The 44,295-nt window shown below is 40.3% G+C and carries 45 protein-coding genes, 3 tRNA genes, 1 pseudogene and 1 riboswitch; of the genes and pseudogenes, 20 read left to right on the top strand and 29 right to left on the bottom strand.

The annotated features are described in order from the left end of the window. The 14 genes from BKK47_RS06860 to lsrR form a co-directional block, all read right to left on the bottom strand. A partial coding sequence (locus BKK47_RS06860; protein WP_208603965.1) for an ESPR-type extended signal peptide-containing protein occupies nucleotides 1–2,429 on the bottom strand: 2,429 nt, incomplete at its 3' end. A gap of 342 nt (nucleotides 2,430–2,771) precedes the next feature. Next, on the bottom strand, nucleotides 2,772–3,029 hold the full coding sequence (rpsQ, locus tag BKK47_RS06865) for a 30S ribosomal protein S17 (RefSeq protein WP_005625886.1): 258 nt from the start codon (nucleotides 3,027–3,029) through the stop codon (nucleotides 2,772–2,774). Beyond that, nucleotides 3,029–3,220: a 50S ribosomal protein L29 gene (rpmC, locus tag BKK47_RS06870; RefSeq protein WP_018356233.1), complete on the bottom strand. Its 192-nt coding sequence runs from the start codon at nucleotides 3,218–3,220 to the stop codon at nucleotides 3,029–3,031. The genes rpsQ and rpmC overlap by 1 nt, the downstream gene beginning before the upstream one ends. After that, nucleotides 3,220–3,630, bottom strand: coding sequence for a 50S ribosomal protein L16 (gene rplP, locus BKK47_RS06875; protein ID WP_018356232.1), 411 nt, complete (start codon nucleotides 3,628–3,630; stop codon nucleotides 3,220–3,222). Before rplP ends, rpmC begins: the two co-directional genes overlap by 1 nt. A 13-nt stretch (nucleotides 3,631–3,643) precedes the next feature. Further along, complete coding sequence (gene rpsC, locus BKK47_RS06880) at nucleotides 3,644–4,351, bottom strand: 30S ribosomal protein S3 (RefSeq protein ID WP_077436058.1); 708 nt, start codon at nucleotides 4,349–4,351, stop codon at nucleotides 3,644–3,646. Between the two features lie 17 nt (nucleotides 4,352–4,368). After that, the gene (gene rplV / locus BKK47_RS06885; protein ID WP_018356230.1) at nucleotides 4,369–4,701 is read right to left on the bottom strand and encodes a 50S ribosomal protein L22; all 333 of its coding nucleotides are present in this window, start codon (nucleotides 4,699–4,701) and stop codon (nucleotides 4,369–4,371) included. Between the two features lie 11 nt (nucleotides 4,702–4,712). Further along, a complete protein-coding gene (rpsS, locus tag BKK47_RS06890) occupies nucleotides 4,713–4,988 on the bottom strand; it encodes a 30S ribosomal protein S19 (RefSeq protein WP_005539416.1) in 276 nt (91 codons plus the stop codon). Between the two features lie 24 nt (nucleotides 4,989–5,012). Continuing rightward, entirely contained in the window at nucleotides 5,013–5,834 is an 822-nt protein-coding gene (rplB, locus tag BKK47_RS06895; protein WP_018356229.1) for a 50S ribosomal protein L2, read from the bottom strand. Nucleotides 5,835–5,851: 17 nt separating this feature from the next. Continuing rightward, entirely contained in the window at nucleotides 5,852–6,151 is a 300-nt protein-coding gene (gene rplW / locus BKK47_RS06900) for a 50S ribosomal protein L23 (protein ID WP_018356228.1), read from the bottom strand. Next, on the bottom strand, nucleotides 6,148–6,750 hold the full coding sequence (gene rplD / locus BKK47_RS06905) for a 50S ribosomal protein L4 (RefSeq protein WP_077436054.1): 603 nt from the start codon (nucleotides 6,748–6,750) through the stop codon (nucleotides 6,148–6,150). The genes rplW and rplD overlap by 4 nt, the downstream gene beginning before the upstream one ends. Nucleotides 6,751–6,765: 15 nt before the next feature. Next, nucleotides 6,766–7,392: a 50S ribosomal protein L3 gene (gene rplC, locus BKK47_RS06910; RefSeq protein ID WP_018356226.1), complete on the bottom strand. Its 627-nt coding sequence runs from the start codon at nucleotides 7,390–7,392 to the stop codon at nucleotides 6,766–6,768. Between the two features lie 16 nt (nucleotides 7,393–7,408). After that, nucleotides 7,409–7,720 carry a 30S ribosomal protein S10 gene (rpsJ, locus tag BKK47_RS06915; protein ID WP_001181005.1) on the bottom strand — a complete coding sequence of 104 codons (312 nt, stop codon included), beginning with the start codon at nucleotides 7,718–7,720 and terminating at the stop codon, nucleotides 7,409–7,411. A gap of 273 nt (nucleotides 7,721–7,993) precedes the next feature. Then, nucleotides 7,994–9,544, bottom strand: a complete 1,551-nt coding sequence (gene lsrK, locus BKK47_RS06920) for an autoinducer-2 kinase (RefSeq protein WP_425271844.1) — start codon at nucleotides 9,542–9,544, stop codon at nucleotides 7,994–7,996. A 69-nt stretch (nucleotides 9,545–9,613) separates the two neighbouring features. Beyond that, nucleotides 9,614–10,579 (bottom strand): transcriptional regulator LsrR, encoded by a 966-nt coding sequence (lsrR, locus tag BKK47_RS06925; RefSeq protein ID WP_077494141.1) that lies wholly within the window; start codon nucleotides 10,577–10,579, stop codon nucleotides 9,614–9,616. A 234-nt stretch (nucleotides 10,580–10,813) separates the two neighbouring features. Here lsrR and lsrA point away from each other — a divergent pair, with 234 nt between their 5' ends. The 7 genes from lsrA (at nucleotide 10,814) to BKK47_RS06960 (ending at nucleotide 17,376) form a co-directional block, all read left to right on the top strand. Continuing rightward, entirely contained in the window at nucleotides 10,814–12,325 is a 1,512-nt protein-coding gene (gene lsrA / locus BKK47_RS06930) for an autoinducer 2 ABC transporter ATP-binding protein LsrA (RefSeq protein ID WP_077494142.1), read from the top strand. A gap of 10 nt (nucleotides 12,326–12,335) precedes the next feature. Then, on the top strand, nucleotides 12,336–13,316 hold the full coding sequence (gene lsrC / locus BKK47_RS06935; protein ID WP_077494143.1) for an autoinducer 2 ABC transporter permease LsrC: 981 nt from the start codon (nucleotides 12,336–12,338) through the stop codon (nucleotides 13,314–13,316). Between the two features lie 43 nt (nucleotides 13,317–13,359). After that, a complete protein-coding gene (gene lsrD, locus BKK47_RS06940; protein ID WP_077494144.1) occupies nucleotides 13,360–14,364 on the top strand; it encodes an autoinducer 2 ABC transporter permease LsrD in 1,005 nt (334 codons plus the stop codon). A gap of 35 nt (nucleotides 14,365–14,399) precedes the next feature. After that, the gene (gene lsrB, locus BKK47_RS06945; protein WP_077494145.1) at nucleotides 14,400–15,416 is read left to right on the top strand and encodes an autoinducer 2 ABC transporter substrate-binding protein LsrB; all 1,017 of its coding nucleotides are present in this window, start codon (nucleotides 14,400–14,402) and stop codon (nucleotides 15,414–15,416) included. 15 nt (nucleotides 15,417–15,431) lie between these two features. Beyond that, nucleotides 15,432–16,316, top strand: coding sequence for a 3-hydroxy-5-phosphonooxypentane-2,4-dione thiolase (gene lsrF / locus BKK47_RS06950; RefSeq protein ID WP_077494146.1), 885 nt, complete (start codon nucleotides 15,432–15,434; stop codon nucleotides 16,314–16,316). A 65-nt stretch (nucleotides 16,317–16,381) separates the two neighbouring features. Further along, nucleotides 16,382–16,687 (top strand): (4S)-4-hydroxy-5-phosphonooxypentane-2,3-dione isomerase, encoded by a 306-nt coding sequence (lsrG, locus tag BKK47_RS06955; protein ID WP_077494147.1) that lies wholly within the window; start codon nucleotides 16,382–16,384, stop codon nucleotides 16,685–16,687. After that, on the top strand, nucleotides 16,684–17,376 hold the full coding sequence (locus tag BKK47_RS06960; RefSeq protein WP_077494148.1) for a beta/alpha barrel domain-containing protein: 693 nt from the start codon (nucleotides 16,684–16,686) through the stop codon (nucleotides 17,374–17,376). Before lsrG ends, BKK47_RS06960 begins: the two co-directional genes overlap by 4 nt. Nucleotides 17,377–17,456: 80 nt before the next feature. On the opposite strand, the gene ftsX is transcribed toward BKK47_RS06960, so the two are convergent. From ftsX to ftsY, 3 genes are read right to left on the bottom strand one after another with little or no spacing between them, the layout of a single operon-like run. Further along, nucleotides 17,457–18,389, bottom strand: a complete 933-nt coding sequence (ftsX, locus tag BKK47_RS06965; RefSeq protein ID WP_077494149.1) for a permease-like cell division protein FtsX — start codon at nucleotides 18,387–18,389, stop codon at nucleotides 17,457–17,459. Between the two features lie 9 nt (nucleotides 18,390–18,398). After that, on the bottom strand, nucleotides 18,399–19,055 hold the full coding sequence (ftsE, locus tag BKK47_RS06970) for a cell division ATP-binding protein FtsE (RefSeq protein WP_077494150.1): 657 nt from the start codon (nucleotides 19,053–19,055) through the stop codon (nucleotides 18,399–18,401). A 9-nt stretch (nucleotides 19,056–19,064) separates the two neighbouring features. Then, the gene (ftsY, locus tag BKK47_RS06975) at nucleotides 19,065–20,459 is read right to left on the bottom strand and encodes a signal recognition particle-docking protein FtsY (protein ID WP_077494151.1); all 1,395 of its coding nucleotides are present in this window, start codon (nucleotides 20,457–20,459) and stop codon (nucleotides 19,065–19,067) included. Between the two features lie 97 nt (nucleotides 20,460–20,556). Between ftsY and rsmD the strand changes: the two genes are divergently transcribed. Both rsmD and trmL read left to right on the top strand, forming a co-directional pair. Continuing rightward, nucleotides 20,557–21,138 carry a 16S rRNA (guanine(966)-N(2))-methyltransferase RsmD gene (rsmD, locus tag BKK47_RS06980; RefSeq protein ID WP_077494152.1) on the top strand — a complete coding sequence of 194 codons (582 nt, stop codon included), beginning with the start codon at nucleotides 20,557–20,559 and terminating at the stop codon, nucleotides 21,136–21,138. An 8-nt stretch (nucleotides 21,139–21,146) separates the two neighbouring features. Continuing rightward, nucleotides 21,147–21,626, top strand: a complete 480-nt coding sequence (gene trmL, locus BKK47_RS06985) for a tRNA (uridine(34)/cytosine(34)/5-carboxymethylaminomethyluridine(34)-2'-O)-methyltransferase TrmL (RefSeq protein ID WP_077494153.1) — start codon at nucleotides 21,147–21,149, stop codon at nucleotides 21,624–21,626. Nucleotides 21,627–21,662: 36 nt separating this feature from the next. Here trmL and xylB read toward each other — a convergent pair whose 3' ends face one another. Together xylB and xylA are read right to left on the bottom strand one after the other, a co-directional pair. After that, the gene (gene xylB, locus BKK47_RS06990; protein WP_077494154.1) at nucleotides 21,663–23,144 is read right to left on the bottom strand and encodes a xylulokinase; all 1,482 of its coding nucleotides are present in this window, start codon (nucleotides 23,142–23,144) and stop codon (nucleotides 21,663–21,665) included. A gap of 56 nt (nucleotides 23,145–23,200) precedes the next feature. Beyond that, nucleotides 23,201–24,520: a xylose isomerase gene (gene xylA / locus BKK47_RS06995; RefSeq protein ID WP_077494155.1), complete on the bottom strand. Its 1,320-nt coding sequence runs from the start codon at nucleotides 24,518–24,520 to the stop codon at nucleotides 23,201–23,203. A gap of 238 nt (nucleotides 24,521–24,758) precedes the next feature. Here xylA and xylF point away from each other — a divergent pair, with 238 nt between their 5' ends. From xylF to uhpC, 5 genes are all read left to right on the top strand, one after another. Next, nucleotides 24,759–25,757, top strand: coding sequence for a D-xylose ABC transporter substrate-binding protein (xylF, locus tag BKK47_RS07000; RefSeq protein WP_077494156.1), 999 nt, complete (start codon nucleotides 24,759–24,761; stop codon nucleotides 25,755–25,757). A 45-nt stretch (nucleotides 25,758–25,802) separates the two neighbouring features. Next, the gene (gene xylG / locus BKK47_RS07005) at nucleotides 25,803–27,314 is read left to right on the top strand and encodes a D-xylose ABC transporter ATP-binding protein (protein WP_077494157.1); all 1,512 of its coding nucleotides are present in this window, start codon (nucleotides 25,803–25,805) and stop codon (nucleotides 27,312–27,314) included. A 4-nt stretch (nucleotides 27,315–27,318) separates the two neighbouring features. Further along, complete coding sequence (locus tag BKK47_RS07010) at nucleotides 27,319–28,446, top strand: sugar ABC transporter permease (RefSeq protein WP_077494158.1); 1,128 nt, start codon at nucleotides 27,319–27,321, stop codon at nucleotides 28,444–28,446. Between the two features lie 72 nt (nucleotides 28,447–28,518). Next, the gene (locus tag BKK47_RS07015) at nucleotides 28,519–29,682 is read left to right on the top strand and encodes a XylR family transcriptional regulator (RefSeq protein ID WP_077494159.1); all 1,164 of its coding nucleotides are present in this window, start codon (nucleotides 28,519–28,521) and stop codon (nucleotides 29,680–29,682) included. A gap of 142 nt (nucleotides 29,683–29,824) precedes the next feature. Continuing rightward, nucleotides 29,825–31,150 carry an MFS transporter family glucose-6-phosphate receptor UhpC gene (gene uhpC, locus BKK47_RS07020; protein WP_077494160.1) on the top strand — a complete coding sequence of 442 codons (1,326 nt, stop codon included), beginning with the start codon at nucleotides 29,825–29,827 and terminating at the stop codon, nucleotides 31,148–31,150. A gap of 82 nt (nucleotides 31,151–31,232) precedes the next feature. Here uhpC and deoR read toward each other — a convergent pair whose 3' ends face one another. Together deoR and deoC are read right to left on the bottom strand one after the other, a co-directional pair. Further along, nucleotides 31,233–31,970, bottom strand: a complete 738-nt coding sequence (gene deoR / locus BKK47_RS07025; protein WP_077494161.1) for a DNA-binding transcriptional repressor DeoR — start codon at nucleotides 31,968–31,970, stop codon at nucleotides 31,233–31,235. 16 nt (nucleotides 31,971–31,986) lie between these two features. Beyond that, nucleotides 31,987–32,661 carry a deoxyribose-phosphate aldolase gene (deoC, locus tag BKK47_RS07030; RefSeq protein WP_077494162.1) on the bottom strand — a complete coding sequence of 225 codons (675 nt, stop codon included), beginning with the start codon at nucleotides 32,659–32,661 and terminating at the stop codon, nucleotides 31,987–31,989. A 156-nt stretch (nucleotides 32,662–32,817) separates the two neighbouring features. On the opposite strand from deoC, the gene rbsK reads away from it, so the two are divergent. From rbsK to BKK47_RS07045, 3 genes are read left to right on the top strand one after another with little or no spacing between them, the layout of a single operon-like run. After that, nucleotides 32,818–33,747, top strand: a complete 930-nt coding sequence (gene rbsK / locus BKK47_RS07035; protein WP_077494163.1) for a ribokinase — start codon at nucleotides 32,818–32,820, stop codon at nucleotides 33,745–33,747. Nucleotide 33,748: 1 nt separating this feature from the next. After that, complete coding sequence (gene fucP / locus BKK47_RS07040; RefSeq protein ID WP_077494164.1) at nucleotides 33,749–35,038, top strand: L-fucose:H+ symporter permease; 1,290 nt, start codon at nucleotides 33,749–33,751, stop codon at nucleotides 35,036–35,038. A 10-nt stretch (nucleotides 35,039–35,048) separates the two neighbouring features. Next, nucleotides 35,049–36,065, top strand: a complete 1,017-nt coding sequence (locus BKK47_RS07045; RefSeq protein ID WP_077494165.1) for an aldose 1-epimerase family protein — start codon at nucleotides 35,049–35,051, stop codon at nucleotides 36,063–36,065. A gap of 45 nt (nucleotides 36,066–36,110) precedes the next feature. On the opposite strand, the gene ribB is transcribed toward BKK47_RS07045, so the two are convergent. Continuing rightward, complete coding sequence (gene ribB / locus BKK47_RS07050) at nucleotides 36,111–36,758, bottom strand: 3,4-dihydroxy-2-butanone-4-phosphate synthase (protein ID WP_077494166.1); 648 nt, start codon at nucleotides 36,756–36,758, stop codon at nucleotides 36,111–36,113. A gap of 89 nt (nucleotides 36,759–36,847) precedes the next feature. Further along, nucleotides 36,848–37,017: riboswitch (FMN riboswitch) on the bottom strand. Here ribB and nadR point away from each other — a divergent pair. Further along, nucleotides 37,012–38,230, top strand: a pseudogene (gene nadR / locus BKK47_RS07055) (multifunctional transcriptional regulator/nicotinamide-nucleotide adenylyltransferase/ribosylnicotinamide kinase NadR). Its footprint overlaps the riboswitch before it by 6 nt. 1 nt (nucleotide 38,231) lies before the next feature. Then, on the top strand, nucleotides 38,232–38,915 hold the full coding sequence (locus tag BKK47_RS07060; RefSeq protein ID WP_077494168.1) for a metallophosphoesterase family protein: 684 nt from the start codon (nucleotides 38,232–38,234) through the stop codon (nucleotides 38,913–38,915). Between the two features lie 58 nt (nucleotides 38,916–38,973). On the opposite strand, the gene BKK47_RS07065 is transcribed toward BKK47_RS07060, so the two are convergent. The 7 genes from BKK47_RS07065 to waaA all read right to left on the bottom strand — a co-directional run bounded on the left by BKK47_RS07065 (nucleotide 38,974) and on the right by waaA (nucleotide 43,418). Beyond that, nucleotides 38,974–39,050, bottom strand: a tRNA-Arg gene (locus BKK47_RS07065). 55 nt (nucleotides 39,051–39,105) lie between these two features. Continuing rightward, nucleotides 39,106–39,182 (bottom strand) — tRNA-Arg (locus tag BKK47_RS07070). A gap of 20 nt (nucleotides 39,183–39,202) precedes the next feature. Then, nucleotides 39,203–39,295: transfer RNA gene (locus BKK47_RS07075), tRNA-Ser, on the bottom strand. A 145-nt stretch (nucleotides 39,296–39,440) separates the two neighbouring features. Continuing rightward, a complete protein-coding gene (gene rep, locus BKK47_RS07080) occupies nucleotides 39,441–41,453 on the bottom strand; it encodes a DNA helicase Rep (RefSeq protein ID WP_077494173.1) in 2,013 nt (670 codons plus the stop codon). 5 nt (nucleotides 41,454–41,458) lie between these two features. Further along, nucleotides 41,459–41,671, bottom strand: a complete 213-nt coding sequence (locus tag BKK47_RS07085) for a YceK/YidQ family lipoprotein (RefSeq protein WP_077494169.1) — start codon at nucleotides 41,669–41,671, stop codon at nucleotides 41,459–41,461. Continuing rightward, entirely contained in the window at nucleotides 41,659–42,138 is a 480-nt protein-coding gene (coaD, locus tag BKK47_RS07090) for a pantetheine-phosphate adenylyltransferase (RefSeq protein ID WP_077494170.1), read from the bottom strand. The genes BKK47_RS07085 and coaD overlap by 13 nt, the downstream gene beginning before the upstream one ends. Beyond that, on the bottom strand, nucleotides 42,135–43,418 hold the full coding sequence (gene waaA / locus BKK47_RS07095) for a lipid IV(A) 3-deoxy-D-manno-octulosonic acid transferase (RefSeq protein WP_077494171.1): 1,284 nt from the start codon (nucleotides 43,416–43,418) through the stop codon (nucleotides 42,135–42,137). The genes coaD and waaA overlap by 4 nt, the downstream gene beginning before the upstream one ends. 60 nt (nucleotides 43,419–43,478) lie before the next feature. Between waaA and BKK47_RS07100 the strand changes: the two genes are divergently transcribed. Then, entirely contained in the window at nucleotides 43,479–44,237 is a 759-nt protein-coding gene (locus tag BKK47_RS07100) for a glycosyltransferase family 2 protein (RefSeq protein ID WP_077494172.1), read from the top strand. Nucleotides 44,238–44,295: the final 58 nt, after the last annotated feature.

Consider the following 44,295-nt stretch of genomic DNA (forward strand, 5'->3'; position numbering starts at 1 on the left):
GTACCATTACCGTCTACGATAGTAATGGTATGCGTACCGTTTGTTGCATCGGTCGTCACGTTTGCTTGTGCATCTTTACCTGCCGCACCCGTTGCGCCAGTTGCGCCTGTAGCACCGGTTGCGCCGTTTACAGCTTTCGCATCAAAGGTATAAGTTACATTACCATCAGCGCCAACAGTTTGATTAATCGTTAAGCCTTCACCTGCATTGAAATTAACCGTTTTTCCCGGTTTAATTAATGTATTTGTTGCAGTTGTTCCTGCTTTTAGATTACCGCCTGCATTCGTATGCCAACCTGAGTTATTTACAGCATTAAGCACATCACCGGCAGTTACTGCTTGGTTAAGATTAGTTGCATTATTAGTAACATTATCTCCTAAACCAATGGTACCATTGTCGTTTGCTTTAATTGGAGTATTATCCGTCACAACACGGAAACCACCACCACTACTTGTATTAATAAACTCTACTCGTGTTAAACCGGATGAGGTAACATCAAGAATTTGGCCTGAATTAATATCGGCAGCCCCTTCTTTATCATACTCAACCGTATCAGTACCCAAAATATTCGCAACCTGGAGTTTAAATCCAGAGTTTGAATTTCCGCCTGTTGAAGAAATCTTAATTGAGCCATCGGTATTATTCGTAAATTTAATATTATCACCGGCAACATAAGTTGGTGTCTTAATTGTTACAAGCGTTCTATTACCACTAGTAGCAGCAACAGTTACATTTGCCGAACCTGCTCCAACAAAATCTACACGGTCACCAAAATGAACATTATTTACCGGATTACCCGCGTGAGTGGAACTATTCCCAATCCCCCAAAATCCTTGGTTTACAGCAGTCACAACATCATTCACTGTCGCAACGCCTGTATTAGCATTAGGAATACTAGTATTTAAACTACCAGTTACTGTTACAGGTGAGAACTTACCCTGTTTTACATCAAAGGTAACGTTCGCATCCGCACCGTTATTTACCCCATCGACACGAGAAGTAGTGAGGTTACCGTTTACAAAACGGACATAGTGATCGTTATTGATACGAGCTTTTGATGTATTAGCATTATCATGAACATTAAAGCCCATATAATTTAATACATTGTAAAGCTGGGAGCCATTGATAGCATCGGTGGAATTAGCCGCTACACGTCCAGCACCCACATGCTGAATTTGACGTTCTAGGCCCGCTCTACCAACAGATACTACCGTTGTACCCTGTGCTTTAGAAACATTAGTAATCGCATTTGTAGCATAACCATATTCCAAACCAGTAACCGATTTAAACGTACCGCAATATTCTTGCGTTATAGTTTGTCCACTTGCATTTTTAAATGTAACATTCGTTGAAGATTGCTCATTATGAAACCCTTCACTTACAATTGATCCTGTTCCTAGAGCAACCGAAAGAGTTTCGTTATCTTGAACTTTCGCACCACGTCCCATAGCAACACTGCCGGCTGAGTAACCATGAGCACCGTGGCCAATAGAAACCGAACCCACACCTTCACTCTTAGTTTGAGTAACAATAGGTATATTCTGACCATTATCCAATGTACGAGTACTAGTGGTTAAATCTCCACCAGCAGACCAACCAATTGCAACCGACCCCGACTTAGAAGTAGTAGCCCCAGCCCCTTGAGCAATAGAATAAGGGCCTGTTGCATTAGAATAAGTACCGATTGCCATCGCATGACGTCCAGAAGACCAAGCACCATTACCCAATGCCATACCAGGTGCCGATTTACCATTTAGGTCTTGGCTTAATGACACAGCACCAGAACCGAATGCCAAACTATCCGGCATTGCATAAGAACTAGATCCAATAGCGGTTCCAAGTGGTAAAGCTGCGGCAAATGAGCCTATTGCTAAACCACCGGAACTATTCCCACCAACGACAACACTAGAATTATGATATTTACCTCTCCCCGGATCCTGGTCAGCTTGAACAGATTTCGCATTAGTACCAATTGCAATACCACGGCGAACTGTTGTGCAAGACATATTACCGATTGCAATACCTTCACTTTGTGTAGTATTAGCTTTAAATCCAAGCGCAATAGAAGAATCAGCAAGCGCTTTTGTCTGAGCACCTAGTGCGGTTGCAAAATTACCCGATGTTGTCGCTTCATTACCAATTGCAACATCTTGAGTATTTGGTGCTTTTGCTCCCCAACCAATAGCAATAGCACTCGAACCACCGGCTGGAGCATTATTAGGATTATAAGAAAAACCATCACCAATAGAGACCGCTGCTAATGCGGAGCCACCAATTACCGTCGCCCCTGCAGTGATAAGCGAAACGGCAAAAACTGAAATTTTCTTTTCTGTTTTCGATTTAGTTTTTCCTTTTGCTTTCGTTAATTCGGACACAGCGACCCAAGATTGGGTTGCATGATTCCAAATTACTCTAAATATCTTATTCATTTAAGTTGTCCTTGTTTTTTATTATTCATTTTAGGTAGTCTAAACAAATAGAACCTATTCCCATCCCAAACAACAGGATGAAAACCTCGCCGATTTTACGGAGAGCTATAACTCATAACAAACAACTTTGCCTATATTTACATAAGCTTACAAAAGGTTAAGGTTCAATATTGGCATTGCTAAAATTTAGGCAAATTATAAAAACAAACAAAAAAATGACCGCTCTTTTTAAAAAGAAATAATAAAAATGAAAAGGAAATGAGGGAAAGAAATCGATAGGATACAGTAATTTAAAAAGCCAATGGCATTACACCATTGGCTTTTATTCTCTATGATTGTGAATTAAGCGATAACCGCTTTTTCAACAACACGAACTAATGTCCAAGACTTGGTTTTTGATAGAGGGCGGCACTCGCGAATCTCTACGGTATCACCAACTTTGGCTTCATTGTTTTCATCGTGTACGTGTAATTTTGTTGTACGACGGATAAATTTACCGTATAACGGATGCTTTACCTTACGTTCAATTGCAACAACGAAAGATTTTTCCATTTTGTCGCTAACAACTTTACCTTGTACGCTACGAATTTTATCAGTCATTACTCACCCGCCTTTTCGGTTAATACAGTTTTTACACGTGCAATATCACGACGCACTTGTTTAGCCTGATGGGTTTGTTGAAGCTGACCGGTGGCTGTTTGCATACGCAATTTGAATTGTTCACCTAGAAGGTTTAATAATTCAGCATTCAGCTCTTCAACACTTTTTGTACGTAAATCTTGAGCTTTCATTACATCACCGTCTTAGTTACGAAGGTAGTCTTAACCGGCAATTTTGCTGCTGCTAATGCAAAAGCATTTCTTGCCACTTCTTCAGACACACCATCCATTTCATAAAGCACTTTACCCGGTTGGATTAAGGCTACCCAGTATTCAACGTTACCTTTACCTTTACCCATACGGACTTCTAATGGTTTTTCAGTAATTGGTTTATCCGGGAATACTCGAATCCAGATTTTACCTTGACGTTTTACCGCACGAGACATCGCACGACGTGCCGCTTCGATTTGACGAGCGGTTAAACGACAACGACCAACAGCTTTTAAACCGTAAGTACCGAAGCTCACTTCAGTACCATTTGCGATGCCACGGTTGCGGCCTTTGTGAACTTTACGGAATTTTGTACGTTTTGGTTGCAACATTTAGCGTTTCTCCTTACTTACGACCTTTACCGCGCGGCGCTCTTTTAGGCTTGTCGGCAGGTTGTTGTTCTGATTGCGCAACGGCAGCCATTCCACCAAGAATTTCACCTTTGAAGATCCACACTTTTACGCCGATTACGCCGTAAGTTGTGTGTGCTTCTGCAGTGTTATAATCGATGTCTGCACGAAGAGTATGGAGAGGTACGCGACCTTCACGATACCATTCTGAACGTGCAATTTCTGCACCACCTAAACGACCGCTAACCTCAACTTTGATACCTTTCGCACCTAAACGCATTGCGCTTTGTACCGCACGTTTCATTGCACGACGGAACATTACACGACGTTCTAATTGAGAAGCGATGCTTTCTGCAACTAATTTCGCATCTAATTCAGGTTTTTTCACTTCAGCGATGTTAATTTGAGCCGGAACGCCAGCAATTTTAGAGACTGCGTTACGTAATTTTTCAACATCTTCGCCTTTTTTACCGATTACGATACCAGGACGAGCTGTGTGAATAGTTACACGAATACTTTTAGCTGGACGCTCAATAGTAATACGTGAAACTGAAGCATTTGCTAATTCTTTGTTTAAGAATTTGCGTACTTTGAAATCGCCTTCAAGATTGTCAGCGAAGTCTTGTGTATTCGCGAACCAAGTAGAGCTCCAAGGTTTAACAATACCTAGGCGAATACCATGTGGATGTACTTTTTGACCCATTGCTATTCTCCTACTGATTAACGATCTGACACAACCACAGTGATGTGGCTAGTACGTTTTAAAATACGATCTGCACGACCTTTAGCACGTGGCATAACACGCTTCATGCTAGGACCTTCATCTACGAAGATTTTAGCAACTTTAAGATCATCAATATCTGCACCATCATTGTGCTCTGCGTTTGCAATAGCTGATTCTAAAACTTTCTTCACTAAAGACGCAGCTTTTTTGTTAGTGAAAGTTAAGATTTCTAATGCTTGTGCAACTTTTTTACCACGAATTAAATCGGCAACTAAGCGAGCTTTCTGGGCAGAAGTGCGAGCGTAACGATGTTTTGCGATAGTTTCCATCTCTTTACCTCTTATTTCTTAGCTTTCTTATCTGCCGCGTGACCGCGGTATGTACGAGTCGGTGCAAATTCACCTAATTTATGACCGATCATTTCATCAGATACATAAACTGGAACGTGCTGACGACCATTATGGACTGCGATGGTCAATCCGATCATTGATGGAATGATCATTGAACGACGGGACCAAGTTTTGATTGGTTTTTTGTCCCCGCTTTCCACCGCCTTCTCTACCTTCTTCAACAAGTGTAGGTCAAGGAAAGGACCTTTCTTGAGAGAACGTGGCATGGCTAATCCTCTTAATTTAATTTATTATTTGCCACGACGACGTACGATATATTTATCAGTACGTTTGTTGTGACGAGTTTTCTTACCTTTGGTTTGAACGCCCCATGGAGTAACAGGGTGTTTACCAAAGTTACGGCCTTCACCACCACCGTGTGGGTGGTCAACTGGGTTCATTGCAGTACCACGAACTGTAGGACGAATACCTCTCCAGCGGTTAGCACCGGCTTTACCCAATACGCGAAGCATATGTTCTGAGTTACCAACTTCACCAATTGTCGCTACACATTCAGCCAATACTTTACGCATTTCGCCAGAACGTAAACGTAAAGTCACATAGTTTCCTTCACGTGCAATGATCTGTACATATGCACCGGCAGAACGAGCAATTTGACCGCCTTTACCCGGTTTTAATTCAACGTTATGTACTGTTGAACCAACTGGAATATTACGCATTGGTAATGCATTACCCACTTTAATTGGTGAGTTAATACCAGCTTGAATTTGATCGCCTACTGACAAGCCTTTCGGTGCTAGGATATAACGACGTTCACCATCTTTATAAAGCACTAAAGCAATGTTAGCAGAGCGGTTTGGATCATATTCTAAACGCTCAACAACCGCTGGGATATCTAACTTGTTACGTTTGAAATCGATTAAACGGTAGTGTTGTTTATGACCGCCACCAATGTGACGAGTTGTAATACGACCATAGTTGTTACGACCACCGGTTTTAGATTTAGTATCTAGTAATGGTGCGTAAGGTTTACCCTTGTGTAATTCAGGGTTCACGATTTTAACAACGTGACGACGACCAGCGGAGGTCGGCTTACATTTTACGATAGCCATTCTCTATTCTCCTCCGATTACTCTGCACTGTCCACGAAGTCCAAGTTTTGGCCTTCGGCTAAAGTTACATAAGCTTTTTTCCAGTCGCTGCGACGACCCATTTTAGTACCACGGCGTTTAGTTTTACCTTTAACAACCACAGTACGAACAGAATCTACTTTTACTTCAAATAATTGAGCAACTGCAGCAGCAATTTCAGCTTTGTTCGCATCTAAAGCAACTTTAAGTACAACAGTGTTAGATTTTTCAGCATTGTTGGTTGCTTTTTCAGAGATATGCGGTGCACGAAGCACGCTCAGCAAACGTTCTTGACTCATGCTAAGATCTCCTCAATTTGTTTCACAGCATCGACAGTAACAATCACTTTATCGAAAGCGATTAAGCTTACCGGATCGATACCTTGTACATCACGTACGTCAACTTTATATAAGTTACGTGCTGCTAAGAATAGATTTTCATCTAAACTCGCTGTGATAATTAACGCATCTTCAACTGCTAAATCTTTTAATTTTTGTACTAAAACTTTAGTTTTTGGTGCATCAATTTCAAATTTCTCAACAACCATTAAACGGTCTTGACGAACTAATTCAGAAAGAATGCTTTTAATTGCACCACGGTACATTTTCTTGTTCACTTTTTGGCTGTGATCTTGTGGTTTTGCCGCAAAGGTTGTACCACCGGAACGCCAAATTGGAGATTTAATATCACCAACACGAGCACGACCTGTACCTTTTTGACGCCAAGGTTTTTTACCTGAACCAGACACTTCAGCACGAGTTTTTTGCGCACGAGTACCTTGACGCGCACCTGCTGCATAAGCAACAACAACTTGGTGGATCAACGCTTCGTTAAACTCACGTCCGAAGGTAGTTTCAGAAACAGTGAGTGCATTTGCACCTACAACTTGTAATTCCATCTCTATCTCCTAGACTTATGCTTTAACTGCCGGCTTAACGATAACATCGCCATTGATAGCACCAGGTACAGAACCTTTTACTAATAGCAATTTACGCTCAGCATCTACACGAACAACTTCAAGTGATTGAACGGTTACACGCTCAGCACCTAAATGTCCTGCCATTTTTTTACCTTTAAACACACGACCCGGAGTTTGGTTTTGACCAATAGAACCAAGGACACGATGTGATAAAGAGTTACCGTGGGTAGCATCTTGAGTACGGAAATTCCAACGTTTAACACCACCTTGGAAACCTTTACCTTTAGAAGTACCGGTAACATCCACTTTTTTAACATCTGCAAAGATGTCAACATTGATTTCTTGACCTAAAGTGAATTCTTCACCTTCAGTACGGAATTCCCATAAACCGCGACCAGCTTCAACACCTGCTTTCACGAAATGACCTGCTTCAGGCTTAGTTACACGATTCGCTTTTTTAGAACCAGTAGTAACTTGAATTGCAGTATAGCCATCGTTTTCAAGAGTTTTAACTTGAGTTACGCGGTTGGCTTCGATTTCGATAACGGTAACTGGTACTGACACACCGTCTTCATTGAAGATACGGGTCATACCAACTTTACGACCGACTAAACCAATCATTGTAATAACCTCTTAATTAACCTAGGCTGATCTGCACGTCAACGCCGGCAGCCAAATCTAAACGCATTAATGCATCAACAGTTTTTTCTGTTGGCTCTACGATATCTACTAAACGTTTGTGCGTACGAATTTCGTATTGGTCACGAGCATCTTTGTTCACGTGTGGAGAGATCAACACGGTGAAACGTTCTTTACGAGTTGGTAAAGGAATCGGACCACGAACTTGCGCACCAGTACGTTTAGCTGTTTCTACGATCTCCGCAGTAGATTGGTCGATCAAACGGTGATCGAACGCTTTTAAGCGGATACGGATTCTTTGGTTCTGCATTAGACCAGAGCTCCAATAAAATTTAGCTAATAAAAAACTAACACCAATCACAATTCTAACTTCAAACATAGAAAAGGAGGTGCAAGTTACCTGTTATATAGTCTCCAAATCGGAAACATTGTTTAACACAACATATCGTTGCGCACGTTTAATAAATGATTACATTAAACGGCTCTCATATCGAAAGCCCGCAAATACTACATAAAACCGAAACAGATTGCAAGGTATTTATTCAAAAATATACAAAAAGTGAGGTTATTTTCTCATATATTTTTATAAACCCGGGGCTTTCCATAATGACGTTGTTAATCCGTTATCGACTAATTGTAATTGTTTCTTATAGATATCCTGCCAACGAGATTTATGGGCTTGATATAACCTGTGATTGTCGGCATTCGGTTGATGTTGACGCTCAAATTTCACCAGTTTTTTACCGGCTTCAGATAAGGAAGCATAGATACCTATCCCCACACCTGCTGCAATTGCACAACCTAATGCTGTTGCCTCTTTCACAACCGGAATATTAACCGTCAAACCTGTTACATCAGATAAAATTTGGCTCCATAATTTTCCTTTTGCGCCTCCACCGGCAAACACAATAGAGGTTAATCTTACACTGGAAAATTTTTGCACTTGTTCCAAATTACATGAAGACACTATCGCGGCATTTTCCTCTAATGCACGGAATAAAACCGCTTTATTACATTTATCAGGATCAATAGAAAGATTAATAAAAGAAGGCGCAGCGTGATACCAAGATTTGAAATGCATCGCATCAGAAAAGATAGGAATTACATCATAAGATCCAACCGGTACTTTTTCAGCCATTTGTTCTAAAAGTGCATACGCATCCGTCCCCAATCGTTCCGCCAGCCGCTTTTCTTCATCGCAAAAAGCATCTCGGAACCAACGCATAGTTAATCCGGTAAAAAAACTAATTGATTCGGCTTGAACTAAAGGTGAAATAACATGGGGATTAATACGAACATTCATTTCAGGATCCGTTACAGGATGTGGTAAATTCACCACCTGTTGCCAAAACGTCCCCCCGATAACTGCCGCCTGCTCTGGCTCAGTCACACCTAAACCAATACAGCCAAGTTGAACATCCCCCCCACCGACAATAACAGGCGTCCCCTGTGTTAATCCTGTTTGACGGGCTATTTCTGCCGTTACGCTACCTAGCAATGTCCCGGTTTCTTTTACCGGTGTTAATATATCCGATACAAGTCCTGCCATATCCACTAACTCTGCCGACCACTGACGAGTTTTTAAATCCAACATCCCTGTCGTACCGGCGTTGGAAGGTTCAACTGCCAACTCCCCACTCAGCATAAATGCCAACCAATCACTAATCATTGAAATCGCTTTCGTTTTACGATAAATATCAGGTCGATGGTGAGCGAGCCATAATAAACGAGGCACAGCACTTAATGCCAAAGTTTGACCGGAAATAGAATATAAATATGATTCAAATGTATTGTTATAAAGCGTCTTTAACTCTTTGACTTCTTCTACCGCACGCGCATCTACATTGCCACATGCCCAAATCGGTTGTTTTTGCTCATCATAAAGCACGATACCTTCACGCATTGAACAAGTAGAAATCGCCGCAATCTGTCCGGCTTGAATTTGCGATTGTTGCAAAGCCTGACGAATACATTCACAAGTTAATTGCCAATTATTTTTTAAATCAAATTCCATAGAACCGGGAATATTAGGATCCGACAAATGCGTCCATTCTCGTTGAGCGGCGGCAATCTGATTACCTTCTATATCAAAAATAACCGCTCTTACACTCCCCGTTCCGGCATCTAATGCCATTAAATAAATTGCTTGCTGTGTATTCATCATTTTCTCCTTTCAATTAAGAAGAAAATAAGCCCTTTATTGCTAAACCAACTGCGCTAACATCATTCGAGCCGTGTTTTCTTCTGTGACTAATGAATTAATATAATTTCCCTGCAATGCGCTTAAAATCGCCTCCACCTTATCTTCTCCGCCCGCAACACCAACGACATTAGAAATTTTCTTTAGATTTTCAAGCGGTACACTAATCAGTTCTTCATGTAATGGCATATCAGGCTGCAAACTTCCGTCTCTACGCATAAAATAGCCCAAAATATCCCCTACTGCGCCCTGGTTACGGATAATTTGCTGTTTTTCCTCCGTGATATAGCCTGAACGGAGCAATGTCGCTTGCCCCTTTTGGCGCGTTGCTCCTATACCAACAATTGCTGTATTGGCACTGCACGCGGCAAGCATCATGTCACGAACACAGGCTTCACGTTTAAATAACCTTGCCGCCTCAATGGAAGATGCACGTAAAGGAGCAGGAATAATGCTTACAGAACAGGAGCCGTCCAATTGCCCGATCCCTTTCATATAAGGTCCCACCCCACCTGATAAGGTGATCAATTTAATGTTATTGTGGGTAATAAACTCGCTTGCGTACTTTAATGTCTTCATAATCGTATCGCCGAAACCAATCGCTAAAACTTGATTTGGTTTCATTAATGACATCAACATCTGAGCGGCTCCAACGCCTAAACGCTCATTAATTTCATGCTGTTCTAATGCCGGTAAAATACGAATATACTTTAATTGAAAATGTTGTTGTAAGGCTTCTTCTATCTCAAAACAACCTGTAAAACGAGAGTTAATCTGTACCTTAATGATTCCTAATTGCCGGGCTTTTTCTAATAATCGGGAAACTTTTAAGCGAGGTAGCTTTAATTTTTCCCCAATCTCACTCTGCGTTAAATTATCGTGATAATAAAACCACGCCATTCTGGCAAGCAGCTCTTCTTCCGTCATGTTTTGGGAAAATTCACCGTTATCGTCTATTCGTTCATTCATATTTCATTCCTTCTTTGTCTGATATTATTCATTTGTTTAAAAACTTTATCAATTGTTCTTTTCTTAATTTTTACAAAAACGTGAACAAGCTCACATTTCTTAAATACAAACCACAAAAGATCAAAAAATATTCAATTATGTGAGATTGATCACTGTTTTTTCTCATCTTTTCAGATAAAGTTGTGAACAAATGATTAATTTAAATTACATTTGTTAATTCAGCATGGTGAGATTATGTGTGATAAAACTCAAAAATGTCTTCTTTCAGCGCATAACATTGGCAAATCATTTTCCGGTGTTGAAGTCTTGAAAGAGATTAATTTTTCCCTTTTTGAAGGTGAAGTTCATGCGTTATTAGGAGGGAATGGCGCAGGAAAATCGACATTAATGAAAATTATCGCCGGCATTCACCCACAGGACTGCGGTGAGCTCATTATTCATGGTTCGCAACAAAACCGACTTTCCCCTCATAAAGCGCATCAACTAGGTATTTATTTAGTTCCCCAAGAACCTCTTTTATTTCCTAATTTAACGGTGAAGGAAAACATTTTATTTGGTTTATCCCGGGATGCAAAAACAACTGAAAAACTGACCGCACTTTTACAAGAACTAAACTCACACCTCAAACTTGATATGCAAGCAGGTTCTCTTGAAGTTGCCGATCAACAATTAGTGGAAATTATGCGAGGGCTTATGCGCGATGCCTCTATTCTTATTTTGGATGAGCCAACCGCGTCCCTCACGCCAATTGAAACCGATAATTTATTTAAAAAAATTAATTCCTTACTAACAAAAGGCGTGGGTATCGTCTTTATTTCCCACAAGTTACCGGAAGTCTGGCAAATATCGCATAGAATCAGTGTTATGCGTGACGGCTATATTGCACTTAATGGAAAGATTGATGAAATCAATAAAGATGACGTGATCAAAGCAATTACACCAAAGGCCAAAAACTCACCACTTAGCGAAGCTCAAAAATTATGGCTTGAGCTTCCGGGGCACCAACGAGTAAAAACAACAGATCGCCCACTTCTACAAGTTCATCATTTGACCGGAGAAGGGTTTAAAAACATTTCCTTTGATATTTATCCCGGTGAAATTCTAGGTCTTGCCGGTGTAGTAGGTGCAGGAAGAACGGAATTAGCAGAAACCTTATATGGTTTACGTCAATCAAAGTGCGGTCAAATTCTGTTTGAAAATCAAGAAATCAATCCTCTCTCTATCAAAGAACGGCTCCATAAAGGGATTGTATATCTTCCCGAAGATCGTCAAGCCTCGGGCTTATACCTTGATTCATCACTCACTTGGAATGTATGTGCACTAACCTACAACGATACAGGGTTTTGGCTAAACACCTCAAAAGAAAGTGCGATCTTAGAACGTTACCATCGAGCAATCGGAATTAAATTTTCAGATGAACAGCAAGCAGTCAAGACACTTTCCGGTGGAAACCAACAAAAAGTACTTATCGCAAAATGTTTAGAGGCGAATCCTTCATTATTGATTGTTGATGAACCAACACGTGGGGTAGATATTGGCGCTAGAGCGGATATTTATCAATTAATCAAAAATATTGCAAAACAAAATGTTGCCGTTTTATTTATTTCCTCAGATTTAGAGGAAATAGAACAAATGTCTGATCGCGTATTGGTTATGCATGACGGACAAATCAGCGAATCATTATGCGGAGAACAAATTAACACTAACAACATTATGCAAATGGCATTTGGTAGCAATGGGCATTAAGGAGAAAAATATGTGGAAACTCATTCAAGATAATCGCGAATTGACCATCTTAATTGCTATCGGCTTGTTGTTTGCCCTATTAGGGTTTATTGGTGCCGGATTTCATTTGCAAACACTCACGATGATTTTTAATTCGGCTCAAATCGTGATTTTACTGGCAATTGGCGCAACTTTTGTCATTTTAACGCGAAATATTGATGTATCAGTCGGTTCCACAATGGGATTAAGTGCAGTTATTGTCGGGAGTCTGCTCAATGCCGGATTCGGACTTGCAAGTGCCTTTACCCTCACTTTACTTTGCGGTTTAACCGCCGGATTACTGAATGGCGTATTAGTTACGCTCTTACGAATCCCTGCTATTGTGGCAACCTTAGGAACATTAGGTTTATATAAAGGAATGATGTTATTGATCACAGGTGGGAAATGGATTGAAGGTTTACCGCAAGACCTAAAAACCTTATCGGCCCCGATTTTTCTAAATATCTCCGTTATTGGCTGGATATTAATTCTCATCATTCTAGCCACTTACTATTTCTTAACAAAATGCTCAACCGGACGGTATTTTTATGCTGTGGGAGACAATTTACAAGGTGCAATGCAACTTGGTGTACCGATTAATCGGGTCAGAATTATTGCCTTTGCGATAAATGGCTTAATGGCTGCCATCGCCGGTATTGTGTTCACGTCTCAAATCGGATTCGTGCCAAACTCAACCGGAAATGGGCTAGAGATGAAAGCGATAGCCGCTTGCGTATTGGGCGGAATTAGTTTGTTAGGTGGTGCCGGTAACTTAATCGGTGCGGTGCTTGGCGCCTATTTCCTCATTCAAATTGATTCTATATTGGTTCTTCTTAAAGTACCGGCTTACTGGAATAACTTCGTTGCGGGTATCGTGCTTTTAGCCGTCTTGGTCTTTGACGGTCGAATCCGAGTCATGATTGCTCACAATCTCAAATTACAACGCTATGCACGATTTTTAAAAGACAACTAGCCTCATTTGTTTATCAAAGTGCGGTCATTAAAGGAGAAAGATGATGTTAACGATAAAAAAACATGCTTGGGAATTGACATTGCTACTGCTATTAATACTTGAAATTCTGGGATTCGGTCTATTCAATCCCTTAATGCTTGATCTCAACGTACTCTTATATAGTACAAGTGATTTCATCTATATTGGAATGCTGGCACTTCCGTTAACAATGATTATTATCAGTGGGGGCATGGACATTTCTTTCGGTTCAACGGTTGGCTTATGCGCCATAACATTAGGCGTGTTATTTAAATTGGATATTCCGCTTAGCCTTGCTATCTCGGCAACCTTTGTTGTGGGGCTACTGTGTGGGGTCATTAATGCCGGGCTTATTCTTTATACAAAAGTTAATCCCTTGGTGATCACGCTAGGCACCATGTATCTTTTTGGTGGTGGCGCATTGCTCCTATCCGGTTTCGCTGGGGCAACCGGTTATGAAGGTATAGGTGGATTCCCTGAATCACTGTTAGAATTTGCCAATCAAACCTTATTAGGTATTCCCACTCCTATTCTTTACTTCATATTAATGACGTTTGTTTTCTGGCTACTTATGCACAAAACCAAAATTGGAAGAAGCATTTTTCTAATTGGTCAGAGTGAACGAACTTCTCGTTACAGTGCAGTTCCGATTCAAAAAACACTTTTTCTCATTTACGCATTTATCGGACTTGTTGCCGCTTTTGTCGCAGTGCTATTAGTGTCCTATTTTGGTTCCGCCCGTTCAGATTTAGGCAGCTCATTATTAATGCCGGTGCTGACCGCCGTTGTATTGGGTGGTGCCAATATTTATGGTGGCTCAGGCTCAATTATCGGTACCGCTATCGCTGCCCTATTAATCGGTTATTTACAACAAGGTTTACAAATGATCGGTATTCCAAATGAGATTTCAAGCGCCTTATCCGGTGCCTTACTGATTATCGTATTAATCGGCAAATCCGTTAGCTTGCACTACGGTGCAATAATGCAATGGCTACGCCGAAAGGCTAAACATCAAGCAGTCGTAGATTAGTCGTTAAACACTCAACCTTAAGAGGAGAACTTGTTATGAAAACTCGTATGAAAATGACCGCACTTTCCATATTGCTCGGTTTATCTGTGACGACTGCCGCACAAGCAGCTGATCGCATCGCCTTTATCCCCAAATTAGTCGGTGTCGGCTTCTTCACTAGCGGTGGGCAAGGTGCAACTGAAATGGGAAAAAACCTTGGGGTGGATGTTACCTATGACGGTCCTACGGAACCGAGTGTTTCCAATCAAGTACAATTAATTAATAACTTCGTCAATCAAGGCTATAAAGCCATTGTAGTTTCGGCGGTTTCACCTGATGGCTTATGCTCTACATTACAACGAGCGATGAAACGAGGTGTAAAAGTATTAACTTGGGATTCAGACACTAAACCGGAATGCCGTAGCCACTACATTAACCAAGGAACACCGGAACAATTAGGTTCTATGCTTGTTGAGATGGCATCAAGCCAAATAACCAAACCTAACGCTAAAGTTGCCTTCTTTTATTCCAGTCCAACGGTCACTGATCAGAATCAATGGGTAAAAGAAGCAAAAGTAAAAATCGCTAAAAATCATCCGAAATGGGAAATTGTCACCACTCAATTTGGTTACAACGATGCGATTAAATCACTTCAAACCGCAGAGGGTATTTTAAAAGCTTATCCGGACTTAGATGCCATTATTGCACCGGATGCCAATGCATTACCGGCCACCGCACAAGCTGCTGAAAACCTCAAAGTAAATCATGTTGCTATCGTTGGTTTTAGTACCCCTAACGTGATGCGACCTTATGTAAAACGAGGCACGGTTAAACAGTTTGGTCTTTGGGATGTCGTACAACAAGGCAAAATTTCCATTGCCGTAGCAAATGATTTGCTGAAAGGCAAGCCGCTTAATGTCGGTGATAAAGTAGAAGTTGAAAGTATTGGCACAATTGAAGTATCACCAAACAAAGTTCAAGGTTACGAATATGAAGCGAAAGGTAACGGCATTGTGCTATTACCACAACGTGTCGTTTTCACTAAAGACAATATTGATCAGTACAATTTCTAACTAAGGAGTATAACAATGGCAGATTTAGATGATATCCGAGATGGCAAAGATTTTGGGTTGGATACCCCACAAACTCACCAAGCTTTCTACTTAAAAGGATCGGGTGCGCTAGATTGGGGGATGCAATCCCGTTTAGCGAATATTTTTAATCCTCAAACCGGCAAAACAATTATGTTGGCTTTTGACCACGGCTATTTCCAAGGGCCAACAACCGGGCTTGAACGCATTGATTTAAGCATTGCACCGTTATTTGAATATACCGATGTTCTAATGTGTACACGGGGTATTTTACGCAGTATTGTTCCCCCTAGCGTACGTAAACCAATTGCTTTGCGTGCATCAGGTGCAAATTCAATTTTAACGGAACTCTCCAACGAAGCCGTTGCAGTATCCATTGAAGATGCCCTTCGATTAAATGTTTCCGCTATGGCGGCACAAGTTTATATCGGTTCTCAATATGAACATCAGTCTATTAAAAATATTATCCAACTTGTAGATCAGGGCACTCGTTATGGAATGCCTATTATGGCAGTAACCGGCGTAGGTAAAGATATGGCACGTGATCAACGTTATTTCTCCCTCTCAACCCGTATTGCTGCAGAAATGGGTGCACATATTATTAAAACCTATTATGTTGATAAAGGTTTTGAACGCATTACAGCCGGTTGTCCGGTGCCGATTGTCATTGCCGGCGGAAAAAAACTCCCGGAACATGAGGCCTTAGAAATGTGTTATAAAGCAATTGATCAAGGTGCATCTGGTGTAGATATGGGGCGTAATATTTTCCAATCTGACGCACCAATCGCTATGTTAAAAGCCGTTAATGCAATTGTCCATCGTGGAGAAAATGCTGAACAGGCATACCAATTATATCTACACGAAAAAAACAATCACCGTTAACCAATCAACATTCCTCCTTGCTATACAGGAGGAATGTTATTCCATATTAAAACTAAGGAGAAATTATGTTTGCTATGCTCGTTGAAATTAATATTAAAGAAGGTAAAGAACAAGAATTTCTTGATGTATTTAAACGCAACCACATCGGAACACGCCAAGAAAAAGGTAACCTACGCTTTGATGTTTTACGTGATCCGGACATTAGAACCCGTTTCTATGCTTATGAAGTTTATGAAGATGAACAAGCATTGGAGGAACACAGAAAAACGGTCCACTACCAACGCTGTGTAAAAGAACTTGAATCTTTAATGACAACGCATCGAAGCAAAAAAATCTTTGAATGGCTCTTTCCTGAGGAAATAAAATCATGACCACAGAAAAAGAGCGGTTAATTTCAGCGTTAAAATTACAGCCAATCAGCGTTGGAATATTAGCATCCGATTGGCTTGAATTTTCAAAAAATCTTAACGTATTAAGTCAAAATCAACTGAAACTCTTGCATTTTGATATTGCCGACGGTCAATTCTCTCCTTTTTTCACAGTAGGGAGCATGGCAATACAACAATTTCCTAAAACATTTATAAAAGATGTGCATTTAATGGTAAAAGATCAGTTTAGCATTGCCCAAAAATGTGTCACAGCTGGTGCGGATATCATTACCCTGCAAATTGAAAATACCATTGATCTTGAAGAGACTTTGCGATGGTTAAAAATGCAAAAAACGATATTGTGCGGCTTAGCTATTTGCCCTAACACGCCTTTAGAATCACTTTATCCCCATTTACCAAACGCTGATTTAATTCAAATTTTAACACTGGATCCAAGAACTGGAGAAAAAGCTAATCTTGATAAAATAGCCGCTCTCTTGATCCAATTATTTACTCATCTTAATGATTCACGACAGGAAAAATTGGTATCTGTTGATGGCGCAATGACATTGGAATTGGCTTTATATTTGAAAAAATATGAGATCAATTGGGTTGTATCCGGTAGTGCATTATTTTCATCGGATTCCTTTGAAAGTACAGTAATAGAATGGAAAAAAATGCTATCCCATTAATGCAAAAGTGCGGTTATTTTTCACCTTGTTTCAATATCAAAACACGATGGAATACAACCGCACTTTTCAAAATTCACACCTTAAACCCGGTTATCAATCAATGTAATATGTCTTTTGGCGGCAATCCACGCACCGATATAGCCCATGATTAAACAACTTGCCAAGAGAAAAATTAATTCTCCGACAGCTAAACCGTTTAGAGCAAACTGCACGGCGAAAATATCCGTCACATACTTCACCGCAGAGGTAAAGTAACCGATGATAAAACTACTAAAAACAGCGGCGACAAAACCACCCAGCACTGCATAAATCATTCCGGTGTAAAGGTAAGGACGAAGGATAAAATTATCCGTAGCGCCCAGCAATTTCATTACGTCAATGCTGGCTCGACTGCTATATACGTCGGAGCGAATACTGTTGCCAATCACTAAAAATACTGCAACGGTCATCAATACCGTACAGAAAATCGCCACATGTGCCACCAACCATGAAAGTGCGGTCAATTTTTCCATCCAATCATTATCTAAACGAACCTCTTGTACCCCTTTGATTTTATCGAGATTTGTGCGTAATGTTTCACGTTTTTCGGAGGTTTCAAAAGCTTTCGACGGTTTCACCATCACCACTGCCGGTAACGGATTGTCATCAAGAATTTCCAGCTCTTCACCAAAGCCCGACCAACTTTTAAATTCCTTCAGGCTTTCTTGACGAGAAACATAATTCAGGGAATCAATCCCTTCTTGTTGGCGAATTTTTTCCACCACTAAATTGGCATCTTCTTCACTTAAATTTTTGTGTAAATAAATGGTGAGTTCGCTTTCAGGATAAAATTGCGTAGTAGCTAAATGTAAATTTTTCCACATTAAATAGCTGACAGTAGGAATAGTGAGCGAAACGGCAATCACTAAAATAGTGAGCAAGGTACCGAATTTGCGTTGCCACAAATCCGCCCACACCGCGCGTAAGGTGTAAGCCGTTTGCACAAAAAAAGAAGCATCAGTTGATCGGCTCATGGTTTTTCCTTAATAACGTAAATAGCCTTGTTCAAGCACCAAACAAGGTTTTGGTTTTTGTTGGATTAAATTAATATCGTGGGTAGCAATTAACACCGTCATGCCTAAACGATTAAATTCTTCAAAAAGATTAAAAATGCCTAATGATAGCTCATCATCGAGATTTCCCGTTGGTTCATCCGCCAATAAAAGTTGCGGCTTATGCACAATCGCACGGGCAATATCAACCCGTTGTTGTTCCCCACCGGAAATTTGTGGCGGCAAATAATGCGCTTTATTACGCAGCCCTACGCGATCAAGAGACGCCATAGCACGTGAATGCGCATCTTTCGGGTGCATGCCGGCAATGATAAGCGGTAATGCGACATTTTCTACCACACTGCGATCCGTCAATAAACGATAATCTTGATGAACCATACCGATTTGGCGACGCAAAAAAGGAATTTCATATTTTGACAGACGAGTGATGTCGTGCCCGTTAAACCAAATTTGTCCCGCATTGGCTTTTTCCATACCCATAATCAGCTTAAGCAAGGTACTTTTCCCTGCGCCTGAATGCCCCACCAGATAGGTCATACTGCCTACCGGTAAATGAAAATTCAGTCCTTGCAATGCTGGTTGGGTTGCGCCGTGGTAGGCTTTTGAAACATTCGAGAACTTAATCACAGTTTTTCCTTATTCTTCATTTTCATATACGAACAACGCATCGATGAATTCTGTTGCGTTAAACTCACGTAAATCTTCAATTTTCTCACCCACACCAATATAACGAATCGGTAAATTAAACTGATCCGCAATAGCAAAAATCACCCCACCTTTTGCCGTACCATCTAATTTTGTGAGAGAAATACCGGTTAACCCAACAGCTTCATTAAACAATTTCGCTTGGCTAATCGCATTTTGACCGGTTCCCGCATCCAACGTGAGCATAATTTCATGTGGTGCGCTTTCATCATATTTTTTCATTACCCGAACGATTTTTTTCAGCTCGTCCATCAAATTATTTTTATTTTGTAGGCGTCCTGCCGTATCGGCAATCAGAATATCAATGTTGCGTGCCGCAGCAGATTGCATCGCATCAAAGATAACGGAAGCGGAATCCGCGCCCGTACTTTGTGCCACCACCGGAATATTATTTCGCTCTCCCCATACCTGCAACTGTTCCACCGCCGCCGCACGGAAGGTATCACCTGCCGCCAACATCACGGATTTTCCTTCCTCTTGGAATTTACGCGCGAGTTTACCAATCGTGGTGGTTTTCCCCACACCGTTCACCCCGACCATTAAAATCACATAAGGTTTTTTCGTGCTATCAATGACTAAAGGTTGAGCCACCGGTTCAAGAATTGCTGCCATTTCTACTTTTAACTGTTGATACAACAATTCGGCATCTTGCAATTGCTTACGGCTTGCGTGTTCGGTGAGGTTTTTAATGATTTTCGTGGTGGTCGGCACGCCAATATCCGCCATGAGAAGCTGCTCCTCCAACTCCTCAAACAATTCATCATCAATTTTTTTACCTAAGAAAAAACTGCGGAAACCGGCTCCGATATTCTGTTTAGTTTTGAGTAGCCCTTTCACTAAACGGCTAAAAAAACCGCCTTCGCTTGGTTTTTCACGGATTTCAGTTTGCACTTCCGCTTGTAGTTCAGGATGAAATTCTTGTTTAACTTCTTCGACAATATCGGCATCAATCTCTGCCCCTGCAACGCTGCGATTTTCTTCCACATTTTCTGGCTCAATGATCGTATCAGGCAAATTAAGTGCGGTTGAAATTTCCGAGTTTTTTTCTTCTATTTCTTCTTGTTCCACCTCATCTTTTTGAGCCTCTTCAGTTAAAACAGGGTCAAAATTGACCGCACTTTCTGCCTCATCTAACGGTTCTTTCACCTTTTCAACAGAAGGTTCGATAATTTCACTTTCAACAGAAGGTTCGATAATTTCACTTTCAACAGCCGTTTCCTCGATTTTTTCTTCTTCAATGATGGGGTCAATTTGCGTGCTTTCTTGTTTTTTATTACGCCCAAATAATGATGCCCAAAATCCGCCTTTTTTCTTTTCTTCTGCCATAAATTGTTCTCTTAACTGCTATCCGATAAAAATGTGGTTCATTCTAGCAAAAAATCGTCTAAACTAAGCACAATTTTCACTAAAAATCCGCTTCTTTATGAAAAAATCGCAAGGACAATCGCCAAAAGGCGAAGTTCGTATTATCGCCGGAGTTTGGCGTGGACGGAAATTACCTGTGTTAAATGCAGAGGGATTACGCCCCACCGGCGACCGTGTAAAAGAAACCTTATTCAATTGGTTAATGCCCTACATTCACAATGCAAAATGTTTAGACGGTTTTGCCGGTAGCGGTTCGTTGGGGATTGAGGCGCTTTCCCGTCAAGCCGAAAAAGTGACCTTTTTAGAAAAAGACAAAACCGTTGCCCATCAACTGAAAAAAAACCTGCAGACCTTGAAATGTACGGAGGAACAAGCTCAGGTACTGAATCAAAGTTGTTTGGATTTTTTAAAACAAGTGCCAAATCAACCGCACTTTGATGTGGTTTTTCTCGATCCGCCTTTCCATTTTGGCTTGGCAGAGCAAGTGATCCGATTGCTTGCTGAAAATAACTGGCTGCAGCCGAACGCCCTCATTTATGTGGAAACGGAAAAAGAAAACCACCTCAACACGCCTGAAAATTGGACATTATTAAAAGAAAAAACCACCGGAATGGTGAGTTATCGTTTATATCAAAATTGAGAAAATTTATGTTAGACATTGTTTTATACGAGCCGGAAATCCCCCAAAACACCGGCAATATCATCCGCCTTTGTGCCAACACCGGATTTCGCCTGCATTTAATCGAACCGCTCGGATTCACTTGGGATGATAAACGCCTGCGCCGTTCGGGGTTGGACTATCACGAATTTACCAATATTAAACGCCATAAAACTTTTGAGGCATTTTTGGAAAGCGAAAAACCAAAACGATTGTTTGCCCTCACCACCAAAGGATCTCCGGCTCACAGCCAAGTGAAATTTGAACAGGGAGATTACTTAATGTTCGGTCCCGAAACCCGTGGTATTCCGATGGCAATTTTAGATACCCTGCCAATGGAACAAAAAATCCGTATTCCGATGACCGCCAATAGCCGTAGTATGAACTTATCCAATGCTGTTGCCGTCACCGTGTATGAGGCTTGGCGGCAACTGGGCTATGAAGGTGCGGTCAATTTGGCAAATGAATAGCTTGAAAGTAAAAGGTGGGGTAACCCACCTTTTGCTCTAATGGAGAGAGTGAAGATAAGCAAGATAACGTTGATAAATCCCTTCATAGGATTCAACATTTTCTTGATGCGGGAAACATCTTGAATCCGGATCTAAATGCACAAATGCCTCACACAACATGTCTAACTCGCCTTCGCCATTTGTCCACATGGCTTGAATTGCCCCTCCAAGCGCTGCCGCTTCGTCTTCCAACAAACACACGACTTCTGTGTTCATCACATCGGCTATTATTTGTCGCCAAAGTACACTTTTCGCACCTCCGCCAATCAACCGAATTTGTGACGTTGCCAAACCTGCTTGTCGGAAAAGATCCAACCCGTAACGCAAGGTAAAAGTTGCACTTTCCATCATGGCACGGCAAAGATTGGCTTGGGTGAAATTACTTGAATCTAAACCTAAAATACGGGCTTTTTCATTCGGTAAAGGCGGGACACGCTCGCCATTGAAAAATGGCAAAATCATCACCCCTTCCGATCCAATCGGTGCTTGTTGTGCAAGATGATTAAATTCCGCTACATCAATATTAAGCAAATTCATCACCTGTTTATTTGATGAAGTCATATTCATCACACAAATGAGCGGCAACCAACCATTATTACTCGAACAAAAATTAGCAATCATCGGAGGTAAATCCTGCAACGGTTTATGTGTGTAAGCATAGAGGGTGCCGGATGTACCAATACTCATCGTGGCAATGCCCTCACGGATATTTCCTGTGCCTATTGCGCCCATCATATTATCGCCACCGCCAGTAGAAACCACGACATATTCGTTAAAACCGAATTGAGCCGCAATGTCAGGTTTTATCATACCAAGTTTTGTTTCCGCAGAAAGCAAGGTTGGCAATACCTCCTCCATATTTAATTCCGGTGCAATTTGTGAAAATACGGTTGGATTCCATTGCCGTTTCACAACATCAAAATAGCCGGTACCGGAAGCATCACCAAACTCCGTACCAAAATTCCCGGTAAGCCAATAATTAAGATAATCGTGAGGTAACATAATTTTTCGGATTCGTCCAAAAAGCGCCGGATAATGCTGGCGAAACCAACACAATTTAGAGGCAGTATAGCCTGTTTGGCACATAATACCGAGTTGATGAAATGCTTTCTCTTCGCCTCCAAGACGCTCAATCAACGCGGCATTTTCATCTGCCGTTTCCGTATCACACCAAAGTTTTGCGTTGTATAAAGGTTGATCGTCCTCATCCAACAAAACTAAACCGTGTTGCTGACCGGAAATCCCGATGCCTTTCACCAAACGTGGCGAAAAGTGCGGTGAAGTTTGCGCCTGTTTTAACGCCATGCTTAATGCTTGGTTGAATGCGTCAAGCCACCAATTAGGATGCTGTTCACGTCGCCCGTTCGATTGTTCAATCAAATCATGTGCGGCATACCCCACTCCGATCACTTTTTTCTGTACAGAATCTACAACAATCGCTTTCGTGCCCTGCGTACCACAATCAATGCCGATATACATACTGCCTCCAACACTAAAAAGTGCGGTGAAAAATGACCGCACTTTTGAACTAAACCTTAACGATAAATGACTTGATTCACAATATTTTCTAAATATTCTTGCTGACCGGATATCGGTTTTGGATCAAATCCTTTTTCTTGCACAAGTTGGGCAAGTTGTTCCAAAGAAAGCTGACCTTGCAAAATTTGTTGACCGAGTTCACCGTTCCAACCGGCATAGCGCGCTTCAACAATTTTGTGTAGCGTTTCTTCTTCGATCATTTTTGCTGCACGTTTTAAAGATAATGCTAACACATCAATCGCCCCAATATGACCATGAAATAAATCATAGGGATCGGTACTTTGGCGACGAATTTTTGCATCAAAATTAAAGCCACCCGTAGTAAATCCGCCATGTTTCAAAATTTCATACATCACTAAAGTGTTTTCCTCTACGCTATTCGGAAATTGATCCGTATCCCAACCAAGTTGCGGATCACCACGGTTGGCATCAATAGAACCGAAAATATCTAATGAGCAGGCGGTTGCGACTTCGTGCTGAAAACTGTGTCCGGCAAGGGTCGCATGATTGGCTTCAATGTTTACCTTAATTTCTTTTTCCAATCCAAATTGTTTTAAGAAACCATAGACGGTTGCCACATCATAATCATATTGATGTTTTGTTGGTTCTTGCGGTTTCGGCTCAATTAATAACGTACCGTTGAAACCGATTTTATACTTATGTTCCACCACCATTTGCATAAAACGACCGAGTTGTTCACGCTCACGTTTAAGATCCGTGTTAAGCAAGGTTTCATAGCCTTCACGCCCGCCCCACAATACATAGTTTTCCCCTCCTAAGCGTTTTGTGGCATTCATTGCATTGAATACCTGCATCGCCGCCCAGGCAAAGACTTCGGGATTCGGATTGGTCGAGGCGCCGGACATATAACGCGGATTGGTAAAACAATTTGCTGTTCCCCATAGCAGTTTTACACCGCTTTCCGCTTGTTTGCGTTCTAAAATATCCACGACATGATGGAAATTTTGTAAATATTCTTTTGCAGAATTGCCTTCCGGTGCGACATCCACATCATGAAAACAATAATAAGGTACGCCCAATTTACTGAAAAACTCAAAGGCAATCTCTGCTTTTTGTTCCGCCCCGGCAAGTGCATCAGCATTTTTTTGCCAACTTCGGTCAAGAGAACCCAGCCCAAACATATCATTTCCATTCCAACAAAAGGTATGCCAATAACATACGGCTAAACGCAAATGTTCCGCCATAGTTTTACCTAAAATGACCTGATTCGCGTCATAGTGTTTAAAAGCAAAAGGGTTGGTTGATTGTACGCCTTCAAAGGTGACTTTTTCAATTTTATCGAAGTAGTTTGCCATAGGATTTTCCTCTTTGAATGATGAAATTTCCTGTATTTTTATGAAAAACACCTTATTCATCAATTACGTTATTTTGTTTTCCAATGGCGATAATTTGCAATTGTGGCATAGATCACAATTGTGAAAAAACGTAATAATAGTGAAAGATTTTATAATTGAAAGAGAGGGTTAAAAGAAGAAAACTAACCATCGGAGCAACCGCTCTACCTTCTATTCAATTAACTATTGAGGTATCAGTATGAAAATTAAATCAGCTTTACTCACCCTTGCAACAGCATTAACGGTATTGAGTAGTTCTGCCTATTCCAAAGATCTTAAAATCGGCTTATCTATTGATGACTTGCGTTTAGAAAGATGGCAAAAAGATCGCGATATTTTCGTCAAAAAAGCTGAGTCTATGGGCGCAAAAGTTTTCGTACAATCTGCGAACGGTGATGATTCGGCACAAATTTCTCAAATTGAAAATATGATCAATAAAGATATTGATGTTTTAGTGATTATTCCGCACAACGGTGAAGTATTGAGCAATGTCATTGCCGAAGCGAAAAAAGAGGGAATTAAAGTATTGGCTTATGACCGTTTAATTAATAATGCCGAATTGGATTTTTATGTTTCTTTTGATAATGAAAAAGTCGGGGAATTACAGGCGAAAAGCGTTGTTGCGGTAAAACCGGAAGGTAATTATTTCTTAATGGGCGGTTCACCGGTCGATAACAATGCAAAATTGTTTAGAAAAGGGCAAATGAAAGTCTTAGACCCTTTAATTAAAACAGGAAAAATTAAAGTGGTTGGCGATCAATGGGTCGATTCTTGGCTCGCTGAAAAAGCATTGCAAATTATGGAAAATGCACTCACTGCCAATAAAAATAATATTGATGCGGTTGTCGCGTCAAATGATGCGACTGCCGGCGGGGCGATTCAAGCATTAAGCGCGCAAGGATTATCGGGTAAAGTCGCTATTTCAGGTCAAGATGCGGATTTAGCCGCAATTAAACGCATCGTCAGCGGATCACAAACCATGACCGTTTATAAACCTATTACAAAACTCGCAGATAAAGCAGCTCAAATCGCAGTACAGCTAGGTAAAAACGAAAAAGTTGAATCTAATGCAGAACTGAATAATGGGCTAAAAAATGTCCCTGCCTATTTACTTGACCCGATTGCCGTTGATAAATCCAACCTTGATGAAACCATCATTCAAGACGGTTTCCACACAAAAGAAAGCATTTATCAATAAGCTTAAAGGGGAATAGTCTTCCCCTCCATTTTAGGGAGTATAGCTATGGCATTGTTAGAAATGAGAAACATCACAAAAAAATTTGGTGATGTGACCGCACTTCGCAATATTTCCATTGAGCTTGAAGCCGGGGAAATCCTGTCCTTATGTGGTGAAAATGGTTCAGGGAAATCCACACTAATGAAAGTGCTTTGCGGTATTTATCCTTATGGCGATTACAGTGGCAATATTTATTTTTCAGAAAGTGAATTAAAAGCCAAAAATATTAAGGAGACTGAGGAAAAAGGCATTTCCATTATCCATCAGGAACTCACTCTGGTTAAGAATATGTCAGTGTTAGAAAATATCTTCTTGGGTAACGAAGTGACACATAAATGTATCACCGCAGATAATGAAATGTATCTCCGTTGTAAAACATTACTGCAACAGGTTCAATTAGATATTGATCCTAATACCCGTGTGGGGGAATTAGGGCTTGGTCAGCAACAGTTGGTTGAAATTGCAAAGGCATTAAATAAGCAGGTGAGATTATTAATTCTTGATGAACCTACCGCCTCATTAACCGAAAAAGAAACCGCTATTCTATTAACGCTCGTTAAAGATTTAAAAGCGCATAACATTGCCTGCATCTATATTTCCCATAAATTAAATGAAGTGAAAGAAATTTCCGACAAAATTTGTGTCATTCGGGACGGTGAACATATTGGCACAAAAAATGCCGACACAATGAGCGAAGATGACATTATCACCATGATGGTTGGACGAGAAATCACCTCCCTTTACCCTCATGAACCTCATGACATTAAAGATGAAATTCTGCGTGTTGAAAATCTTTCTGCTTGGCATCCCATCAATACACAGATCAAACGCGTAGATAATGTAAGTTTTAATCTTCACGCCGGTGAAATTCTCGGTATTGCCGGACTTGTCGGTTCCGGTCGAACCGAAATGGTGCAATGCCTGTTTGGTTCTTATCAAGGTAAATACGAAGGAAATATTTTTATCGATCAAAAACAAGTACATATCAAAAATTGCGCACAGGCTATTAAACATAAAATTATGATGGTACCGGAGGATCGTAAAAAACACGGCATTGTTTCTATTATGGGAGTGGGCAAAAATATTACGCTTTCTTCATTAGAACAATATTGCTTTGGCAGAACAGTCATCAATGAAGCAAAAGAACAACAAGTTATTAATTCTGCAATTAAACAATTAAAAGTAAAAACCTCATCCCCTGAACTTCCTATTGGGCGCCTAAGTGGTGGCAATCAACAAAAAGCAATCTTGGCGAAATGCTTATTGCTAACCCCTAAAATCCTTATTTTAGATGAACCGACAAGGGGCATTGATGTTGGCGCAAAATACGAGATCTACAAGTTAATCAACCAATTAGCCAAAGAGGGAATGGCAATTATCGTGATTTCCTCAGAATTACCGGAAGTACTGGGTATTAGTGATCGAATCCTAGTCATGCACCAAGGTAAACTCAAGGCTAGCCTAGTTAATAACGGGCTTACCCAAGAACAAGTCATGGAAACCGCACTTAAGGAGTGATTTTATGTTTAAGTTAAAATCCGCAAATTTACAGGTTTATATTATGCTCATTGCCATTGCGGTCATTATGGTATTTTTTAGCTTTGCGACGGATGGCGCTTATTTAAGCGCACGCAACATTTCTAACCTATTACGTCAAACTTCCATAACCGGTATTCTTGCCATTGGAATGGTATTTGTCATTATTTCTGCCGAAATTGATTTATCCGTCGGTTCTTTAATGGGGTTATTAGGCGGGTTTGCCGCTATTGCGGATGTATGGTGGGGATTGCCACTCCCTATCACAATCATCGCAACGCTCGCCTTAGGTTTAGTGTTCGGTATTTGGAATGGCTGGTGGGTTGCCTATCGTAAAGTTCCCTCATTTATCGTTACCCTCGCGGGTTATCTTGCTTTCCGAGGCATTTTAATCGGGCTAACCAATGGCACAACCGTATCACCGATTAGCGGTTCCATGACGATCATTGGGCAAGGTTATCTTTCCGATATCACCGGATTCATCCTTGGGGGAATAGCGGTTATCGGTTTTGTTCTTTGGGGACATTACCAACGCAGAAATCGCCAACAACTTCAACTTAACGTACCGCCATTATCAAAAGATTTTTCAAAATACGCCTTATTCGCGGTTATCCTATTAGCAGCTATTTATCTGTTAAATGATTATCGCGGTATTCCGTTTCCCGTATTAATCCTTTCAATTCTTGCCATATTCGGCTTATTTCTTACGCGTAAAACCGCTTTTGGTCGCCATGTTTATGCGATTGGCGGCAATATTGAGGCGGCGAAACTATCCGGCATTAACGTAGAGAAAACCAAACTTATCATCTTTGCTATGAACGGGGTATTGGTCGCTATCGCAGGGTTAATTTTAAGTGCCCGTTTAGGGGCAGGTTCACCATCTGCCGGACAAAATGCCGAACTTGATGCTATTGCCGCTTGTGTCATTGGCGGCGCCAGTTTAGCAGGCGGTATTGGTAGCGTATTTGGCGTTGTCATTGGTGCATTAATTATTGCATCTTTGGATAACGGTATGAGTATGCTTGATGTTCCAACCTTCTGGCAATACATCGTTAAAGGCGCGATTTTATTACTTGCCGTATGGATTGATACCGGTAGCAAGAAAAAAATGTGATTTTTCTATCCGCACTTTTATAAAAATTTATTTTTCGCTATATTTCTCACAATAAAACGATAGGGATGAGCTATGGCGGAACCATACTACAAAATCGCACTCTTCTTTAATGCCAATAAAGTGTACGATCGGCAGGTAGTAGAAGGCATTGGACAATATATTCAAGCTTCACAATGTATGTGGGATATTTTTGTAGAAGATGAATTTATTTACCATGCCGATAGCATAAATCATTTATCTATTGATGGCATTATTGCTGATTTTGATGATCCTCAAACTGCAAAGCTGCTCAAGCACACCCAAATTCCCACGATTGCAGTTGGAGGATCTTATAAACACCTTGATTTTTACCCGCACTTTCCTTATGTCGCCACAAATAACGAGGCACTTGTTGAGCTTGCCTTTTTCCATCTCCAACAAAAAGGGCTGTCTCACTTTGCATTTTATGGATTACAAATAGACGGTGAAAAACATTGGTCAAAAGAGCGAAAAAATGCATTTGTTGCATTAATGGAAAAAAATCACTATCCAATCCACCTCTATGAATGTGGGCAAATTAATGGACAAAATTGGCTGACCGAACAAGCAAAACTCATCGACTGGTTAAAAACGTTACCACTTCATACCGGCATCATTGCCGTCACCGATGCTCGGGCGCGACATTTATTACAAGCCTGCGAATATAGCAAAATAGCGGTACCGGAAGAACTTTGTATCGTAGGTATTGATAATGAAGAATTGATCCAATATTTATCTCGCGTATCGCTCTCTTCAGTAGAACAGGGGACAAGGGAAATAGGCTATCAAGCAGCAAAATTATTACATCGATTGCTGAACGGTCAAAGCGTATCCCATCATCCGATTTTAATCCCGCCCATCACCGTACACGCCCGCAATTCAACCGATTACCGTTCATTAAGCGATCCACTCGTGATGCAGGCGATGCATTATATCCGTCACCGGGCATGCCAAGGCATTAAAGTAGAACAAGTGTTGGATCATCTTGCAACCTCACGTTCAAATCTCGAACAACGTTTCAAAAATGAGATGAATAAAACCATTCATCAAGTTATTCACGAAGAAAAAATCTCGCGTGCAAAAAATTTATTACAACAAACAGATATTTCCATCCAAGAAATCGCCGAGATTTGCGGCTATCCTTCCATTCAATACTTTTACTCGGTATTTAAGAAAGAATTTGACATGACGCCAAAAGAATTTAGAAAGAATAGTTAAATAAAAGTGCGGTTAAAAATGTGAAAGAATTTCCACTGCGCTTTTCTAACTCTTTAAAACTTGATCTATCTCTATTTTTTATTCCCCTATTTGCACTACACTAACGCTTTAGTAATAAAAATAATATAAAAAGGAGCTCATTATGAGTATTTTTAGTGTCCCACCGGATTTACCAGTCACAAAATCTAAAGAAGAAATAGATAAAACCTACCGCTATTGGCGATTGCATTTGATGATCACAAGCTATGTAGGCTATGCCGTCTTCTATTTCACACGAAAAAGTTTTAATTTTGTTATGCCAGCGATGTTGACAGATTTAGGTTTACAAAAATCAGATATTGGCATTATGGGAACAGCGTTTTATCTCACCTACGGTATATCCAAATTCTTATCCGGTGTACTTAGCGACCGTTCTAATCCCCGCTACTTTATGGGTATTGGATTAATGATGACCGGTGTAGTAAATATCCTGTTTGGTATGAGTTCATCCGTCTTTATGTTCATCACCCTTTGGATGATTAATGCATTCTTTCAAGGCTGGGGATGGCCACCTTGTTCTAAAATTTTAAACACGTGGTACTCTCGTAACGAACGTGGCTTATGGTGGGCAATTTGGAATACGTCGCATAATCTTGGCGGAGCACTCATTCCTATTTTGGCAGGTGCGGTCACCCTTTATTGGGGATGGCGTTACGGTATGATCGTCCCCGGAATTATTGCCTGTGTTATCGGCTTTGCAATGTGTTTCTTATTACGTGATCGCCCTTCCTCAATGGGCTTACCGACCGTTGGTGAATGGCGCAATGACATAGCCGAAAAAGAGCATGAAAATGAAGGATTAGGTTTATCTAATTGGGAAATTCTCAAAACCTACGTATTCAAAAATAATATTATTTGGGCATTAGCATTTTCTTGGTGCTTTATCTATATCATCCGTACCGGTATTAATGACTGGGGAAATCTCTACTTAACAGAAACTCACGGCTATGACTTATTAAAAGCCAATGCTGCCGTTTCATTCTTTGAAGTGGGCGGTTTTTTAGGCGCATTGTTTGCAGGATGGGGCTCTGATAAATTCTTCAATGGCAATCGTACTCAAATGAACATTATTTATGTGCTTGGTATTATTTCTGTCTCTCTAGCACTTTGGTTCATTCCGAGTGATAACTATATTGTTATGAGCGGATTATTCTTCCTAATGGGATTCTTTATTTTCGGACCACAATTCTTAATCGCCATGGCGGCCGCCGAAAACTCCCATAAATATGCTTCAGGTTCCTCTACCGGTTTTGTCAGCTTGTTCGCCTATATTGGTGCCGCACTTGCAGGGGCTCCACTCGCATGGATTATCCAATCCTTACACTGGAATGGCTTCTTTGGTAGCCTATTTATCGTATCGCTAGGCTGTGCATTATTGCTCGTACTTGTGTATTTCTTACAACGCAAGAAAAATAAGGTTTCAGCATAAAGAGACAAAAAACAAAGAGCGGTTAAAAATCTTTGTGAATTTTAACCGCTCTTTTTACCCATGACTATTTCAAATAATAGAACTAACTTGTCATAGTAAACTCTGGTGGCAAAGGTCGATTACAAATAATTTGATCGAATTGATTCAGCTCGCCAACATACGACTGTCGTACTTTCCCAATTTTGCTATCATCAAAAACTAAAATACTACTTTGTGTTTTCGCCATTGCTTTTAACTTGATTTGAGTTTCATTTAATCTGAAACAAGTTACACCTTGTTTAATATCAACACCAGCAGAAGAAATAAATGCTTTTGTGGTGCAAATCCTATCAATTTCAGTGTTATTTTGAACAGGTGTGAAGAAAGAATTTTCTCTTGAATAATCACCACCACACAAGATTAAACGACAATTTGGTTTATCTTGTAAAACCATAAAAGTGTTAATCGAACAGCAAAGCGCAGTGAACTTTACAGAATTTGGAATTTGTGAAGCAACAAAGGGAATCGTTGAGCCACAATCAAAGAAAATGACATCATTATCTTCTACAAGTGCGGCAGCGATTTTTCCCACCTGCATTTTTTCTGCAATATTCTTATTTTGTTGCTCCGTAATTAAATATTGATTTGATGATTGTAACTGGGGATCTCGCACAATGTATCCCCCGAGTAAAACAATAGAAGATGCCGTGGCGTTTAAATCTCTCCTAATCGTCATTTCAGAAACATTCAAAATTTCTGCCGCCTCCCGTAGATGCAATTTATCCATTTGCTTCAATAAAAATTCTAATTTTTGAATTCGGCTACTGATTTTACTATCCACAATATTATCTCCAGACTCAATATTGGCTATTACTATCCGTTAATCCTTTAATAATTGCAATTCCCGCACTGGCACCGATACGTGTTGCACCGGCTTCAATCATAGCAACGGCGGTTTGCGTATCTCGTACGCCGCCCGAAGCTTTAACCCCAATCTTATCTCCCACTGTTTGCTTCATGAGTTTAACATCTTCTATCGTTGCTCCACCTTTACTAAAACCTGTAGAGGTTTTCACAAATGCCACATTTAAATCTCGGCAAATTTCACAAGCTTTGATTATTTCTTCTTTTGTTAAAAGACAATTCTCTAAAATAACTTTCAACACAATCCCATTACAAGCGTTAAGAACTTGTTTGATTTCATCCCGCACCGCCTCCCATTTTCCTGACTTAATCCAGCCGATATTAATCACCATATCCACCTCTGTTGCCCCATTAGCAATCGCATTTTCCGTTTCAAACACTTTAACCGCTGTAGTATTAGCCCCTAACGGAAAACCAATCACTGTGCAAATATTAACATTTGAGTTTTGTAATACTTTTTTAGCAAAGGGAATATGACATGGATTTATACATACTGAATAAAAGTGATTTTCCATGGCTTCATTACATAGAGTGAGAATATCCTTTTCAGTTTTTTCCGGTGTTAATAAGGTATGATCGATATATTGAGCTATTTCACTTGGTTTCATTTAGGTTTTCTCCTGTTTGGTTTTCTATCTTTTTGTATTATACACAAAGAAAAGTTGAGATTTGTGATCAGAGTCACTTTTTTCACATTTTATTTATATTACTATGAAAAAAATCAAATTTGTTACCATATTAACATCATAAACTAAGGAGATGCTATGGAAATTGCAGTTATTGGATCAAATATGGTGGATTTAATCACTTATATTGATGATATGCCTAAAATAGGCGAAACGCTTGAAGCCCCTAACTTCCAAATGGGATGTGGTGGTAAAGGTGCCAATCAAGCTATTGCTGCAGCAAAATTAGGAGCTAATGTAATGATGGTAACCAAAGTGGGAGATGATGCTTTTGCCGAAAATACCATCCGTAATTTTCAACAATATGGTGTTAATACGGATTATGTGGAAAAAGTTTCGGGTGTATCAAGTGGTGTTGCACCTATTTTTGTAGATAAATCATCGCAAAATCGCATTTTAATTATTAAGGGCGCAAACGCTCATCTGAAGCCAAGTGATATTGATAATGCAAAAGAGCGGTTAAAAAATTGCAAGTTATTTATCCTACAATTAGAAATACCGTTAGAAACGGTTTATTACACCATTGATTTTGCCAATGAAAATAATATTCCTGTCATTCTCAATCCAGCCCCCGCCAGTAAAGCACTTGATATTAATTATGCATGCAAATGCGATTTCTTTATGCCAAATGAAACTGAGTTAGAAATTTTAACCGGTTTACCTGTTGAAACGATGGAACAGATCCGTAAAGCCGCAAACACTTTACTTTCCAAAGGATTGAAAAATCTTATTGTCACTTTAGGTGAAAAAGGTTCTGTTTGGCTACACGGTTCGGAAGTAACTTATATTGATCCTTATAAAGTAAATGCAGTTGATACCAGTGGAGCTGGCGACGCCTTTATTGGTTGTTTCGCTTATTACTATGTTAAATCGAAAGATATTGTTGAATCCATGAAAATGGCTTCATTATTTTCTGCTTATAGCGTGACAGATCAAGGTACTCAATCCTCCTACCCAACCAAAGCACAATTTGACACATTCAAAAGCAATATATTTAAGGAGAAATAACATGAAAAACGTTCAACAAATGCCGGACGGCTATTTAAATAAAACGCCGATATTTCAATTTATTCTATTATCTTGTTTATTCCCTTTATGGGGTGCTGCGGCAAGCTTAAACGATATTTTGATTACACAGTTCAAAAGTGTATTTACACTTAGCGATTTTGCCAGTGCATTAGTACAAAGTGCATTCTATGGTGGGTATTTTCTTATCGCAATTCCCGCTTCATTGGTAATTAAAAAAACCAGTTATAAAATTGCGATTTTGATTGGTTTAACTTTATATATTGTCGGCTGTTCAATGTTTTATCCGGCCTCACATATGGCAACTTATACCATGTTCCTCGCAGCTATTTTCTCTATTGCAATAGGGTTAAGTTTTCTTGAAACCTCTGCAAATACCTATAGTTCAATGATTGGTCATAAAGATCACGCTACATTACGTTTAAATATCAGCCAAACATTCTATCCAGTGGGAGCAATTGCAGGTATTTTACTTGGTAAGTATTTGATTTTCCAAGAAGGCTCCAGTTTACATGAACAAATTGCCACAATGACACCAGATCAATTACATGCGTTTAAACTAGCGACCTTAGAACATACATTGCAACCCTATAAATATCTTATCTTCGTATTAATTGCAGTAACGATATTGTTCTTAATCACTCCCTTCCCTAAATGTAAATCGGTCAATAATTCGACAGAACATCAGAAAATGCATTTTATTGATACATTGAAATACCTTGCTAAAAACACCGCATTCAAGAAAGGAATTATAGCCCAATTCTTATATGTAGGTATGCAAGTTGCTGTGTGGTCATTTACTATCCGTTTGGCACTAAATTTAAGTGATATGAATGAACGTGATGCATCTAATTTTATGGTATATAGCTTTATCGGTTTCTTCGTCGGGAAATTTGTTGCTAATTTCTTAATGACAAAATTTAAATCTGAGCTCGTATTATTTGTTTACTCCATATTAGGTGTATTTACTTTGGCTTATACTGCCTTTGTCCATGATTTTTCCGCAGTTTATGCAACCATTTTTGCTAGTGTTTTATTTGGTCCTTGTTGGGCAACAATTTATGCTTCAGTATTAGATACCGTTGAACAGGAACACCGTGAGGTAGCTGGTGCAGTTGTCGTTATGTCTATTATTGGTGCCGCAGTTGTACCAGCAATTCACGGTTATGTGTCAGACACGATTGGTTCATTACAAACCGCATTTATCGTGCCACTATTTTGCTTTGCCTATGTAGGATATTACTTCTTTGATAAATACAAAGCACATAAATAAGGAGCTAAAAATGAAAAGCTACATTTATTTAACAAAAGCATTATTCACTGAGAAAGAATACATTTTATTTGAAAATCCGGAGTTCAAAGCGATAATATTTAAATACCCATCAGGTATTGAAGCTATCAGGTTAGAAAACAGCAAAGGCTTTGTTACCGTGCTTCCATTTTATGGACAAATCATTTGGGATGCCGAATTCTGTGGTAAAAATCTAAAAATGAAAAATATGTTTAACGAACCTAAACGGGGAACAACTATTATCGATACCTACGGTTGCTTTGCGTTCCATTCAGGGTTAATCCGTAATGGTTGTCCAAGTCCCGAAGATGATCACCCATTACATGGTGAAATGCCTTGTGCAACCATGGATAAAGCTTGGTTAATCATCAGTGAAAACTCATTAACCGTGGGGGGCTCGGTTGAATACGTCAAAGGATTTGGCAATCATTATCTTGCTGAACCAGAATTAACGTTGAATGCTCAAAGCTCATTGTTTGAAATTCAAATGAAAGTGACTAATTTAGCCAGTGTAGAAATGCCATTACAATATATGTGTCATATGAATTATTGCTATGAACATGGAGCAAGTTTTACTCAAAATATTCCTACAGAAGCTATTCATTTGCGAGAAACGATTCCAGCCCATGTTAAACCAACTCCTGAATGGCTAGCTTTTAATGAACAAATTAAACAGGGTAAATACACGCTAAATTCATTGGCTAATGATCAAATGTATAATCCTGAAATTGTGTTCTTTATGGATAATTTGCAGCAATATCAGGAAAATTTAGAATATAGAATGACTTCACCTGATGGGAATTCTTATCTAACAAAATTCTCATCAAAAGATTTTAATTATGCAACACGGTGGATTTTATACAATGAAGATCAACAAGTAGGTGCCTTTGTACTCCCCTCTACTTGCCGTCCAGAAGGTTATCTTGCTGCTAAAAATACAGGTAGTTTAATTATGATGAAACCGAAAGAGGTAAAAACCTTTAAAGTAATTACAGGTATTGGATCATAACTTCCATGACTAAAAGTGCGGTCAAATTAACCGCACTTTTCTCAACTACACATTATGTGCTAAACGATATTCCACTAAATCTTCAATCGTCAGCACCACATAACCAAATTTTTGTGCAAATTCAACGATTTCCGGCGCACGAGCCATCGTGCCGTCATCGTTGGTAATTTCGCAAATGACACCAGCAGGTTTAAAACCTGCAAGGCGGGCTAAATCGACAGAGGCTTCCGTATGACCACGGCGGGAAAGCACACCGCCATTTACCGCGCGAAGTGGGAAAATATGACCGGGGCGGTGTAAATCGGTCGGCACGGCGTTATCCGCAATAGCCGCTTGAATAGTCGTCACCCGATCTGCGGCAGATACCCCTGTGGATACGCCTTTCGCAGCCTCAATGGTCACGGTAAAAGCCGTTTTGTTCACGCTATTGTTGTTTTCTACCATCGGCGGTAAATCAAGTTGTTGGCAACGTTCTTCCGTAATGCACAAACACACGATTCCGCTACCGTAACGGATTAATTTTGCCATTTGCTCGGTTGTGATAGTTTCTGCCGGAAAGATTAAATCACCTTCGTTTTCGCGATTTTCATCATCTAATACCAATACACCGTTGCCGTTTTTAAACGCTTGGATAGCATTAAGTACACGTTCTTCGGCGGTTTTACCGAATGGGAATAAAATGGACTGATTCATCGTAATTTCCTTTATTTCTTAGATTAAAATTAACCAGAATCAGGGCTGAGAAATGCAAATAAAAAGAACGGTTTGGGAAATCCAATCCGCTTTATTCTCTTTCATCCAGACTTTACTGTCGGCTTTGGAATTACACCAAATCTGCTAACCTTAAAAGTGTTTGATGAGTCAAAAAATTCTTACTAAAATTTGACCGCACTTTTAAGTGCTCGCGGGCTTTACCGCCGGTAGGGAATTTCACCCTGCCCTGAGAATGCGCGTAGAGTATAGCCTAAAATCATTAAGTAAAAAATCAGAACGTGAAAAATATTTGCATTTATCCTACAATACGCCTACTTAATCCTTATGCGATTGGCAGGTAAAGCATGTCAGCAGTCCAAGAGAAAAAAGTCGGTGTCATTTTCGGGAAGTTTTATCCCGTCCATACCGGTCATATTAATATGATTTATGAGGCATTTAGTAAAGTCGATGAGTTGCACGTGATTGTGTGTAGCGATACCGAACGTGATTTGAAGCTCTTTTATGATAGCAAAATGAAACGTATGCCTACCGTGCAAGATCGTTTACGTTGGATGCAGCAAATCTTCAAATATCAAAAAAATCAGATTTTTATCCACCATTTAATTGAGGACGGCATTCCGAGTTATCCTAATGGTTGGCAGGTCTGGAGCGAGGCGGTAAAAAATCTGTTCAAAGAAAAAGAATTTAAACCCTCCGTGGTTTTCAGTAGTGAACCGCAAGACAAAGCCCCTTACGAAAAATATTTGGGTTTAGAAGTTTCTCTGGTGGATCCTGACCGCACATTCTTTAATGTGTCAGCAACCAAAATTCGTACCACTCCTTTTCAATATTGGAAATTTATTCCGAAAGAAGTTCGTCCGTTTTTTGCCAAAACCGTCGCCATTTTAGGCGGGGAAAGCAGCGGTAAAAGTGTGTTGGTGAATAAACTTGCTGCGGTATTTAACACCACATCTGCATGGGAATACGGGCGTGAGTTCGTGTTTGAAAAACTGGGCGGTGATGAGCAAGCTATGCAGTATTCAGACTATCCGCAAATGGCATTGGGACACCAGCGTTACATTGATTATGCCGTTCGCCACGCACATAAAATCGCCTTTATTGATACAGATTTTATTACCACGCAAGCATTTTGTATTCAATACGAAGGAAAAGCCCACCCTTTCCTTGATTCCATGATCAAAGAATACCCCTTTGATGTCACAATTTTGCTAAAAAATAACACCAAGTGGGTAGATGACGGTTTGCGTAGTTTAGGATCTCAAAAACAACGTCAACAATTCCAACAATTGCTTAAAAAATTGTTAGATAAATACAAAGTGCCTTACATTGAGATTGAATCACCAAGCTATTTAGATCGTTACAATCAAGTTAAATCGGTGATTGAAAAAATATTAAATGAAGAAGAATTGGACAATTTACAAAACGGTCCAAAAACATTAAAGAGTAAATAAGATGATTCTATTTGCAGGTGATCCACACGGAAATTATGAACATCTCTATCCCTTTGTACAAGAAAACGACAATGTTGCACTGATTATTTTGGGCGACTTACAGCTTTCCTCACCTGATGAATTGGAAAAACTGGCACAGTACTGTGATATCTGGTTTATTCACGGTAATCACGACAGTAAAACCGTCGAAGCCTTTGACGCCATTTGGGGATCGGAATGGAAACATCGCAATTTACATAATCGTGTAGAGGAAATTCAAGGTATCCGCATTGCCGGATTAGGTGGAGTATTTCGAGGTCAAATTTGGATGCCTCCGAACCGTCCGATGTATTTTGATCCCATTCATTATTGCCAATACAGTTCACAAGAAAAAATCTGGCGTGGCGGTTTGCCATTACATCATCGCACTTCTATTTTTCCTTCAGATATAGAGACTCTGGAAAACGAGAAAGCAGACATTTTGATCTGCCATGAAGCGCCTAAACCTCACCCGATGGGTTTTCAAGTCATTAACGAACTTGCAGAGAAAATGGGCGTGAAACATATCTTTCATGGGCATCATCATGATAATTTTATTTATAAAACACAATATTCCTACAAAATCACGAATGTCGGATTCCGTAGCCTTGCTGATGTCGATGGAAATTATTTATTGAAAAATATTGATGATCGTGAAGGAAGATAAAATAACGCCTAATTAAATTATTAGTGGAAATTATTAAAAACGAAAGATAAAAGAGAAATGGCGCACCCGAAAGGATTCGAACCTTTGACCGCTCGGTTCGTAGCCGAGTACTCTATCCAGCTGAGCTACGGGTGCGCAGTGACGTTTTAGCTATTCTTGACCATTTAAAAAAGATAGAGCCGTTTTAAAATGGCGCACCCGAGAGGATTCGAACCTCTGACCGCTCGGTTCGTAGCCGAGTACTCTATCCAGCTGAGCTACGGGTGCAGAATAAATAAAACCACAAATGGCGGTGAGAGAGGGATTCGAACCCTCGATGGAGTTTTTGACCCCATACTCCCTTAGCAGGGGAGCGCCTTCAGCCTCTCGGCCATCTCACCACAATCGGTGTGTGGGCGGTATGATACGTTTTTTTGGAAATATGTCAAACCCTTTTTTGAAAAAGGCAATGCATTTGAATATTTTATCTTCAGATTGTGCAAATAAAGTGCGCTGAGTAAAATTTTCGTTTTTTCGACCGCACTTTTAACCATTCAAAATAGAACGTAAACGATCTAACTGACTTTGAGTTTGGTGCTGTTTTTGTTCTGCGGTGAGCTGAGGTTTATCTCGTTCCCAAAGCACATCATCGTTCGGTAATTCGGCTAAAAATCGGCTCGGTTCCGGACGAGTCAGCTCGCCATATTGACGGCGTTCGCGGCATAGGGAAAAAGTCAGTTCCTTCTGAGCCCTTGTGATCCCCACATAAGCCAAGCGACGTTCTTCTTCCACATTATCTTCATCAATGCTGGTTTGATGTGGCAAAATGCCTTCTTCCATACCAAGCAAATACACGTAGGGAAACTCTAGTCCTTTTGAGGCGTGTAACGTCATCAACTGGACTTGGTCATTTCCTTCACCGTCTTCACCCCGTTCCAACATATCACGCAAGGTTAAACGAGTGACTACTTGATTAAGGTTCATTGGTTCATTGGTTTCATCGCCTTTCAGCATATCCGCCACCCAATCAAACAATGTGGCGACATTTTTACTTTGCATTTCAGCGGCTTTTGGCGTGGTGGCATATTCGTACAAATATTCTTCATAATGAATGGTGGACAACATGGCACGAACGGCACGCTCCGGTTCCGAACGTTGTACTTCGTCATTTAATTCGACTATCCAGCGTCCAAATTTTTGGAGGGCATTATAGGATTTCGGTGTCACCCGTTGAATAAGCTCAAACTCAAAAATCGCCTCAAATAGGCTTATATGTTTTTCCTGTGCAAGCTCGCCCAGTTTTTGTAAGGTTGTCGTGCCGATCTCACGTTTTGGCGTATTTACGATACGCAAAAATGCCGAATCGTCATCTTGATTTACGACCAAACGCAAATACGCCATCATGTCTTTAATTTCCGCACGAGAGAAAAAAGAAGTGCCACCGGAAATTTTATAGGGAATACGGTTTTGCATTAACACTTTTTCCAACAAACGGGATTGATGATTGCCTCGATACAAAATCGCGTAATCCTTATATTTTGTCTTGCGACTAAAACGATGAGCGATCAATTCGGCAACAATGCGTTCAGCTTCGTGTTCTTCATTCTTTGCTTCAATCACCAATAATTTTTCACCCTCGCCGATGTTAGAAAACAATTTTTTGTCGAACACGTGTTGATTGTTATCAATCAAAATATTGGCACAATGCAAAATACGTTGAGTAGATCGGTAATTTTGTTCCAATTTAATCACTTGTAAATTAGGAAAATCATCACGCAAACGCACCATATTCTCCGGTTTTGCCCCACGCCAGGAATAAATGGATTGATCATCATCCCCCACCACGGTAAAACAGTCTCGTTTCCCCACCAGCAATTTGATTAACTCATATTGGCTGGTGTTGGTGTCTTGATATTCATCGACCAACAAATAACGAATTTTTTCCTGCCATTTTGACCGCACTTCTTCATTTTGTTTGAACAATAAAGTGGGAAGCATAATCAAATCGTCAAAATCTAACGCATTATAAGCACGAATTTGTGTCGCATAACGTTCATAGCATTTAGCAAAGGTTTGATATTTCGTATCCCGAGCTAAGGCATAGGCTTGCTGAGGTGAAACTAAATCATTTTTCCAATTGGAAATCACCGAAATTAATTCACGCAACAGATCTTTGTCTTCTTTCAACACATCTGCGGTGAGTTCTTTTAACAAAGCAAATTGATCGTGTTCATCAAACAAGGTCATATTGGCTTTGAAACCCAATACCTTGTATTCCCGTTTGATGATGTTAAAACCAAGAGTATGAAAGGTGGAAACTGTCAAACCTTTGGTTCGCTCTTTTCCAATGGAATGCGCCACCCGCTCTTTCATTTCTCGTGCGGCTTTATTAGTGAAGGTCACCGCCGCAATTTGTTTCGGAGAATAACCGCACTTTGCGATCAAGTGCGCAATTTTATTAATAATCACACGAGTTTTTCCGGAACCTGCACCGGCAAGCACCAAGCAGGGACCGGTCACACATTCTACTGCGTGTTGTTGTTGGGGATTCAGTTTCATCATTGTTATTGAGCCCATGCGTAGGGCAGTAAAACAGTATCGAGTAAAAAGGATAGAGGCAAATCCAAAATCGGTACGCCCCATTGTTTCGCCATTTCTAAGTCATAGACGACACCGGCATAGGCGGTATAATCTTGCGAAGGATCAACCAATTTCACCACGGTACCACAGCCGGATAAGGCAAAAAGTGCGGTTAAAATGAAGGCTATTTTGGGCATCGTTCTTGCAAGGCATTGAAGACAGCCGGTGGTACAAGTTCAGACACATCGCCACCATGTAAATAAATTTCACGCACGATAGTTGATGAGACAAACGCCCATTTTTCAGTCGGTGGAAAGAAAAGACTTTCAACGCCGTTTGTAAGTAGTCGATTAAGGGAAGCGAGCTGGAGTTCGTATTCAAAATCGGTTGTCGTTCGCACACCACGGATAATCGCCGCAACATTACGGGCTTTAATGACATTCGCCAACAAATCGGAGAAACCAAAGACTTCAACATTCGCTAAATGTGCAACGGATTGTCGGGCAAGTTCAATGCGTTCATCCAAAGAAAATAACGGCTTTTTACTCGGGCTATTCGCCACCGCCACGAAAACTTTGGGAAAAATGACCGCACTTCGCTCAATAATATCCAAGTGCCCGTTTGTGATAGGATCAAAAGTGCCAGGGTAAATCACCGTTGTCATACATTACGCTCCAAATAAGGCTTTAATAAATCAAATAAACGCGATAATGCGCCTCGATTTTCCATTAACACTTCATAACCTGCATGACCTAAACGCAAACGAGCCTCTTTTGAATTAAGCAATGCTTCTACCGCTCGCTCTAATGCTGCAACGGTTGAATTAACCTCTAATACCCCTTGCATTTCAACAAGTGTTCTAAAAACTTCTGGAAAATTAAAGGTATGCTTTCCACTAATCACAGGAATTTTAAATGCCAACGGTTCAAGAGGATTATGCCCCCCGTGTTTAACAAGACTCCCTCCTACGAAAGCAATATCAGAAATACCATACATCAACATCATTTCGCCCATGGTATCGCCTAAAATTAACTGAGTATTTGCATTCGGCAATTCACCGGTCGAACGACGAATAAATTGAAATTTTTCCTTTTTGATCAAGGCGGCAACGGAGTTAAATCGTTCAGGATGACGCGGCACCAGTAATAAAAGGAGATTAGGGTATTTTTCAAGCAGCTGACGATGTGTCTGTAAAATAATTTCTTCTTCACCTTCATGTGTACTTGCGGCAATCCAAATTTGGCGTTCTTTTGCCCATTGTTCACGCAATATTTTAATTTGCTCAAGTAACGCTTGGTTAACCGTTAAATCATATTTAATATTACCGGTAGGTTTAAGTTTCTCTTGAGGATAACCTAGTTCAAGAAAACGTCTTTCACTGATTTGATCTTGCGGGGCAATCAAACTAATTTGAGACCACATATTTTGTAAACGAGGCCGTACTTTTCCATAACGCCTCGCAGAACGGGAAGATAAACGGGCATTTGCCACAATAAAAGGGAGATCTCGGCGATATAATTGCTGAATTAAATTTGGCCACAACTCAGTTTCAATAACAATACAAAGTTTTGGTTGAATAAAATCAATAAAACGATTAATCGAGAAAGGGAGATCATAAGGTAAATAACAGTGGGTCACGCTCTCACCAAAAGCAGCCTTAACACGCTCGGAACCGGTTGGTGTCACTGTGGTAAACGTAATCGATAAATCAGGATAATCCTGCTGAATGCGGCGCACTAAAGGCGTTGCGGCTATCACTTCGCCGACAGAAGCCGCATGAACCACAATGCCATGAGGAGAAGAGGCGGTTAAATGGTGATAAAAACCATAGCGCTCCCCCCATCTTTTACGATAATCCGGAGCTTTAAACCCACGCATCCACATAAAAAGTAGCACTAATGGCTGAATCAGGTACATTAGAGCGGTATAAAAAAAACGCCACATAAACTAAATTCGGTTATACTTGAAAAATTTTTAGTAGTATAGCAAAAAAGGAATCAAAATATGCCAACAATTAGCGTTGCAATGATTGTAAAAAATGAAGGGCAGGATCTTGCATTATGCTTAGAGACAGTCAAAGATTGGGTAGATGAAATCATCATTTTAGATTCTGGCAGTACCGATAATACAAAGGAAGTTGCGCTAAGCTATGGGGCAAAATTCTATGAAAACACCGATTGGCCCGGCTTTGGCAGACAACGCCAAATTGCACAACAGTATGTTACTTCCGACTATGTATTTTGGTTGGATGCCGATGAACTAGTGACACCCGAATTACGCCAATCAATCCAACGTGCCATTCAACAAAACCCAGAAAATACAGTATTTGAAGTTCCACGCATAAGTGAGGTGTTCGGACGTAAAATTCGCCATTCCGGTTGGTATCCGGACTATGTCGTTCGTTTATACCGCACCAATTATGCCGGTTATAATGATTCTTTAGTTCACGAAAAAGTGTGTTATCCGAAAAATACCCGTATTGAGAAATTAACAGGTGATTTAGAACATTTCACTTATAAAAATCTTCATCATTACTTGGTAAAATCTGCCGGTTACGCCAGAGCTTGGGCCGATCAACGCCAAGCAAGAGGTAAAAAAGCAACCCTTTGGCAAGGAATAAGCCATGGGATCAGCTGTTTTATGAAAATGTACTTTTTAAAAGCCGGTTTTTTAGACGGAAAACAAGGTTTTTTACTAGCTATACTTTCTGCCCATTCCACCTTTGTGAAATATGCCGACTTATGGGAAAGAGAACAGCATTAAAAAAGTGCGGTTAAAATTAACCGCACTTTTCATCTTCAATAGTAAAAATCCACCTTCA

This window comes from Rodentibacter mrazii, assembly GCF_001998825.1.
GTDB lineage: Bacteria > Pseudomonadota > Gammaproteobacteria > Enterobacterales > Pasteurellaceae > Rodentibacter > Rodentibacter mrazii.

Coding starts and splice junctions, on each gene's coding strand:
- rpsQ (WP_005625886.1), bottom strand. CDS start 3,029: ATGACTGATAAAATTCGTAGCGTACAAGGTAAAGTTGTTAGCGACAAA.
- rpmC (WP_018356233.1), bottom strand. CDS start 3,220: ATGAAAGCTCAAGATTTACGTACAAAAAGTGTTGAAGAGCTGAATGCT.
- rplP (WP_018356232.1), bottom strand. CDS start 3,630: ATGTTGCAACCAAAACGTACAAAATTCCGTAAAGTTCACAAAGGCCGC.
- rpsC (WP_077436058.1), bottom strand. CDS start 4,351: ATGGGTCAAAAAGTACATCCACATGGTATTCGCCTAGGTATTGTTAAA.
- rplV (WP_018356230.1), bottom strand. CDS start 4,701: ATGGAAACTATCGCAAAACATCGTTACGCTCGCACTTCTGCCCAGAAA.
- rpsS (WP_005539416.1), bottom strand. CDS start 4,988: ATGCCACGTTCTCTCAAGAAAGGTCCTTTCCTTGACCTACACTTGTTG.
- rplB (WP_018356229.1), bottom strand. CDS start 5,834: ATGGCTATCGTAAAATGTAAGCCGACCTCCGCTGGTCGTCGTCACGTT.
- rplW (WP_018356228.1), bottom strand. CDS start 6,151: ATGAGTCAAGAACGTTTGCTGAGCGTGCTTCGTGCACCGCATATCTCT.
- rplD (WP_077436054.1), bottom strand. CDS start 6,750: ATGGAATTACAAGTTGTAGGTGCAAATGCACTCACTGTTTCTGAAACT.
- rplC (WP_018356226.1), bottom strand. CDS start 7,392: ATGATTGGTTTAGTCGGTCGTAAAGTTGGTATGACCCGTATCTTCAAT.
- rpsJ (WP_001181005.1), bottom strand. CDS start 7,720: ATGCAGAACCAAAGAATCCGTATCCGCTTAAAAGCGTTCGATCACCGT.
- lsrK (WP_425271844.1), bottom strand. CDS start 9,544: ATGGCATTAGATGCCGGAACGGGGAGTGTAAGAGCGGTTATTTTTGAT.
- lsrR (WP_077494141.1), bottom strand. CDS start 10,579: ATGAATGAACGAATAGACGATAACGGTGAATTTTCCCAAAACATGACG.
- lsrA (WP_077494142.1), top strand. CDS start 10,814: ATGTGTGATAAAACTCAAAAATGTCTTCTTTCAGCGCATAACATTGGC.
- lsrC (WP_077494143.1), top strand. CDS start 12,336: ATGTGGAAACTCATTCAAGATAATCGCGAATTGACCATCTTAATTGCT.
- lsrD (WP_077494144.1), top strand. CDS start 13,360: ATGTTAACGATAAAAAAACATGCTTGGGAATTGACATTGCTACTGCTA.
- lsrB (WP_077494145.1), top strand. CDS start 14,400: ATGAAAACTCGTATGAAAATGACCGCACTTTCCATATTGCTCGGTTTA.
- lsrF (WP_077494146.1), top strand. CDS start 15,432: ATGGCAGATTTAGATGATATCCGAGATGGCAAAGATTTTGGGTTGGAT.
- lsrG (WP_077494147.1), top strand. CDS start 16,382: ATGTTTGCTATGCTCGTTGAAATTAATATTAAAGAAGGTAAAGAACAA.
- BKK47_RS06960 (WP_077494148.1), top strand. CDS start 16,684: ATGACCACAGAAAAAGAGCGGTTAATTTCAGCGTTAAAATTACAGCCA.
- ftsX (WP_077494149.1), bottom strand. CDS start 18,389: ATGAGCCGATCAACTGATGCTTCTTTTTTTGTGCAAACGGCTTACACC.
- ftsY (WP_077494151.1), bottom strand. CDS start 20,459: ATGGCAGAAGAAAAGAAAAAAGGCGGATTTTGGGCATCATTATTTGGG.
- rsmD (WP_077494152.1), top strand. CDS start 20,557: ATGAAAAAATCGCAAGGACAATCGCCAAAAGGCGAAGTTCGTATTATC.
- trmL (WP_077494153.1), top strand. CDS start 21,147: ATGTTAGACATTGTTTTATACGAGCCGGAAATCCCCCAAAACACCGGC.
- xylB (WP_077494154.1), bottom strand. CDS start 23,144: ATGTATATCGGCATTGATTGTGGTACGCAGGGCACGAAAGCGATTGTT.
- xylA (WP_077494155.1), bottom strand. CDS start 24,520: ATGGCAAACTACTTCGATAAAATTGAAAAAGTCACCTTTGAAGGCGTA.
- xylF (WP_077494156.1), top strand. CDS start 24,759: ATGAAAATTAAATCAGCTTTACTCACCCTTGCAACAGCATTAACGGTA.
- xylG (WP_077494157.1), top strand. CDS start 25,803: ATGGCATTGTTAGAAATGAGAAACATCACAAAAAAATTTGGTGATGTG.
- BKK47_RS07010 (WP_077494158.1), top strand. CDS start 27,319: ATGTTTAAGTTAAAATCCGCAAATTTACAGGTTTATATTATGCTCATT.
- BKK47_RS07015 (WP_077494159.1), top strand. CDS start 28,519: ATGGCGGAACCATACTACAAAATCGCACTCTTCTTTAATGCCAATAAA.
- uhpC (WP_077494160.1), top strand. CDS start 29,825: ATGAGTATTTTTAGTGTCCCACCGGATTTACCAGTCACAAAATCTAAA.
- deoC (WP_077494162.1), bottom strand. CDS start 32,661: ATGAAACCAAGTGAAATAGCTCAATATATCGATCATACCTTATTAACA.
- rbsK (WP_077494163.1), top strand. CDS start 32,818: ATGGAAATTGCAGTTATTGGATCAAATATGGTGGATTTAATCACTTAT.
- fucP (WP_077494164.1), top strand. CDS start 33,749: ATGAAAAACGTTCAACAAATGCCGGACGGCTATTTAAATAAAACGCCG.
- BKK47_RS07045 (WP_077494165.1), top strand. CDS start 35,049: ATGAAAAGCTACATTTATTTAACAAAAGCATTATTCACTGAGAAAGAA.
- ribB (WP_077494166.1), bottom strand. CDS start 36,758: ATGAATCAGTCCATTTTATTCCCATTCGGTAAAACCGCCGAAGAACGT.
- BKK47_RS07060 (WP_077494168.1), top strand. CDS start 38,232: ATGATTCTATTTGCAGGTGATCCACACGGAAATTATGAACATCTCTAT.
- rep (WP_077494173.1), bottom strand. CDS start 41,453: ATGAAACTGAATCCCCAACAACAACACGCAGTAGAATGTGTGACCGGT.
- BKK47_RS07085 (WP_077494169.1), bottom strand. CDS start 41,671: ATGCCCAAAATAGCCTTCATTTTAACCGCACTTTTTGCCTTATCCGGC.
- coaD (WP_077494170.1), bottom strand. CDS start 42,138: ATGACAACGGTGATTTACCCTGGCACTTTTGATCCTATCACAAACGGG.
- waaA (WP_077494171.1), bottom strand. CDS start 43,418: ATGTGGCGTTTTTTTTATACCGCTCTAATGTACCTGATTCAGCCATTA.
- BKK47_RS07100 (WP_077494172.1), top strand. CDS start 43,479: ATGCCAACAATTAGCGTTGCAATGATTGTAAAAAATGAAGGGCAGGAT.